Here is a 50,389-nt window from a genome sequence, read left to right on the forward strand (position 1 = left end):
CCCGTTCGGCCTGAAATCGATAATCAATCGATTTCTATACGGCCTCACCTCATCAGGCTACGCCTGACTTCGCTCCCGGGCAGCAAGGCTCGACAATACTTGACGCGGGGTGGAGCAGCCCGGTAGCTCGTCAGGCTCATAACCTGAAGGCCGCAGGTTCAAATCCTGCCCCCGCAACCATCTTTACTTGCGATCCACCCCGCTCTCCGGCGGGGTTTTTCGGTTGTGCGGAAATCATAAGGATTCCAGCGAGATCGCCCTGAACGTCGATCTCCACCTTCTCATCCACCGGCGTCAGCACGATCTTGTCCACCAGCGAGCGCAGGATGTCCGCCGCCTCGATCCGCTTCTCTTCCTCTTCGTCCTGCAAGGCTTCGTAGAACTGCTGAACGCGCTTCCGGTACTGGAGCGCCATTGAGGGATGCAGCAGTGGAGGCGGCTCGTCGGCCTCGGCGAGGAACGTAACCAGCTCGGTCTTCCGAGCCTCCAGCCGCTTCATGTCTTCCACGATGGCCTCTATCGGTCCACCAGCCTTGATTGCGGTCAGCAGCTTCGCCAACTCGCGCTCGATCTTTCCGATCTCGGCTTCGGCCGATGCGATGCCGGCGCGGCCTTCCATGCGCAGACGGTTCATCTCCTGCGTGAACACCTCGCAGAAGCGGGCGAACATCTCGGGATCGACCAATCGAGTGCGAAGGGCGTTCAGCACGCGGGCTTCCAACTCGTCGCGGCGAATGTTGACTCGATTGTCGCAGGTGCCCTTGTTGCGCGCTGTCGAACAACCGATCAGCTTCTGAGAGATGGCGGAGTAGCCGCCTCCGCAGCAGGCACATTTGGTCAAACCCGAGAACAGGTATTTGGGGCGGCGACGGTAGTTCATCTTGCTGACGTCGGCGATGCCGCTCTCATCCCGTTCGGTCCGCATTTCGCCTTGGCGGGCTTTCACGGCGTTCCAGAGGTCGTCATCGAGGATGCGCAGCTCGGACGCCTCCTGAATGACCCATTCCGATTCCGGGTTGGGTCGTGCTTGACGCCTGCCGGTATCGGGGTCTTTGACGAAACGCTGGCGATTCCAGACGATCTTGCCGACATACATCTCGTTGTTGAGGATGCCGTTCCCGCGTTTCGGATTGCCGTTGATGGTGCTGAAACCCCAATGCCCACCGGAAGGGGCGGGAATACCATCCTTGTTCAGGGCAAAGGCGATGGTCTTGGCCGATTTGCCAGCAGCATAGTCACGGAAGATGCGGCGCACGACTTCGGCCTGCGCCTCGTTGATGGTGCGGTCGCCCCGGATCGGCTCACCGTTGGCATCTAACTTCTTCACCACATCGTAGCCGTAGGAATTGCCGCCGCCGGACTTGCCGGCCTCGACGCGGCCGCGTTGCCCTCGGCGGGTCTTGTCGGCCAAATCCTTCAGGAACAGCGCATTCATCGTGCCCTTGAGCCCGACATGCAACTCGCTGATCTCACCCTCCGACAGGGTGAACATCTTCACGTCGGCATAGCGCATGCGCTTGTAGATGCCGGCGATGTCTTCCTGGTCACGGCTGATCCGGTCCAGTGCCTCGGCCAGGATCATGTCGAACCGGCCTCGCGCGGAATCCATGATCAGCGCCTGGATGCCGGGACGCTGGATCATGCTGGAGCCTGAGATGGCGTGATCGGAATATTCCTCGACGACCGTCCAGCCTTCCTTTTCCGCCCGCAGGCGGCACATGCGGAACTGGTCGGCGATGGACGCCTCGCGCTGGTTGTCGGACGAATAGCGGGCGTAAATCGCGACCTTCAATGCACTTCTCCCCGAAGCATCAGGAGGGGCGCTTCCTCCGCCGCTTCATCATCTGAACTTCCTCGGCGTAGCACTCCCGCGCCGCCTGACGAGCCAGGAAATCGACCAGACGCAGAAGACGTGGATCGGGATCGCCCCGCGATGTGAACGTCAGCTCCGGCTCTTCCAGCAACATAGATTCGAGCAGCGCTTCGCGCTCGCTTCCAGTCATCTTGGATTTGTTTCCGGGGGCTCGCAAGGTCATAACTTGCAGCATCCCCGGCGTTTCTGACGTAAGCAACTGAAATCAAAGCCGTATAATTGGCGGCGGCCGGGGCGACAACGGCGGCGTTGTCGCGCTCGGGCGAAGCATGGCGTGCCACAGCATATGGAAAATACTGGCGGGAACGCGCAGTATTCTTCTGCACAAATGGCCTGTGGTGCGAGTCTCGTGGCATCGCTGACATCCCTTGTTTACAAGGCCGACATCGGCTATATGTCAGGATATATAACACGGAGGCCAGCCATGAGCAATGCCGCACAGAAGAGAGCGATCGAGAATTACCGGACACGCCTGACGCAGCGTGGCTTCAAGCGCTTCGAGGTTCTGGCGCTGGAAGCCGACCGTGAGCTGATCCGGTCGCTTGCCCGGCATCTGGCCGAGGAGGGGCCGGAAGCGGAAGAAGCCCGGCAGACCATCAAGGCTCTGGTTGCCGGCGAGCCGCCGAAATCTGGGGACATCCTGTCGGCCCTGCGCCGCTCGCCTCTGGTCGGCGCCGATCTCGACCTGTCGCGGCCGCGCGAGGAAGGGCGCCGGGTCGACCTGTGACGCGCTACCTCCTCGATACGAACATCCTCAGCAACATCGTCAAGCCGCAGCCGTCGGAATCGCTACTGGCGTGGTGGGCGGAGCAACGCGACGAAAACCTGTTCGTCGCCTCGTTGACCATCGCAGAAATTCGGCGTGGCGTTCTCGAAAAGCCACGCGGCAAGAAGCGCGATGCTCTCGATGCCTGGTTTTCGGGACCGGAGGGGCCGCAAGAGTTGTTCGCCGGCCGCATTCTCTCGTTCGATGACAAAGCGGGCCTGATCTGGGCGCGATTAATGGCGGACGGCAAGGCCGCTGGCCGCCCGCGCAGCGCTCTCGACATGATCATCGCTTCTGTCGCAGGTGCAAACGACTGCATTGTGGTTACGGACAACGAGAAGGACTTTGCCGGGCTGGAGTTCGTCAATCCGCTGCGTCCGGTGGAATGATCCCCGGCAGACCGGGATCAAGAACGGGTTCGTCCCATTTGCGTGCGACGCCGAGCCAGCGGTCCACGAACGCCTGAAACTCGGGCTCTCCGAAGCGGAGCTGGAACGTATAGAGGCGATTGACCACCTGGCGCATCAGATCGCGCATCTCGTCGTCGTCAATGCGCGAAAGCTCTTGCCATGGGATCTGGTTGCCGTCGGCATCGACGACGAAAACATCGGAGAAATCTCCGGCATTCGTTACCGGCACGCGTCCCGCATGGATGTTCTCCAGCATGGTGTTGCGTTCGCAGATCATGGCCATCGCCTTGGCGAGTTGGGCCGCAATCCTCTCCTCGTCCCGCCGCTTCATCCGGCCACTCCCGTTCGGTTTCTACAGACCCGGCAGTCCGAGGCTGAGTTGCCGGACGACATCTTCGTCTCTTTCCGGCTCCAATGAGGATAGCGTCACGCCAAGAAGCCGCACACCCTTTTCGACCGGGAACAGCGGTTCCAGAAGCACCGACGCGATCGCGGTGAGTTCGTCCGCTCCGCGCAATCCGCGCTCGACTGTCCGGCTGCGGGTGATCTGCTGGAAGTCGGCGTATTTGACCTTGAGCGTCACGGTGCGGCCGGTCAGCGCCTTGGCCTCGCAACTCCGCCAGACCTTGGCCGATAGCGTGTCGACCTCTTGCCTTGCCGGTTCGAGATCGGCAATGTCCTCTGTGAAGGTGTCCTCGGCGCCGATGGACTTGCGCTCGCGATGGGGTTCCACCGGGCGATGGTCGATCCCGCGCGAGATGCGGTAATACCATCCGCCCGACTTCCCGAAATGCTCGCGCAGGAACTCGGCCGATTTCCCGCGCAGATCGGCGCCGGTCAGGATGCCAAGGCGTTCCATCTTCGCTGCCGTCGCAGGGCCGACACCATGGAACTTCTTGACCGGCAGCGCGGCCACGAACGCCGCGCCGCGCGCCGGCGTGATGACCGCCTGCCCGTTGGGCTTGTTCAGATCGCTCGCCATCTTGGCGAGGAACTTGCAGTAGGTGCAGCATGTTGGTATGACTAGGGTTGTTTATATTACGTAAATGCCTTTTTCGTGATGCTAACCAAATTTTACAAATAGTCGGTACTATTGAGGGTGGCTTTATTCCTCATTTCCATTTGGTCAGTCCCATCAAGTCATCCGGGCGAATGGAAAGACATATTGGTAGTGGAGACTTGTTGAGTTTCAAATATTGCAATCGTTATATTTATGTGTATATAGCGATTGGCAGTATTTGAATGAAATGTATTAGATCATGTAGTGTGCGTGCTGTTGCAAGGCTAAGTGCTCGTCGCTATATTGAGGCATGTCTGATGCATTAAGGATAGCAAGTGGTCGCTTCGGGAGGGTGGCTCTACTTGATATGGACAAACCTCTCGTACGCCATGCGCATCCGCATTGTCACGTCCTGCTGAAGGTAGAGGGCGCGGATACCCAATTCTCTGTAAAAGACAGCTTGGTTCCTCTGACGGATGAAAGTGCAGTGCTCATCAATTCGTGGGAGCCGCATGCCTATGAACATAACTGCATGATGCCCAAAACAATTATTTTGGCTCTGTATGTTGAACCAAAATGGCTCAGTTATTTCCGGCCAAACTGGGCGGCGAGCAATTCTCCTGACTTTTTTGAGAAGAATGTTGGCGCGATTACGCCGCACATTCATAGCCTTACACGTACTCTGGCCGAAGCTATGATGTACGAACCTGAAAACGCCAAATACCATGAGACACTGCTTGCCGATTTGATGATCGCAGTGATCGAACGGTTTACGGCGTGGAAGGATGTGCAGGTCTCGGTTCGCGATATTGCAAGCCTGACATCTATTGATTTCAGAATCCGCAAGGCGATCCGGTTGATGAAGGAAGCACCGGAAACCATTGCCGATTTGGACGGATTGGCTTCTAGCGTTGGTCTTTCCCGCGCACATTTTTATCGGCTGTTTGAAAGCGCTACGGGCGTTAGTCCGCGTATCTATATTAATGTCCAGAGGGTAGAGCAGGCTGTGATGGCACTATCTGACGGGTCGGTTCCGCTGGCGACAGTCGCTGATAGGCTCGGCTTTTCAGCCTCGTCACATTTCTCGAGATTTTTCCATGATAATGTCGGATCTACACCCAGTAGCTTTCGAAGTGCATCATTTCTCGCCAGCAAATAATGAGACGATTTGGTAATTCGTAAGACAACCGGGCATCGAAACTGCATCTTTAAAATTTCATAATCTCTTGTAGGCGCGGCTTAAAAAGCGCTGCAGGGGATTGGTGAATGAATAGGCCTGAGAGCTCAAATAAATTTTTGGGTCAGTCTGTTGAACGTGTAGAAGACGCAAGTCTTTTGCTCGGGCGTGGCCGTTACATCGACGATTTACCCATTCGCAAAGATACAGCATATCTGGCAATCCTGCGGTCACCTCATGGTCATGCGCAATTGATATCGATTGATGTCAGTTCTGCTCTGGCTTTAGAGGGTGTGCATACCGTTATCACCGGTGAGGAGATCGCAAATTATACGCGCAGCCTCACCGTTGGCGTGAAAGCGAATGTTGAATGCTGGCCAATTGCACGTGACAGAGTGCGCTATGTTGGTGAGCCAGTAGCGCTTGTTGTTGCTGACACGCGATATATTGCAGAAGACGCACTGGAACTCATTGCCGTTGAATATGAAATTCTGCCGTCAATCATCGATCCGGAAGCCGCCTTGTTGCCGGATGCCGTCATCTTACATCCAACTCTTGGCACCAATCTGATCAATGAACGAAAGTTTCGCTATGGTGATCCAGAAGCGGCTTTTGAGCGCGCTGAACACCGTGTCTCCATTCGAATTGCCTATCCCCGTAATTCCTGTACGCCAATTGAAACTTATGGCCTCATTGCCGAATATAATCCGGGCGATGATGCCTATGATATTACAGCAAATTTTCAGGGGCCGTTTTCTATTCATGCGGTGATTTCCCGTGCTTTAAACACACCGAGCAACCGTGTGCGGTTAAGGACGCCACCAGATTCAGGCGGCTCCTTCGGGGTTAAGCAGGGGGTGTTTCCGTATATCATTTTAGCGGCCGTTGCTGCACGTATTGCGCAAAAGCCGGTCAAGTGGATTGAAGATCGCCTTGAGCATCTTACTGCATCTGTATCGGCTACAAACCGCGTTACGACCCTTGAAGCCGCTGTATCTGCGCAAGGCAAGATCCTCGCGCTGGACTGGGATCAACTTGAGGATTGCGGCGCACATTTACGCGCACCGGAGCCTGCAACATTATATCGAATGCACGGCAATATGACCGGTGCATACGATATCCAGAATGTCTGTATTCGAAATCGGGTTGTCCTGACGAATAAAACACCGACAGGCCTCAATCGCGGATTTGGCGGCCCGCAAGTGTATTTCGCACTTGAGAGATTGGTTCATCGCATTGCCGATGAACTTGGTTTGGACCGACTGGACGTCATTCGTACAAATTTGATACAGGCGCATGCCTTCCCATATCGCACTGCAACCGGAAGCCTTTATGATTCCGGCGATTATCAGGCGGCATTAGAGCTTGCGGTGAAAGATGGTGGTCTATCCGCGCTTTACGAAAAGCGTGACCGGCTGCGCTCAGAGGGGCGCATTTATGGCATCGGGCTAACAGCTGCCGTTGAGCCAAGTGTTTCCAATATGGGATATATCACGACCGTATTGACCCCGCAGGAACGCACTAAGGCCGGGCCTAAGAATGGATCGCAGGCTGTGGCAACTCTTTCGATTGATCCATTGGGGGCTGTTATCATCAAGGTTGCTTCTGTTCCGCAAGGACAGGGGCACAGAACTGTCTTGGCGCAAGTTGTTGCTGATAAGCTTTCGCTGCCGTTTGCATCAATCCGGGTCAATACTGAGCTTGATACCAATAGAGATGCATGGTCGATCGCCTCAGGCAATTATGCCAGCCGGTTTGCCCCAGCAGTCGCAGGTGCTGTCGCGCTTGCAGCGGATAAAGTTCGTCACAAACTCATAGCCATTGCTGCACATATGCTCAGTGAAACACCTGAGGCAATCCGCTTGGAAGACGGCGCTTTCATTCACAAAGATGATCCAAACCGCCGGATCTCTTTTGCCCGTGTTGCCGCCGCCAGTCATTGGGCGCCCGGTACGCTTCCTGACAGTGTTGACCAGACGATTCAGGAAACTGTTTTCTGGACACCGCCTGAGCTGGTTGCCCCGACACAGGAAGATGGCATCAACTCATCACTGTGCCATGGGTTTATTTTCGATTTCTGCGGCATTGAGATCGATCAAAACACAGGTTCAATTCATATCGATAAATATGTGACCATGCATGACTGCGGGACAATTTTGCACCCGGGTATGGTGGACGGCCAAGTGCGCGGCGCATTTGCGCAGGCTGTCGGCGCATCGCTGTTTGAAGAATATACCTATGGTTCTGATGGAAGTTTTCAGGCCGGTACGCTGGCTGATTACCTGATACCTACCGTGATGGAAGTGCCAGATCTGCATATCATGCATTTTGAGACACCTTCACCATTTACGCCGCTCGGCGCTAAAGGGGTTGGTGAAGGCAATTGTATGTCAACGCCTGTCTGTATCGCGAATGCGATTGCAGATGCTTTGAGCATCAGAGATGTCACTTTACCTGTCACACCAAGCGTCTTGGCTGAATATATCTTTGAGGAAGAAAAACCATCCTCAAAACCTGCCGGTCAAGTGGAGGCCATCTCTGGCAATGCCAGCGACCGTAAGCTGACCGGTGAGGGCAGTGCAATGGTTGCCATGCCGCGCGATAAAGTTTGGGACCTGCTACTCGATCCGAAGACCCTTCAGGCGGTGATCCCCGGCGCCCATGACGTGCGGAAAATTTCAGATACGCATTACCGGGCTGAGGTAACGCTTGGTGTTGGCCCTGTCAAAGGCCGTTATAAAGCGGATATCAAGCTGTCAGACATGCAAAAGCCAGAGAAGGTGACACTTTCCGGTGGCACAGAAGGTGCGTTGGGCTCCGGTAAAGGGGTGGGACGCATTACCTTAACTGAAGCCGATGGCGGTACACGCATTGATTACACTTATGAGGCGGCGGTCGGCGGAAAAGTTGCATCTGTCGGCGGACGCTTACTCGATGGCGCTGCCCGCGTTGTCATTGGCCAGTTTTTCCAGTCATTAGCCCGATTTATTGGTGGTCCAGGCCACCAGAAGACAGGTTTTATCGCGCGTATAATCCGTTTCTTCAGGAGGCAGTCATGAAGCCTTTTTCATTTGATTATTGCCGTCCTGAGAGCATCGAAGAGGCCGCAAATATCTTGTTTGAAGCTGGCAGCGAAGCCCGGATACTTGCAGGCGGCCAGTCTTTGGTGCCAATGCTTAATATGCGCTTGGCCAAGCCAGCCGTGCTGATTGATATCATGCATATCGAGAGCCTGTCCAAGATCAGCGATGGGGCGAAAGAGGTTGTTGTTGGTGCTGGTGTTCGTCAGGCAAGCCTGGAAAAATGGTCAGGGCTGTCAACCAAGCTGCCTCTTCTGGCCGTAACAATGCCGTGGATTGGTCATGTGCAAACGCGATCACGCGGCACGGTTTGCGGATCAGTTGCGCATGCCGATCCAAGTGCTGAGCTTCCGCTTTCTCTTCTGGCATTAGATGGCAGTGTGACTGTTCGCTCCAAGAAAAATATCCGAAAAATTAAAGCGGCAGACTTCTTCATTGGCATGATGGCCACCGATCTTGGCGATCAGGAAATGATTGAAAGTGTTTCCTTTCCGGTGGCTATTACAGGTGCCGGTTATGCTTTCAAAGAGATTGCCAGACGTCACGGGGATTTTGCAATCGTTGGCTGTGCAGCAATCGTCTCGAAAGACGCAACCCGATTAGCAATTTCAGGGGTTGATGATCATCCTCGCGTCTTTAGTTTGCCCAAAATTGACACCGACCAGTTCGATGACGCACTCAACGATATCGCCTGGGACTTGAATGCCCGCAGCGATACGCATGCCAGCGCGCGCTACAGGCGGGAACTGGTGCGCCGTCTTGGAAAGCAAACGCTTTTGGAGGCGTATAAATGTCAAAATTAATCGCAGGCAAGAAGCATCCGGTTTCCTTCACGCTGAATGGGCGGAGTGTCACGGTAGAAGCAGAAAACAGAATGCTTTTATCGGATTTACTTCGCCATGAGTGTGGTGCAACCGGAACACATGTTGGATGCGAGCATGGCGTTTGTGGCGCATGCACCGTTCAAATTGACGGTGTATTAGCGCGAGCCTGTCTGACAATGGCCGCTCAAGCCGCAGGCACAACTATCCGTACAGTTGAGTCCCTAGCGGAAGACCCCATGGAATTAACGCCTCTTCAGGCGGCCTTTAAAAAATATCATGGTTTGCAGTGCGGGTTCTGTACGCCTGGAATACTCATGTCGCTCGATCACTTGCAGACAATAAACCCACATGCAGGGAAAAGTGAAATTGAAGACTACCTGTCGGGGCATTTATGCCGTTGCACAGGTTATGCAAGCATAGTGGAGGCAGCAATTTCTGCATTTAATGAACAGATGAGGGGAGAGGATCGGAATGTTTGATTTGGGCACAAGTTTTAAAGCAAGTGTTCTTCGCGATCCGAATACAGTGGCGATCGTGGATGGGGATACACGACTTACTTACCAGCAGTGGTATCGTAAAGTATCAAGCATTGTTGCGAGCCTTGATGGTTTTGGGCTTGTAAATGGCGATCACATTCTTGTCGTTATGCAAAATCGCTGGGAATATGCATCCTTGCATTGGGCTTGTCAGTTTCGCGGGATCATCGTCACGCCTCTTAATTGGAGAGCGAAAACAGACGAAATTGATTACGCTGTTACCGATGCCCATGCAAAAGCAATATTTTACGAGGATGCTACAGCAGAAGCCGTATTGAGCTCTGTTGAAGCGGGCAAAATACCCAATATCTGTACCAATAAGCTGCATGAGATCATGCAGGCCTCAGCACCAGATGCAGAGCCGCACGCTGATGCCAATGACTGGTCGCTGATGCTTTATACGTCAGGGACGACTTCAAAACCCAAAGGGGTTCCAAGGCGGCATCGTGCCGAGCGGGCGGGTGCATTGGCTCATGTCGCCCAGAATCTATACAGGAACGGAGAAATCACCTTAGGCGTCATGCCGCTCTATCATACGATGGGGGTTCGCTCACTTCTTGCGTCTTCATTGACGGGCGGTACTTTCGTGTGTTTGCCACGATTTGATGCAGGTAAAGCGATTGATCTGATCGAGCAGGAAAATATTACCAACCTGTATTTGGTGCCAACGCTTTATCATGATGTTGTGCATCATCCTGAATTCACACCGGAACGCGTCAAGTCTGTCACGAAATTAGGCTATGCAGGGGCCTCAATGACAGACGGTCTGCTGAAGAAACTAAATGAGACTTTTGCGCCTGATTTATTCGTAAACCATTATGGTTCTTCCGAGATTTATACATTTACGATTGATCAGAAAGCCGCTTTGAAACCTGGCTCTGCTGGTCGCTCCGGTATCAATCAAATGATCCAGGTTGCCAAGCTGGGGGCGAACTCGCCAACAGACCTTGCTGACACGCGTGAAGAGGGTGAGATCATTGCTTCTCTAAAGGGTGATGAGGCATTTGAGGGGTATTGGAACCGTCCGGAAGCCGACCTTAAAGCCCTGAAAGATGGCTGGTACTTCACAGGCGACACCGGTTTTGTCGACGAAGATGGCGATCTGTTCGTCACCGGCCGCGTTGATGACATGATCATTACTGGTGGTGAGAATGTATCACCGGTAGAAGTTGAAAGCTTCTTATCGCTCCATCCAAATGTTGATGAAGTTGCCGTTGTCGGCTTGCCGGATGAACGCTGGGGACAACTGGTAACAGCATTCGTCAAAAAGAATGGCGAAATTACCTCTGAGCAGCTCGATCAGTATTGCAGAGGTTCCAATCTGGCGAACTTCAGGCGGCCGCGTCAGTTTATCTTCGTAAAAAATATTCCAAAATCACCAGTCGGGAAAGTCTTGCGCCGGATGCTTGTCGCCGGTGATTACACACCTGAATAAAATATCATCAAAATTAGTAATGCATGAGAATGAGGCAATCCCAATGGAAGTGAACGCACAATTTAATGACCCGCGTCTGGAGAAACTCGATGGTTTCACCGTTACAATTAACAGTGAAAGTCAGCGTGCAAATATTACACTGAACCGTCCCCCATATAATGTTGTCTCAATGGTTGAGCGGGATCAGCTGCGTCTTGTTTTTGAAGCCCTGGATGAAGACGAGAGCATCCGCATCATCGTTGTTTCCGGCGAGGGAGAACACTTTTCTTCTGGCGGACACATCAAGGGATTTTTGGAATCCAGCCCTGAACATGTCTCCAAACTTGCATGGAACATTGCAGCTCCTGCACGTTGTTCCAAGCCGGTTATTGCTGCAAACCGTGGTTATTGTTTCGGCGTTGGTTTTGAACTGTCACTGGCATGCGATTTCCGCATCGTGACAGAAACAACACGTTATGCACTGCCTGAGCAGAAACTTGGTCAGATCCCAGGTTCCGGTGGTTCGGCACGCTTGCAAAAAATGGTTGGCGTTACACGCACTAAAAATATCGTTATGCGTTCAAAACGTATAACCGGCCAGCAGGCCTATGATTGGGGGATTGCCTCAGAAATCGTAAGCAATGACGATCTTGAGAAAGCGGTTGATGATCTCGTCGCTGAACTGCTCACATTCTCCCCATTGGCACAGCGCACAGCCAAGAAACTGCTCAATGATACAGATGATGCACTGTTGTCGACTGCAATTGAACTTGAAGGCCATTGCTACAGTCGTTTGCGTTCATCGGAAGACTTCAAGGAAGGCGTTACAGCGTTCCATGAAAAGCGTGAGCCAAAATTCACCGGAAAATAAAACCAATAATAATAAAGGAGCAGCCTGAGAGCTGCTCCAGAGGGAGCGTCAATGGGAACGATGTATGAGCGCAGTATTATTGAACGCGGGCCAGGATATGCCGCGGGAATAAGAGATTTTTCAAAATACCTGAATATCAAAACCGTAAGTGCTGGCTTTGTCGCCGCTATTTTTGGTTGTTCCGGCCCTGCATTGATTGTGATAGGTGCTGCCGGGGCAGGAAATCTGACAAATGGACAGACGGTAGCGTGGCTGTTTTCCATCTATTTTCTGGGCGGACTGATCAGTCTGATTATGGCGCTTTATTATAAGCAGCCCATTTCAGGTGCTTATTCTATTCCCGGTGCAGCGCTGGTGGCCGGTTCTTTGGTCAGTATACCATTCGATCAGGCTGTTGGTGGTTTCATCCTTGCGGGTGTCATTGTTTTACTTCTTGGTGTGACAGGACTGATCGGTAAGATCATGCGCTGGCTGCCGATGCCGATTGTTATGGCAATGATTGCAGGCGCGCTGATCAGATTTGCGACAGGGACTGTGACGGCAGCAGGAGCAGCACCGATCATCGCTGGCTCTGCTATCGCTGCGTTCTTCATATCCATGCGTTTTATCAAGGTAGTGCCACCGGTTTTATCTGCATTGCTTGTCGGATTTATCGCGGCCTATGCAACGGGATCACTCGGTATCGCTGAAAGTGTTGTCACTTTTGCGGCGCCTGAATTTACATGGCCTACTTTTACGATTGATGCATTTTTTGCCATTGCTGTACCATTGGCACTGCTGGTGATCGGTGCTGAAAATGCGCAGGCGATTGGGGTGCTTATGACAGAAGATTACAAGCCGCCAATTAACGCCATGACTGTGATTTCAGGTATTGGTGGTATTGCTGCAGGTTGTTTAGGTGGTCATAACGCCAATATTGCGGGCCCGATGACAGCGATCTGTTCTTCTGAGCAGGCCGGATCGGATAAAGCAGGACGTTATGCTGCATCTGTTGTGAACGGCGTATTGTTCATGTCATTCGGACTGGTTTCAGGGCTTGCAGTGCCACTGGTATTGGCCTTGCCTGCTCCTTTGATTGCGACTGTTGCAGGGTTGGCGATGATCGGCGTATTGCTTACGGCATTTCAAAATGCCTTTGGCAAGGATCATGGAAATCAAATTGGAGCATTTGTAGCTCTGGCTGTGGCCATGTCCAATATTTCATTGCTTGGCATTAGTGCAGCTTTCTGGGCGCTGGTCTTTGGTGTCGTCGTGTCATTGGTTGTGGAAACAAAGACCTACAAACCTGCATAAATACAAACCTGAACGTTGCCCTAAGACTTTGAATGTGTGGCAACGTTCAACTTTATCCCCGTTATTTGACAAGTTTATTATATTTAGATCTCACGCTGAGCTTTCAGAGAATTGCTGATAGTTCAGCGTGGGGGGCGATGACTGTATCAAGGTCTATTTCCATTTCACCGGGCACACGAATTTTGGTGAATTTAAATTCAGGCGCGCCGAACGGAACTGTTGCATCCAGTCCCATTTTGGATCCAAAGCCATCGTCGGTTGATGGATCGAGTTTTGAACCTTGTGCTCCACCAATGATGATGACGTCCCGGTCAGCTTGAAAGCGTGTGGCTATTGCCCATGCGACACTGCGTTCGTCATAAATATCCACATCCTCATCAACGACGACCACATGTTTAATATCATAATGAGCAGCAAAAGCAGCAGCTATGATATTTTTGGCTTCGCCGCGGTTGCGCTTTTGGAGTTGCACGACAAGATGGTATCGGCCTACACCGCCAAGTGTCAGATGGACGGCTTTGACATTGGAAAAACTAGCCTGAATGGTGCTGAGTATCGTCGCTTCACGTGGCAGGGCACCCAGAAGTAAATGCTCTAGGGCACCACCAACGATGGTGTGAAACAATGGGTTCTCTCGATGCGTAATACGATCGACGGCGATCACATGGCGCTCAGCGCGTTCGCCGTAGTATTGTGGAAATTCGCCGAATGGACCCTCTGGCGCTCGTTTTTGAGCCAAAAGGCGACCTTCTATGACGATTTCCGCATCGGCTGGGACGCGGATCTCGGAGCCGATGCATTTGGTCACCGCCAGAGGCGTTCCGTTGAGTGCGCCAGCGACCTCCAGCTCATCGTGATCAATAGGTAAGATTGCTTGTGATGCCATCAGGCAAGACGGGCTGCAGCCCACAACAATTGCCACATCCAGATCAGCTCCGGTGGATTCAGCCTCGTTGAAAAAGGCAAGCGTATGTCGTGGGAGAAGTAGAACGCCAAGTTCGCGCGGACCTGAGACTTGCAACCGGTGAATGGCAACATTCTGGATACCCGTGCGAGGGTTACGGGCAATTAGCAGGCCAGCAGTAATATAGGAGCCGCTGTCAAATTCGTTATGTACCGGAATTGGTAGCCGACCGAGTAAATCGCCGTCCTCAACAATAATTTGCTGGCAAGCTGCGTTATCAACTTGGTGCCACGGCAGGGGGCTTGCCGCAGCACGCTGGAACGCTTTCACAAGTTCGCTGGATTTAACGCCGAGGGCTTCTGCCATCCATGACCGATCCGACAAAAGGCCGGAAATGACTGTTATCCCTGTTCCACCGGCATCAGGGAATGCTGTGGCTTTGGTGCCATCCATACGGTTTGCAATGCCAGCGATCGTATGTTTGAGTTCGGTTCCAGGCTGGATAATGCAGAGCCGGTCACTGTCATGCAGGGTTTTTAGCCAGTCACGCAATTCAGGAGCTCGGCGTGCCATCGAAGAATCGGTCATGTTTTTTCCTCTTTCTACGTGGCGAAAGTTTACGTTGTAAGGACGTATAATCCCTACTAATTTAAGATGATGTTCGTAATAGCGTTTCGTGATGGGGGTGGTTTATGGAGTTGCGTCAATTAAATTATTTCATTGCAGCCTATGAGGAGGGGTCTATTACCCGCGCGGCTCAGCGTTTGAATATTGTGCAGCCTGCGATCAGCCAGCAGCTTGCAAAGCTGGAGGCCGAATTAGGCGGTGCACTGTTTCAGCGTACACCCACGGGGTTACGACCGACTTTTTTGGGAGATGATGCTTATCGATTGTTAAGGCCACTGGTGCATCAACTGCAATCAGCGCGTCATGACCTTTCAGCTGATCGATCTCGGATAGGCGGTGCGCTGGCGATCGGGGCTATTGCATCCATGGCAATGGAAATTCTTCCCGAGACCCTGATCGCTTTGGGGGCACAATATCCTGATGTTACTTTCAGGGTAACAGGCGGTTATTCAGCTGAAATGCTGGAGATGCTGCGCATTGGAAAAATTGATATTGCGATTATCAATCATACAGATAACCGGCGTACTGACTTTGTTGAAATTGAGTTGTTTAATGAGAGGCTGGCTTTCATCTGCGCGCCAGATCATCCAGTCGCCATGCAGAACGGTCGTATCCGCGCTTCTGATGTTAAGCGCCTTGTTTTGCCAACAACGCGCCATGGTTTGCGCGATGTCATTTCAATAGCAGCACGTGCAGCCGCGTTAAATCTGGATCCGCAATTGGAATGCGATGAAATTGCGACCCTTGAAAAATTCGTAGAACATGGCGGCTATGTTACTATTCTGCCGCCGATCGCTCTTTTGAGTGCCCTGACTGAGGGGCGACTTATTGCATTACCAATCGCCCCGGGTGTGCGTCGGCGCGTTGTTTGTGCTTACAGCAATAGCCGGCCGCTCAGCCGTGCCGCGGAAGTATTTATCAGAGGGTTGCGTCAGCGGCTGAATGATGTGCCGAAGGATCTCATCAGCGTGCATCCATAGTGAATCATTATGGCTTGCGTTGAGATTACTTAATGGCATCTGATTGATTTTTGTGGTGCTCTCCAATGAGACAAAAAGCTTAAGTGAGTTATCAATGGTGGGTGCGCAAACGAATAGATTGATTGTAGGTATCTCGGGAGCCTCAGGTGCTATCTATGGCATAAGATTATTAGAGTTACTGCGTGAGAGCCCTATCGAAACGCATCTGGTGATTTCTCGTGCTGCCGAAATAACGATTGCACTTGAGACGGGAAGAAAGCTTGCTGATGTTCGGGCATTGGCCGACCGCTACTATCGTTTTGAAGATGTCGCTGCTTCAATTTCTTCCGGCTCGTTTCTCACTATGGGGATGATTGTTGCACCATGCTCTGTACGCAGTCTCTCAGAGATTGCTACCGGAACAACGTCATCGCTACTGACGAGAGCTGCGGATGTTGTGCTGAAGGAGCGTCGCAAACTCGTGCTTATGTTGCGTGAGACCCCACTTCATCTTGGCCATTTACGCAGTATGACCGCTGTGACTGAGATGGGGGCGATAATATCTCCGCCGGTGCCTGCATTTTATGCCAAGCCGCAAAGTCTCACTGAAATGGTGGATCATAGTCTTGGACGCGTGTTGGATATGTTTGGGGTGGAGACAAACACTGTCCGGCGCTGGAGAGACAACCAGCCTCAAATCGCATCGCTCTCATGTTGATTGCTCAAGCTGCGGAATTGTCATTTGAAATAAGAGTGAAGCCTTCATCATCAGGCTGGAATTGTAGGTGGTTCCTATTGAAATGATAGGGGCAAATCGGCTGTTTATCGGAGTAAGTTTTAGAAGAATAAGAGACATTCTGTAATTGCGGGAGGCAAAACAGAGTGAGGCGTATTCGCTTTAAGTCTTGTTGCTCGGGAGGGAGAAAATTTATGAATAGAATGACACGCAGAACCATGCTCTGTGGAGGCGGTATCGCGGCTGCAGGTGCACTCACGGGTCTTTCATTGCCCGCTTTTGCTCAACAAAGCGAGGTGCGCTGGGCAGAGCTGAAGCCAGGTTTCACTGTTTTACTGACCGGCTTCATCAAGCATCATCGCTTGGATAAAAAGCACGGATTTTCACTTTCTACAGCGACGGAATATACGTCCGTACCCACTTATTATAGTGATTTTGATGTCGGTAATTACGATATCTGTATTGGCAGCTGGGACACCTTTGCAACGCGCTACGTTCGCGGCGTACCGTTGACATATATATGTAACGTGACCACCGCCAATATGATCAATTTCATATCACTTAAAGAGACCGGTGTGGATGATGTGTCGGTGCTGGCCGGAAAAGTTGTGGCTGCTCCTCAGTCAACCGGAACCTATCAGATGGCAAAAGCTGTTCTGGCTGAATTTAAAAAGATTGATCTTGAAGGCAGCTCGACAATCCAGAATGTGAATAATCCTGCAGCGTCGGTGTCTGTGTTGCGGGCGGGTAGTGCCAACGCCGGACTAACCTGGGAACCGAACGTTACGAATGGAATGGCCGAAGATGGTCGTATTCAGAGTATCTTTAGTATTGGTGATGCCTACACCAAGGGTACAAACGGCAAAACTCTTCCCTATTTCGGCGTCGCGGTTCGCAATGAATTGCTAGCAACCGATCCACAGATCGGGGTCAAAATTGATGCGATGTTCCGTGACTGTATCGAGGGTATTCTGAGTGACGTGCCAAGTGCAGTGACTGTTGTCGGAGAAGCAACAGGCTTCCGGCCTGAAGTTCTGACTGAAGCGATCGCGTCGGGACGACTGGATTTCAAATATACTTCAATGACCGATGCTGCTGCACGAGAAAATCTCAAAGCTGCTGCTGAATTCTGTGTTCGCAACGGTGCGCTTGCGGGTGTTCCGGATGACAACTTCTTCTTCCAGGGTTGAAGCTAATGTCATGTGAAATGGCATGTGCCGTTTTCTTAAGTACATGCTTACCAGTTCCCGGAGGAAATCGTGTCTCAAGCCCAAGTGCACCCGAGCCAGAATGAGCTCGAGGGTAATCCATTGCCTGTCGAGCGCAAGCTGACGCAAAGCAGCGTAATTCCTATCCTTGTCGTTGTGGCCGCGTTGACAGTTGCAATCCAGATTGCCAGTTTTTACGTCCCCCCTTATGTAATGCCATCACCGGCCGTTATTCTTGCCGCTGTCAGCGAAATTCTAACCACCCAATATCATCATATTGGTGTCACCGCTTTGCGCCTTCTTGTGGCGCTGCTTTTCGCGATGATGCTGGGGGTTCTCCTTGGTGTGATCATGGGGATCTTTCCGAAAATCCGCCCGTATTTGCACTCGCTGATCATTATCGACACTGGGATACCTGCACTGTCCTGGATGCTTTTGGCGATTTTTTGGTTTTCGCAACCAGAAGTCCGGATTTTCTTCATCTTGTCGGTTATTCTGGTGCCATTTTATGCATTGAGTATCTATGACGGCATTCGCGCTCTGTCGAACGACCTTGTCGATATGATCGAAAGCTTTCGTCCCAATCGCTGGCAGGTGCTGCGTTATCTGATCCTTCCGCATATTGTTCCCTATATCCTGTCCACCACGAAATCCGTGATCGGGTACGCGATCCGTATGGCGATTTTTGCTGAACTGGTTGCTTCTGCGATGGGGATTGGCTCGCGGATGAGTCTTGCACAATCGATGTTCCGTATTGACCAGGTTCTTGGTTGGACTGTGATCCTCGTGGTGGCGAACATATCGCTGCAAGCACTGCTCAACAGAACAGATAAGGTTCTTCTAAAGTGGCGTCCGGAGGCTTCAGTAAGATGAGCAACCAATCCATTATCAGCCTTGAAAAAGTAGGGAAATCCTATGGATCTTATCAGGTTCTCAGCAATATCTCGATGAAGGTCAACCAAGGGGAAATCGTTGCGCTCCTTGGTCAGACGGGAGCTGGAAAAAGCACTGTTATGAATATGGTCATGGGCACACAACCGACCAGCGCAGGAACAGTGCGCGTTGCGGGATATGACCCTTTTCGTGATTTTGCGAAACTACGTGGAAAAATGGCCGTCAGTTTCCAGACCGACCGGCTCTTACCTTGGCGAACAGCTGTTGAGAACTGTGAGTTAGGCCTGCTTATCTTGAAAGTCCCGCCCGCAGAAGCCCGCAAACGTGCACTGACATGGTTGTCGCGCGTCAAACTGGAAGGGGCCGCAGATAAGCACCCGCACGAACTCTCAGGCGGTATGCGCCAACGTGTTTCTCTCGCACGGGCTTTGTGTGTCGACCCTCAGCTTGTGTTGTTGGATGAGAGCTTCAGTCAGCTCGACCACGTTACCTCAAAAGAGCTGCGTCAGGATTTCGCACGTGTTGTGCGGGAGTACAACAAGACCTGTCTTTTCGTAACCCATCGTATTGATGATGCAATCGAAATGGCCGATCGCGTGATCGTGCTACGCCCAAATGTTGGCGTTGCGCTTGAAGAAAACATCAGTGCCGAAGTCTGTAAAACCCCAGAACTTGCTCAGGCATTACATGATCGGATCGCCGCCTGTATGGCGGGGGAAACTCAATAAATTATCGGGAAACACTTGGGAAATACAAGTTTGGGAGCATAGCATGAGTTATCAGGATATTATCGTTGAGCGGCAGGAAAACTGGATCGAAATCCAGATTAATCGACCTGAAAAGTTGAACTCACTACGTGAAACGACCGCGTCCGAAATTATGGAGGCAATGGCTGCGGCAGAACATGATCGCGATATACGAGCCGTTATTCTCAAAGGGACCGAAAAAGCCTTTTGCACAGGTATCGATACGTCGGAATTTACAATTGGTGACAACGAGTATTTCGATTTTTATCGAATGCGTCGGCGTAGCCGGAAAGTCAATCGCCTGTTCAGAGAGATGCCAGAATATACCAAGCCGGTGATCACTGTGATTGAAGGCTTCGCTTTGGGTGGCGGTCTGGAGCTGGCGCTTGTCGGTGACATTATTATCGCAGGTGAAAAAGCCAAGCTTGGGCTTCCTGAAATCCGCCTTGGCCTGATGCCCGGCGGTGGCGGTACTCAGACACTACCGCGTTTGATCGGTAAATCATTGGCCAAGGAACTTATGTGGACAGGTCGCCGCCTGTCGGCACAGGAAGCCAAGGAAATCCGCCTTCTCAATCACGTAACCGCCGCAGGCGAAGCCTTAGATAAGGCGCGTGAGATTGCACGCACGATTGCGGGTAATGCTCCGTTGTCGGTCATGCTCACCAAAGGGGTGATTGATCGCGGGATTGATATGTCACTTGCTGATGGTTTTGCAGCCGAGGGTGATGCGTCCTTCATGCTCTATTTTACGGGTGACCGTCAGGAAGGGCTGTCTGCTTTCCGTGAAAAGCGTGAACCTCAGTTCAAGGGAGAGTGATTAATTATGTCAAAATCAGATATCGTCATCGCGGCCTATTCGGAAACGCCTGTGCAATTCAAGTCTGGCCGCAGTGCTTATGATCTTGCAGGAGAAGCTTTCGCCCAGTTGCTTGAGCGTTCCGGCATTGCCAAGTCTGAAATTGATGGATTGTCCGTGACTGTTCCATTGAGTGAATGCAGCAATCCGTTTTTCGCGGTTTACATGAGCGAAGCACTGGGGATCTCACCAACCTGGATGAATTATGGTGGTACCGGCGGCTGCTCTGCCACCGGTGGTGTTGCCCGCGCAATGTCTGCAATCCGTGACGGTCATTGTGAAGTTGCAATGGTTATGTCGGCGGATGCTCCTTCAACACGGTGGGCAGCCAATTACGGGGCTTATCGTGGCGAGTTTCAAGATCCGCAAGGCGTGCAGGGGCCACCGGCTGTATTCGGCCTTTTGATGAGCCGCTATGCTTATCAATATGACCTTAAACCTGAAGCTTTGGCAAAGATTGCAATCACGCAGCGCAATCATGCATTGCTGAATGAAAATGGACTTGAAAAGTTTCGTAAACCTCTGAGCGAAGAGGATTATTTCGCTTCGAAAGTTATTGCTGACCCGTTGCGCGTGCTGGATTCGGTGATGTTCTGTGATGGTGCCAACGCCTTTCTTGTTATGAAACGTGAGAAGGCTGATGCGCTTGGGATCAAAACGTATGTCTATCCGACCGCCTATGCGGAACTGACCAATGTCAACGGATCGGATCCGCTGGCGGATGTAACCGAAACCGGATTTTCAAAAATCGCACCAAAAATCTGGCAGCAATCCGGGTTAAAACCGTCGGACATCTCGATGTTTCAACCCTATGACGATTTTACCATCGCCGTATTGATGAAGTTCGAGGATTTCGGGTTCTGTGGCCGGGGTGAAGGCAGTGATTTTGTCCTGTCTACTGATCTTAGCTTCAAGGGCTCTTTGCCGCTCAATACTGGTGGCGGACAGATTTCAGCGGGCCAACCCGGATTGGCAAGTGGTGGATTGAACCTTGCCGAGGCTGTTCGGCAACTTATGGGCGAGGGCGGTGAGCGTCAGGTCGCCAATCCTAAAAATGCACTTGTCACAGGTATTGGTGTTATCCCGTTCGCTCGTAACTGGGGTACCAGTGCTGCTATGATTTTGGAGGTCTGATATGTCCGAACTCGCTAATTTACGTCCAATCCCAAAACCGAATACCTTTGTTAATACCGATGCTTTTTGGGACGGAGCGCGCCGTAAGGAACTGTGGCTGCAATATTGCCTCGATACCGGCAAGTTCCAGCACTATCCGCGTCCAGTATCGATCTACACGGGTTCCCGAAACCTGGAATGGCGTCAAGTGTCCGGAAAGGGCGTTGTCTATGCCGCCACGGTCATCCGTATTCCCGGCGTCGGCCTTGAAGGCCGTACACCACTTAATACCTGCACCATCGATCTTGATGAGGGGGCGCGGCTTTTGGGCAATATCACCAATGCTGAGCCCGGTGCAGTTGCTATTGGTGCGCGGGTAGAGCTGGATTGGGAAAAGCTCGCCGATGACATCTATTATCCGGCCTTTCGGTTGGTATAACTTGGAGAGTTTGCCGTGCGTCTTGAAAATATTTTGTTCTCCCATTCTCTGAGCCAACCAGAGAAAACTGCACTTATCTGCGGAGAAAATCGGCTCAACTGGGGTGATTTGGGTAACCGGGTCCGTTCTGTTGCGCGGGGCTTGGCGGCGCGCGGCATTGGCAGTGGTGACAAGGTTATTCTCTATATGTCAAACCAGATCGAGTTCGCCGAAGCGTTTTTCGGCGTTCTCGCAACTGGAGCGGTGGTGGTTCCTGCCACAACACGTATCAGTCCCCATGAACTTGCCTATTTTCAAGCAGATAGTGGCGCAGGATTGATCATTTGTGATGCAAATCTTGCAGAAAAAGTCGCCGCTGAAGTTTCTGTGGGTGCAGAAATTTACACTGTAGGAGAGACAATCTCAGACTTTGCTGATTTTTCATGTTTGCGCCAATCTGGCACTACCCCCTTGCCACCAATTCCGCTTGAACAGGACGAAGCGGCTATTCTCTACACCTCAGGTACAACCGGTCAGCCTAAGGGTGTGGTGTTAACCCATGCGAATATCCTCGTCTGTCATGGCTATATGAATGCTGTTGAATGGGGGATTAACGGCGACGATATCTATCTCGTTGTTTCCCCCATGGCACATCGTGCCGGAATGGGGCGGATGATCAATGCACTGATGCTTGGTGGTACGCTGAATATCCTTAGCCGCTTTGATCCGGACGATGTGCTCTCCATCATTGAAAGGGAACAGGTGACTGTACTGGGTCTCGTTCCAACAATGTGCCGGATGATGATGCCGGTTCTGGAGGCAGATCCGCAACGCGCTGCCTCATTACGCCGACTGGCTGTGACGGGGGAAGCTTTTCCGGTGCCGTTGAAAGAACGGCTGATTGCCTTGCTGCCAAATCTCGAAATCGTTTCTTTCTTTGGCATGACCGAAGCAGGTGGTGTGACGGGGCTGATGCATCGTGAACAATTCACACATGCCGGCTCGGTGGGACGACCTTGCCCCGGAGTGGAAGTCAGGATCACAGACGAGGATGGCCGTGACGTTATGGATGGTGAGGCGGGAGAGCTTTTAGTTCGCGCCGGACGTCCCGGGGCTTTCACGGTGATGAAGGGATATCTGAATAACCCTGAGCAGACTGAAGCTGCATTTAGCGATGGATGGTTCCGTACCGGCGATATGGCACGCCGCGATGCTGATGGGTATCTCTATATTGTTGATCGTAAGAAAGACATGATCGTATCAGGCGGGCTCAATATCTATTCGAAAGAAGTCGAACAGACGATCACCGAACTGCCCGGTATCGCTGATGTCGCGGTCATCGCTGTCCCTGATGATGTTTTTGGTGAGAGTGTTGTGGCGGTGATTGAACCTGAAAAGGGGGCAGTTGCCCCGGATAAAAATCAGATCGTCGAACATTGCCGGCAGCGCATTGCCGGTTACAAGAAGCCCAAATATGTCCTTTACCGAAGCGAACTGCCACGCAACGCTACGGGCAAAATTCTTAAGCGTGACCTTCTGCCATGGGCGGTTGCGGAAATCACTGCGACAACGGATCAGGCGAAGGTGGCATCATGATCCGGCCAGAAACAGCAGTAGAAGCGGAGTTCCGTGCGGAGCTTCGCGGGTGGCTGGCAAAAGAGGTGCCGGCACATCTTGCCCACACGACGTTCAGGCCTGAACCTGCTGAAGCGACAGCATGGCATCGCAAATTGGCGCAAATGGGTTGGATCGCTCCGCATTGGCCTAAGGAATATGGCGGGATGGGAGCAAGTCCTGTTGAGCAGGTCATTCTCATGGAAGAACTTGCCCGTGCAGGTGCGCCGGATTTGCCGACACAGGGACTGAACCATATTGGTCCTCTCCTGATGAAATCAGGAACCCATGCGCAGAAAGAGCAGCATCTGCCGAGGATTCTTTCGGGCGATACGGTATGGTGTCAGGGCTATTCCGAACCTGAAGCCGGCTCGGATCTGGCCAGCTTGCAGACCAAGGCAAGGATTGAGGGATCGGAGCTGGTCATAGACGGACACAAAATCTGGACAACATGGGGACATCACGCGGACTGGATGTTTGCCTTGGTTCGGACTTCGCCGGAGCGACGCGATGGGATTACTTTCGTGCTCTTTCCGATGAACACACCGGGTATCACTGTTAAACCAATCAAAACCATCGCAGGTGATGAAGAGTTTGCTGAGGTTTTTTTTGATGCTGTACGGGTGCCTATAGAAAATGTTGTCGGTTCAATTGGTGGTGGCTGGAAAGTTGCGACTTCGCTTCTTGATGAGGAGCGGATGCATCTGGGCACACCGGCGCTTACTAATCGGGCCCTGGTCCGGTTACAGCGATTAGTACAGAATATGCCTGCGGTATCGCGCGATGAATGGCAAATTCGCCTTGAACAAGCGCGGGCAAAGGTTGAAGTCGTGACAGCCGCATTCCTCGATACGGCTGAGCGTTTTGAGACCGGTGTGGCGGTCGTCAACGAGTCAAGTTATCTCAAAATTCTGAACACAGAGACTGTGCAGGGGATATTAGAATTGGTGTTTGAGGCTGCCGGAGCACTTGGCGCGCGACAGGGCTCGTTAATCGAAAGTGGTATGCGGATCGATCTGAATGAAATGTATCTGCAGTCGCGCCGTTTAACTATCTATGGCGGTTCCAATGAGATTCAGAGATCTATTTTAGCCAACCGTGTGCTGGGTTTGAACGGAGGGCGCACCTGATGCCGGTATGGTCACAAGAGGATCGTCTGATTGCTGATAGCGCGGATGCGTTGTTTGCAGATACCGGCGGCCTGACCGGCCTGCGGTTGGGGAATGGGCGGACATTGGCACGCATTCGTGCTGAGGGCTGGGCGGGTGTCCTGCTCGATGAAGAACAAGGGGGGCTGGGTTTCGGACTGCGTGGCGCAGCGATTGTTATGCAGTCGGCAGGCCGTAATCTATCACCAGAACCACTCGCTGCTATGATAGCAGTCGCATGGCTGCTTGGCACGATAGGTGAAGGCACACTTGTGTCTGAGTTGATGTCAGGGCAGCAGATAATTTTGTCAGCGCACGCTCAATGGGATGGTGAACGCTATGTCACGGGGGCGATACCGGGAATAGCCGTTGCCGATCATCTGGTTGTATTCTGCTCTGATGACCAATCACTGCGCCTGATCAATTGTAAAAATGCCAAAGATCCTGAGGTTGACATTGATATATTTTCAACTGTTGATTTTGGAAGTTCGGGCGCGGCGTCCTTTGCAAAGGGTGCGGGAACGATTTTGTGCGTTGGTAAGATAGCAACGGAACTGGCTGAGAAAATTGAAGATCTGGTTCGGCTGTTCCATGCTGCTGAACTGGTTGGCATCGCAGCACAGGCGCTAACAATCGTGTCAGACTATGTCAAAATACGGCAGCAATTCGGTGTCTCCTTATCCAGCCATCAGGTTATCCAGCACCGTCTTGCATCAGTGCATGTACAAATTGCAGCTGCAGAGGCGATTGTCTATGAGGCAGTGCGTGCGGTTGATGGGGAGCAACGCCGGTTTGGGGTAAAGACTGCCTATCAGCAAGCCCGTCACGCTGCAGAGTTGTCAACCCGCGAAGCTATCCAATTTCATGGTGGAATTGGTTTTACCGATGAATGCGATATCGGGCTGTTTTTCAAACGCGTGATGGGGATTGCTGCAGCTCAAAATGGATGCTTGCCGGTGATTGAGGAGCGAGTAGCATGACTTTAATGACTGAAAAATATGGCCCTTTAACACTCTTTATCGATGGCGAATGGATCTCCGTCTCGGATAGTGGCGAAGATGTGTATAATCCTGCAACCGGGGAGGTCATTGCCAGATTACCTCATGCGAGTGCTTCCGATATCGACCGCGCAGCACAGGCCGCTGCCCGTAGTTTTCCGGCATGGCGCGCTCTGACTGCACTTGAGCGCAGTCGCATTTTGCGACGTACTGCCGATCTCTTACGTGAGCGTGCTGATCATATCGCCTGGCTGCTTAGTACCGAGCAGGGGAAAGCTCTGGGGGAGGCGCGGATAGAAGTTATGGTTTCGGCCGAAACACTGGATTGGTGTGCAGAAGAGGGGCGCCGTATCTACGGGCGGATCGTTCCCAGCCCGTATCCACAGGTGGAATATCGTGTGCTCAAGCAACCGGTCGGGCCTGTTGCTGCTTTTACCCCGTGGAATTTTCCGTTGATGATGCCTGCACGCAAAGTGGCCTCAGCGCTTGCATCCGGTTGCACGATCGTTCTTAAACCTGCGGAAGAAACCCCCGCTGCGGCAATTGAACTTGCGCGTGCTTTTCATGATGCGGGGCTACCTGACGGTGTCTTGAACATCGTTTTTGGTAATCCTGCCGAAGTATCGGAACAACTCATTGCTCATGAGGCTATCCGGAAAGTTACATTTACTGGTTCCACCGCTGTCGGTCAGCATCTTGCTGGTCTGGCCGCGCGCCACGGAGCCAAGCGCTGTACTATGGAGCTTGGCGGTCATGCGCCGGTACTGATCCTTGAGGATGCAGATCTTGAGCGGGCAATTTCGTTATTGGCACCGTTCAAATTCCGCAATGCCGGACAGGTTTGTATTTCACCAACACGATTTTACGTACATGACAGTCTGCATGATCGTTTTGTTGATGGCATGGTTTGTGCCGCTACTAAACTGAAGATCGGATCAGGTGTTGAAGAGGGCGTGCAGATGGGCCCGCTGGCCAATCCGCGCCGGGTTTCAGCCATGCGTGAACTGGTCGATGATGCAATTGCGCAGGGCGCGCGCTGTATGACCGGCGGTAATCTTGTTGGTAATCGGGGCAATTTTTTTGCGCCTACTGTATTGGCCGATGTGCCTGAAAGCGCCCGTATTATGAATGAGGAGCCTTTTGGCCCCATCGTCGTCACCGCCCGTATCCATAATACGCAAGAAGCAATTACACAGGCAAACCGGCTTCCGTTTGGATTGGCCTCTTATGCCTTTACCAGTTCGGCGCATAATATCAGTATGCTGGCTGATGGGGTTGAAGCGGGCATGCTTGGCGTGAACGCAATCGCAGTATCAACACCGGAAGCACCATTTGGTGGTGTGCGCCACAGTGGTTATGGGAGCGAGGGTGGCATTGAGGGCATGGAGCCTTATTTGGTTACCAAACTGCTTGCACAAGGATGATAACGTTTAGTAAATTTGGTTTTACCTAATATGAATCGTCGGTAGTGTTTATGATTGATGCCGTTTGACATCTCACTGATATCTGCTTTTTGAAGCATGACTTATAAGCTCATGAAGGATATATCAGTGGTGACGGGAGCAAGATTTCTCAATATGGTTTGCCTGTACATTTCGAATGCGCTCTATCGCGAGACTACCAGGCCCCAAATGGCATGCAATAGGGACAACTTCATCAGAAGAAATCGTGATACCACTGCTCGTGGATAGGGTTTCTGTTCTTAGTGAGCATTCCAAAACTGCTCCACAAGGAGTTTCAGCCCTATGAGATTCGGCGAAGTTAAGACTGAAAATGCAGTGGGAGCAATTCTAGCGCCAGCCGCCATTGATACCCTTGTCGAGCGTCGGCTTGTCGCGCTTGACGGTGAAGGCCGTGAAGATGGTGTAGGTGAGGCCAAGCCATAGCACCACGGCCAACACCCACAACGCCTTTCCGGCGACGAGGTCCTCACGCAAGACCATGAACTGGCTAGCCAGGATGCCGGTGCCAGCGACCGCCGTGAAATAGCCGGGTCCGGTCAGATGGGTGAACATGTCACCGAAAAACCGCGCCGGATAGCGCCAGGCCCGGAGGGCGTAGAGGACGCATAACAGGCCGTATTGTCCGATATTCAGGTAGAAAAGGCTCGATGCCAGCGGGCCATACTCCATCATGTGCGCCGCCAGAGAAATGATGCCCGTGGCCATCACGAGACCGAAATAGGCCGGCGACATATCGGCGAGGCCGAAGCCCGGTCGCTCTGGTTGTGAATTGCTGATCGCGCTGGTCATCGCCCGGCCACCATCCATCGCAGCCTTTGAAATCTGGCCTTGTCGCCCGGCATCTAATTCCCGGCTCGTGCATTCAAGCGTCGGAGGTCAGGCACAATGATCAGACGATTGTTCTCGATGCAGATGATCTTATCGTTGCGTAACCGCGTCAACTGGCGACTGACCGTTTCGATGGTAAGGCCGAGGAAATCGGCAATGTCGGCCCTGGTGAGCGGCAGATCGAAACGTGCGAAGTTACGGCCTGCCTTCCCGGATGGCTCGGCATGACGGGCAAACATCAACAACAGGCTCGCGATCTTCTCGCTTGCTGTTTTGCGACCGAGTGTCACCATCCAGTCGCGTGCTTCATCCAGTTCGTCGAGCGCCTGCTTGTAGAGCCGGCGTTCCAGTTCTGGCGATTCCTGCATCATCCGTTCGATGGCTTCTCTAGGGAAGGAGCAGAGTACGACTTCTGTGGCGGCTTCCGCATTGAGCTGACTCTCGGCTCGAAATGGTCGGCCGAGGAAATCAGGGGCGAACTGGTGGCCAACGATCTGCTGGCGCCCGTCGGACAGCGTCTTGGTCAGCTTCACCACACCCGACAGGATATTGGCATATCGGTCGATCCGCTCAGCCTCACCCAAGAGAGCAGCCCCGCCTTCAACTGCGGATTTGCGCGAAGACCTGACCAGTTCGTGGAGCTGATGGCAGTCCAGCGTACTGCAAATGCCCTTGTTACGCCCCTCGCATGAGGCGCATAGCATGGGAACGGCATCTTTTGGGATATCCCTGCGCACGACATTGCCACCTTTAGGGTCACTATAGCATCTTCAATCCTAGCATGCCCCGCGTTAGTTCGTCTTGCGAACGTGGTCTTTGCGTAAGGTCAAGTATACCGGATTGATGATGATGGTTTGTGTAAAAGTCTTTGGCCGCATTCCTGGAGCATTTACACGATCTGGTCGGCAGAAAATTCAGGTAGTTCCAGCCCAGAGATTTCACCATATCGCGATACTGGACGTAGCGAATGCCTGTCGACTCGCCAGCGCAGTCGTCGCGAGCCACTATCTTGGCCATCGGATCTTTACCGCAACTGTCGAAATAGCAACCCAGATGCCGAGCCGCAGGACCATCGCGGCCATCGTGCGGCTCTCGTAGGCCTCGCCGCGCCAGACGTGCCAGAGGAAGAAAGCAAGGACCACGGCCGTGGTCGCTGCGATACCGATGGACAGGGCAGGCGCCCAGGCCGTGCCGCGCCATAGTCCGATCCCTGCCAGCAGATAGGCGAAGCCGGCCACGAAGTTGAACCACAGCACGAATGGAACCACCGCTCCCATATCAGCGCCGCCGAAGAGTGCGCGGCCGCCCGAAATGACGGTGGCCAGGCCAAACACGACCGCCACACCGGAAGCGATGGAATGAGAGAGGGGTCTTGCGGTCATGGTATTCTCCTGTGTCATGCGTCGGCCAGCCTGCCGTCGCGCAGGTGAATCAGGCGGTCGAAACGGTCAAAAATCTTCTCGTCATGGGTGACGGTGACGATGCAGGCTTCCTGCTCAGCGGCAAGCTTGCGCAACAGGTCCATCACCAGCCCGGCCCGCTTGCTGTCGAGCGCGGCGGTCGGTTCGTCGGCCAGAATGATGCGGGGGCGGTTGGCCAGCGCCCGCGCAATGGCCACCCGCTGCGCCTCGCCACCTGACAGGAGCGCCGGCTTGGCCGCGGCGCGACGGCTGACTTCAAGATAATCGAGCAGTTCGCGTACTCGCGCCTGACCCTTCTCAACCGACCAGCCGGCGAGATGAAGGACCACGGCGACGTTCTCCTCGGCGGTCAGGAAAGGCAAAAGGTTGTGCGTCTGGAAGATGAAACCGATCTTGTCGAGCCTGAGCCTCCTCAGGTCGTGCCGCAGCCATTGCCTGTCGAACACCGTCTCGCCGTCCAGCGTTACCTTGCCCGCCGATGGCGCCAGGATGCAGCCGATGACGTTGAGCAGCGTGGTTTTGCCCGAGCCCGAGGGGCCAAGAAGCGCGACCACCTCTCCGGCGCGGACCTGAAGGTCGACGTCGCGCAGCGCATCGACACGGGTTTCGCCCTCGCCAAAATGCTTGGCCACACCCTTCACATCGATCAGGATTTCGCCGTCCGTCATGTCAGCTCCCTAGAGCCGTGGCCGGATCGACCTTCATTGCCGCCCGCACGCCAAGGCCTGAGGCGGCGATGCAGACGGCGAAGATGATCCCGGCCAGCACCATCACATTGAACGGTTCCAGCACCACCCGGCGCGGGAAATAATCCTTTACTGTCAGGATCAGCAGTAGTCCGATCCCCCAGCCCGAAGCGCCGAGGATCAGCGCCTGCTGCACAATCAGCCCTATGATGGTGCGGTCGGGCGCGCCGATGAGCTTCAGCGTGGCAATCTGCTTCAGTTTCTCCATCGTCATCGTGTAGATGATCAGCGCGATCACTACCGCTGAAACGCTGAGCAGGATGCCAAGGAACAGGCCGATTTGTCGCCGCGCCAGATCGACCACCGATGAAACCAGAATGTCCTCCTGCTCGGCTTGCGTCAGCGCCGCCAGATGTTTCCACTGCCGCACGGTCGCGGTCAGCAATTCGACATCCGCGCCCGGCGCTACCCGTGCGATCACGGCCGCGACCGAGGCGGACTTGACCGAAACGGTGCCCCGCGCCGCCTGAACGCGCTGCGCTGCCGGGTCAAGCTCTGTCTGTAGCGCCATCGCGTCCGCCAGCGTGATATAGACCGCCGGATCGCCGCCCGCGTTCATTGCCCCTTCGACCAGCCCGACCACGATGAAGCGGTTGCGCCCGAGACGGATCGTCTCGCCGGTCAGAAGACCGGTCTTGCGATCTGCCACCAGTTCGAAGTGGCTTGTGCCGATGCCGCGTCCCTCGGCGATGCGCTGCGGGCCGCCGGGATGTCCCGGTTCATAGCCGATGACGTAGAGCCGCAGCGACGCGCCGGCATGGGCAGCCTCGATGTTCTGGAAATTGATTGCGCCGGCTGCGGCCACGCCGGGCATCCGCGCCACGGCGTCGCGCGTTGTCAGCGGGATGTTCGAGGCTTCGGCGAACGGCCCCTTGGTGCCGCTCTCGACCACCCAGACGTCTGCTGCCGGCGCCTTCACGACCGCCAGCGCATCGGCGACAAGGCCGTTATAGATGCCGATCATCGACAGCACGACCGTCATCAAGAGCCCCAGCCCGAAACAGGTGAGGACGAAGCGGAACAGTCCGTGGCGTATATCTTTGAGAGCAAGGTTCATGGCGTTGTCCTGGTCCGCGCCCGCCGCCCCTCGGTCGCGCCTTGCGGTATCCGGGCGACGATGGCGGCACCTTCCGGCAGGCTGCCCATGACCTCGACCCGGCCACGATCGTCGCGCGCGCCAAAAGTCAGTTCAGCCTGTTCCAGCCGTCCGTCCCGCACCAGCCAGACCCGGCCGCGATGCCCGTCGAAACCGGTGATCGCCACCTCCGGCACCATCAGAGCACTGTTGCGGTTGCCGGTGGTGATGCGCACTTCGGCCTGTTCGCCGAGATACATCGGCTGGGGGCAGTCCGTGCAGGTCAGCCAGATCCGGCGTTCCTCATTCACCCGGTCGCTTTCAAGACCGATGCGGGCGATGATGCCTTGGAACTCAGCCTGCGGCTGCGAGCGCAGCCGGATCGTGCCGGCCTGGCCAAGCGCAAGCTGGCCGGCGCGCTCCTCATCAACATAGGCCTGGATCCAGACCGTTTCGGGAGCAATCAGGGTGAAGATCGGATCGCCGGCCCGCACCACTGTTCCCGCTTCAGCATGGCGCGTAACGATCACCGCGTCATAGGGTGCGGTCAGAAGATGACGGGCGAGAAGGACCTTCTCCTGTTGCAGGGCTGCCGCCGCGTCCGTGCCCTGAGCACGGATCACCGCCACATCCGCCTCGGCGACCGCCAGATCGGCATGGGCCACGTCCTCGTCACGCTGCGCTTCCTCGGCGCGCTGGATCGAGGTCACATCGCGCTGCGCCAATCCCTGCTGACGCTGATTTGCCGTCTGGCGCTGCGCCAGTACGCTGCGGGCACGCGCCACCGTGGCCTCGGCGCGGGCTAAGGCGGCGACATTGGCCGCGACAGCAGCGCGGGCACGGGCGGTACGCGCCTCCTGCTCGGCTGGATCGAGGGTCGCCAGTTCCTGCCCCCTGACTACTCGGTCGCCGACGTCGGCGGCCAGCCCGGTCAGGGCAGCCCCAACCTCAAATCCAACCCGGCTGAGAATCCGTGCCTCGACCGAGCCGAGGCCGTAGATGCGCAGGGCTACATCCTGCTCTGGTTGCACCACGCTGACCGTGATCGGCCGCTCGGTGAGGAACAGCACACCCGCGCCCAACACCAGAACCGCCGCTACCGCACCGTAGATCCACCGACGTCCCATGGCCTAATCCTCCTTCGCGGCCAGTAGCCGCAATTGCACGTCGAGGAGCCGCTTTCCTTCCCCGATCAGGGAGAAGTTGCGCGCCCCGAGCGACCAGCGGATCGCCATCCCCTGAACCAGCGACGTCAACAGAACGGCGGCATCCTCTGGGGCGACTTCGCGGCGCAAGAAGCCAGCGTCCTGACCGCGAGCCAGTTCGGCCACGATCAAACCCTGAAACTTCATCAGCAGGCCGCGAAAGGCCGCACGCAAATCCTCATTGCCGACATTCAGCTCGCGCGAGAACAGCAGCATCGGCAGCGCCGGTGTGGAAACAATCTGCCTCAGTTGCGCGGCCATCAGCGCCTTGACCCGGTCGATGGGGCCATCAGTCCCAGCCAGGGCCCGATCCGGTCCGCCAGGTCGAGGACGGCCGCGACGATTTCGGCCTTGCGCAATTCCGCGGATTTTCGCATAAAGTACCTAGTAAGTGAGCAGTCACATACTTAAGTGTAACAATGATCGTGGTCAAGCTTTTCTGACGGGGCAAAGCGAATGCGCGGTGTTGCCGGCAAGATGGCGACAAGCTGCCGGCAATGGGAGCAGGCTTGGAAGAGGTGATCCTTCATGGATGCACAGAACCAGAACTGGGACGATCTGCGCTTCTTTCTCGCTGTGGCCCGGGCGGGCACGCTGTCTGGCGCAGCACGCAGCCTTGGCGTAACGCACTCGACCGTGTTTCGCCGTCTCGGCGCCTTCGAGGAACGTCTGGGCGTCCGGCTCTTCGAGCGGCTGCCGGACGGCTATGCGCTGACGGGCGCCGGAGAGGCCATGCAGGAGACCGCCATCCGGATCGACGAGGAAATTATCGCCCTGTCGCGTCAGGTGACCGGACAGGACCAGCGCCTGAGCGGGCTTATCCGCATCATAGCCATCGATATGCTGGCGATCGGGTTATTGCCGCCGCATCTGGCAGCCTTCCATGCAGCGCAACCAGGGATCGAATTGGAAGTGATCGTTTCGGACACTCCCCTGGACCTGACCCGACGCGAGGCCGATGTCGCACTGCGCATCTGCAACACGCCGCAGGAAATATTGGTCGGTCGGCGCGTCGGCCGGCTGGCCTTCGGAGCCTATGCCTCGGCAGAACGCGCCGCTCAGGGGCTCGATGAGGATCTTGCCGGCAGCGACTGGATCGGCTTCGGCCGGTCACATGGGGCGATCGGCCATCAGTTGGCGGATTGGCTGCCGAAAATGCGGCCGATCTATCGCACCAATTCGATCTCGGCTGCGATTGCCGCAGCACGGGCCGGAATCGGCCTTGCGCCGCTGCCCTGCGCCGTGGCCGACCGCACCCCCGACCTTGTCCGGATCGCCATGTTTCCGGAAGATTTCCAGCTCGATCTGTGGCTGCTGACCCATGAGGATCTGCGCAACACCGCCCGTATTCGCGTCTTCATGGATTTCATGGCTGATGCGCTCGCCACCGACGCCGACCTTCTGGAAGGCCGTCGTCCGCAGGCTGGTCCTGCCCGGACAACCACGGCATGATTCATCCGTTATCTCTCTTGCGGTGTCCGGTCCTGTGGATACTATTTGCGATGCTGATGAAACGACAAGGTGCGCGCTTCGGCAGTCACCTGTTTGTTCCATTGCCCCATTACTGGGACAATGATCGCATGCGCCCTCTCAGGGCGTCTGGCGTGCCCCGGAAATCGCGAGCATCACGGAGAGATCATGCCCGCCAATGACACGCTGAATGCCGCGGCCCAAAGCCGACGACAAGGAACGCCCGGCGAGGTTCTGGCCGCCTTCCTGAAACTGGGCCTGACCTCCTTCGGGGGACCGATCGCGCATCTGGGCTATTTCCGCGAGGAATTCGTTGCCCGGCGCGGCTGGATCGACGATCGTGGCTATGCCGATCTGGTCGCGCTGTGCCAGTTCCTTCCGGGGCCAGCATCCAGCCAGGTCGGCTTCGCATTGGGCTTGCAGCGTGCCGGACCGGCGGGTGCGCTGGCTGCCTGGCTCGGTTTTACCTTGCCTTCCGCCCTGCTACTGATGCTGTTTGCGCTCGGAGCTGGGGCGTTTTCAGGCCCGCTTGGCATCGGGGTGCTCCACGGGTTGAAACTGGTGGCGGTGGCCATCGTGGCGCAGGCGGTCTGGGGGATGGCGCGCACGCTCTGCCCCGACCGCTCACGCCAGACGATCGCGCTCGCCGCCGTCCTGATGGTGGTGCTGATCGGGGGCGCGACGGGCCAGGTGGGTGCAATTCTGCTCGGTGGACTTGCCGGGCTCTGGCTTTGCCGGGACACGGCGGGAGAGACGGGTGAAGCGCTGCCCTTCCCGGTCTCGCGACAGGCGGGGATAGTCGCGCTGGCCCTGTTCTTCATCCTGATCTTCGGCCTACCGCTGGCGGCGGCGCTGTTTCCCGCGCAGGGGTTGGCGGTGATCGACGCGTTCTATCGCGCCGGTGCGCTGGTATTTGGCGGCGGCCATGTGGTCTTGCCTTTGCTGGAAGCCGAAGTGGTTCGCCCGGGCTGGGTCACGCCCGATGCGTTCCTGGCCGGCTATGGCGCGGCCCAGGCGGTGCCGGGGCCGCTCTTCACCTTCGCCGCCTATCTCGGCATGTTGCTCGAACCCGGCCCGAACGGGATCGCCGGCGCGACGCTCGCCCTTCTTGCGATCTTCCTGCCGGGCTTCCTGCTGCTTGTCGGCGCGCTGCCGTTCTGGAACACGCTGCGCGCACGCTCCGGCGTGCGGGCGCCGATGGCAGGGGCCAATGCCGCGGTGGTCGGCATTCTGGGCGCTGCGCTCTACGATCCGCTCTGGACCAGCTCGGTCGGTTCGCCCCGTGACTTTGCGCTGGCGCTGACCTGCTTCGTGGCCCTGATGAGCTGGAAATTTCCGCCCTGGCTCGTGGTGCTGATCGCGGCTGCCGGCGGTGCGGTCCTGGAGGTAAGCTCGATGCTGTGATGGAAAAGGAATAACGGAACCTGATCGACCGGCAATGTAACGCCAGCCTGCATGGCGCACCGCTGCCCGGTTTCCCCAGCCACTGCCGCCGTCGCGGCACAGCCAGGAACACAAATTGCAAATCGACCTTTCTTCCGACCGCTTTATGACAGCATTGACCGGCATCACACTTGCCGGGATGGCGCTTGCGACTGTCGATGCCTTTTTGATCCCCGGTCTTTGGGGACCGGTCGGTCTCGTGCTGGTCTATCTGGCCGGTGGTGTGCCGACCGGGGTCCGAGCCCTGACGTCGCTCTGGCACGAGCGGGTTCTCGACATCGATCTTCTGATGATCGTGGCAGCCCTTGCCGCCGCCGCGGTGGGTGCTGCGCTCGAAGGGGCGGTGCTGCTGACGCTGTTCAGCCTCTCGACCACGTTGGAGCAGCGGGCGATGGGCCGGGCGCGCCATGCCGTCGAGGCGCTGATGGCGCTGCGTCCCGACACCGCGCTCAGGCGCGCTCCTGACGGCACCGTCACGGAAGTTTCGGTGGGCGATCTCGTGGCCGGCGACCTGGTGGTGTTGCGCCCCGGTGCGCGTGTGCCGGCCGATGGCGAGGTGGCGGAAGGGGAAGGCTCGCTCGATGAGGCGACGATCACCGGCGAATCGATGCCGGTCGGCAAGGGCCCCGGCGCAAAGGTGTTCGAGGCCACGGTGAACCTCAACGCCGTGCTGCTCGTCCGCGTTACCCGTCCGGTCGCGGAAAGCACCGTGGCGCGGATGATCGAACTGGTGACCGAGGCTCAGGCCGCACGCGCTCCTTCCGAACGGTTCAGCGCCTGGTTCGGCCAGCGCTATACCATCGCGGTGCTGGCCGGCGCGGTGCTGGCACTCATTATATTCCTCGCACTCGGCTGGACAATGCAGGATGCGCTTTATCGCGCCGCGACGCTGCTGGTCGCGGCCAGCCCCTGCGCGGTAGTGATATCGGTCCCGGCGGCGATCCTCTCGGCATTGGCGGCGGCCGCGCGCGGCGGTGTTCTGTTCAAGGGCGGCGCGGCGCTGGAGACGCTGGCCGAGGTCGATATCTTCGCCTTCGACAAGACCGGTACGCTGACCACAGGCAAGGCCGAGGTGACGCAGGTGATGGCGTCGGAATCGGGAGCACAGGCCGAAGAGCGGTTCCTGTCATTGATCGCCGGTCTCGAGGCGCATTCCGAACATCCAATTGCCGATGCGATCCGCCGCCACATCGACGAAAAAGGCATAACCGTCGCCGAGGTGCGCGATGTGGAAACCGTGCCAAGTGAGGGGATTACGGGGGAGGATGCCGTGGGCCCGCTCTGGGCCGGCAATCCGCGCATGGCCGCGCGCATGGGCGCATCGCTGGATGCTCCGGAATTTGTGAAACTGACGGATGGTAGCCAGACCGTGGTGTGGCTGGGGCGGGGAGATCGGGTCTATGGTGCGCTCACCGTCGCCGACCGTCCGCGCGAGACCTCGGCCGCCGGACTGGCTGCGCTCAGGACGGCTGGGGTAGATACTATCGCCATGATGACCGGCGACCGGCGCCCTGTCGGCTTGCGGATCGCCGCGGAACTCGGACTGGAGGCAAAGGATGTCCATGCCGATCTGCTGCCTGAAGACAAGGTCCGGTTGGTGGGCGAACTGGCGAAGAATGGAAAGGTGGCCTTTGTCGGCGACGGGGTGAACGACGCCGCCGCGCTGGCGCGGGCCGATGTCGGCATCGCCATGGGCGCAGCGGGCAGCGACGTCGCCTTGCAGGCAGCCGATGTCGCGCTGTTGTCGGAGGACATGGCCCGCCTTGCCGCGGCGCATCGGTTGGCGCGCCGCACCCGCCGGATCATCCGTCAGAATCTGACTTTCGCCATCGGCATGATGCTGCTTCTGGTCGCCTCGAGCCTGTTCTTCGCCCTGCCGCTGCCGCTCGCGGTGGTGGGGCATGAGGGCGGCACGGTTCTTGTGGTGCTGAACGGCCTCAGGCTGCTCGCCGACCCGATCCGGGCGCGCAGTGCGACCTCACTGCGACGCCAACCCGACGCCGGCTCGGTAGAGCCTTCATACCAGTCAGGGGTTTGACTGGATGACGGCAATCCCGCCCGAAACGCGCGTAGATGAGGAACCGACCGCTCTTCAGTAGGCGTCGAATGCCGGTCAAGAACCTGTGGTGCGAATGGCGGCCGAAGGCGGCGATGCCATGCCCAGTAACAAGAGGACAATTCTCTCCGACAAAACGCGGCTCTTCCAGACGGAACCATTCCGCTGAAGGGAGAAATTCTCACAAGGCCGTTTCCCGGTGCGGCCGCTTCTGAACATTCGCGATTTGGCAGGCGGCCTTATCGGTAGACGATACCGCCATCGGTCAGGATCGACTGTCCTGTGATGTAGTCGGAATCGGCGCCCGCGAGGAAAGCGACCAACGCTGCCACGTCCTCCGGTGTCTGCGCGCGACCCAAAGCGATGCCTTCGACATACTTCTTGTAGGTTTCGCCCTTCGGCGTTCCAGTGATCTCGGAAAAACGCTCATCGATCTCCACCCACATGTCGGTGCCGACGATGCCGGGGCAATAGGCGTTCACCGTGATGCCCGCGCTCGCATATTCCTTGGCGGCGGCTTGCGTTAGCGCCCGCACGGCGAACTTGGTCGCCGAATAGACGCCAAGCATGGCGAAACCGTCATGTCCGGCGATCGAGCAGGCGTTGATGATCTTGCCTTTCTGTCCGCGATCCTTGAATTTCTTCGCAGCCGCCTGGATTCCCCAGAGTACGCCGTCGACATTGATGCGGAAGATCAGGTCCATGTCCTCGGGCGTGACGTCGGCGATCGGCTTGACCTGGGCGATGCCGGCATTGTTGACGATGACGTCGAACCCGCCGAGTTGCTTTTCCGCATGGTCGATAGCGGCGTAGACTTCGTCGCGCTTGCTGACATCGGCGACGACGGTGGTGGCCTCGCGTCCGAGCGCTTCGACTTCCTTGCGAACGGAGTCGAGCTTGTCAGCCTTGACATCGGCCAGCGCGAGGTCGGCGCCTTCCTTTGCAAGCCGCAGCGCAATGCCGCGTCCGATCCCCTGGCCAGCGCCGGTTACCAAAATGACTTTGCCATTCAACGACATGATCTTCTCCTACAGAAAGTTGGCCAATCCTGTGCAGCCTGCATGTTCCCTTTCGGGCAATACAGCCGGAGCAGAACCGACTACACTCGATGATCCCGGTCCATTTCAAGGCCGTGGTCCGGAAATGATGCGACGGCGCCGAAACTGGCAGTAAGGCCACCTCAAGGGGTCGCCCGCAAAAGCAACAGTAATTGTTCGACCCCGCAAGAGTATGACATGATCCCGCATATATTGTCGAGCGCCATATTTTCATCGCGCGGATAGGGGCGGTGTTGCAGAAGGATGCGTAGTTGATGACGGAAGCGGAGCGCTACGATGCCGTCGTGATCGGCTGTGGCGAGGGCGGGAAATACCTCGCCTGGCATATGGCGCAAGCCGGCCAGAAGGTAGCTGTCATCGAGCGGCGCTGGATCGGCGGCTCGTGCCCCAACATCAACTGCCTGCCCAGCAAGAACGAGATCTGGAGCGCGGGTATTGCTCATGCCGTTGCCCACGCCGCGGAGTACGGCGTTGCCGCCGGCCCCGTCTCGGTCGACATGAAGACGGTCGTGGCGCGCAAGCGCGCCATGGTCGAGGGTCTGGTTGCGTTTCATCTCGAACGCTACGAGGCGACGGGCGCGGAACTCATAATGGGCAACGCCCGCCTCATCGGACCAGAAACGATCGAAGTTGCCTTGAACGACGGCGGGACGCGACTGCTCGCCACGGACAAGCTGTTTCTCAATCTTGGAACACATGCAACCATTCCGCCCGTCCCCGGTCTGGCCGAAGCCGGACCGCTCACCCATATCGAAGCGCTCGAATTGGACCGGTTGCCGGCACATCTGATCGTTCTCGGCGGGGGCTATGTCGGCCTTGAACTCGCGCAGGCCTACCGGCGTTTCGGCAGCCGCGTCACCATTGTGGACCGTGGGCTACGGCTGCTGAAGCGCGAGGATGAGGATGTTTCCGAAGAAGTTCGGCGGATTCTGGAGGCGGAAGGCATGGAGGTGCTTTTGTCGGCCGAAGTCGAGAAAATGGAGGGCCGGTCGGGCGAAAGCGTGCGCGCCACCATTCGGACGCCGGGCGGTTTAAGAACGATCGAGGGCACGGACATTCTGGTCGCTGCCGGTCGCACGCCCAACACGCGAGGGGTCGGTCTCGAAGAGGCAGGCATCGCGCTGACGGATCGCGGCACCATCAAGGTGAACGATCGACTGGAGACGACTGCAAGGGACGTCTGGGCCATCGGAGAATGCGCCGGAAGTCCGCAGTTCACCCACGCATCGCTCGATGATTTCCGAATTATCCGAGACAATCTCGACGGTGGAGACAGAACGACCACCGGGCGGCTGATGCTCTATTGCATGTTCATCGACCCGCCCCTTGCCCGCATCGGCATGAGCGAAGCCGACGCGCGCGCCAATGGAATGGATATGCGCGTCGCACAATTGCCGATGAAGGCCGTGCTGCGGACGCGGACGACCTCGCAGACGGCCGGCTTCATGAAGGCGCTGGTCGATAAACAGGACCGGATCGCGGGCTTTACCATGATCGGCTCGGAGGCCGGGGAAGTGATGGCCGTGGTGCAGGCGGCCATGCTTGGCGGTCTGTCCTACAGTGTCCTGCGCGATGCGGTTCTTGCGCACCCGACAATGGCCGAGGGGCTGAACGCGCTATTTGGCAACGTAGCGAAACGATGAGTTTTCCAAGTTCCATTGAGGCGGCGGGTTAGAGAATGAACGGACACGATGAGCATCGGCACCATTCGCATGATCATGACCATTCGGGTCATGCGCATCTTGTGACGGACCCGGTCTGCGGGATGGAGGTCGACCCGCAAACCGCAGAACATCGCCTGACCCATGGGGGCCACACTCACTATTTCTGCTCGGCGTCCTGCAATGCGAAATTCGAGGCGGACCCGGCGCGATATCTTGCAGGGGAAGCGTCGCCCATACCGGAAGCGCCCGAGGGCGCGATCTGGACCTGCCCGATGCATCCCGAGATCCGGCAGGACGGGCCGGGAAGCTGCCCGATCTGCGGCATGGCGCTGGAGCCGCTGGTGGTGACGGCCGACAGCGGCCCCAGCCCCGAACTCGCCGACATGACACGGCGTTTCTGGATCGGGCTGGTTCTCGCCGCTCCGGTCTTCGTGCTCGAAATGGGCGGTCATCTTTTCCCGGCCCTGCACCATCTGGTGCCAATGCGGATATCGATCTGGATTCAGCTCGTTCTGGCGACGCCGGTGGTTTTGTGGTGCGGATGGCCGTTTTTCGAGCGCGCCTGGGCCTCGCTGATCAATCGCAGCCTCAACATGTTCACTTTGATCGCCATGGGCACCGGCGTCGCCTGGGCCTACAGCATCGTCGCCGCCCTTGCGCCGGGAATTTCCCCCGCCGCTTTCCGCGCGGAAGATGGCACGGTCGCGGTCTATTTCGAGGCGGCGGCGGTCATCACCGTTCTGGTGCTGCTTGGCCAAGTGCTGGAACTGCGCGCCCGCGAACAGACCTCGGGCGCGATCAGGGCGCTGCTTGATCTGGCGCCGAAGACGGCGCGGCGCATCGGCGATGACGGCACAGAGGAAGACGTGCCGGTCGAGCACGTTATTCTCGGCGACAGGCTGCGCGTGCGGCCCGGCGAGACCGTGCCGGTCGATGGCGTGGTGGAGGACGGACGCTCATCGCTCGACGAGGCGATGGTTACCGGCGAATCCATGCCTGTCACCCGCACTGTGGGCGATCAGGTCATCGGCGGTACGCTGAACCAGACCGGGGCGCTGGTGATCCGTGCGGAAAAGGTCGGCCGCGATACGATGCTGTCGCGGATCGTCCAGATGGTCGCCGATGCGCAGCGTTCGCGTGCGCCGATCCAGCGCATGGCCGACCACGTCTCGGGCTGGTTCGTACCGCTGGTCATCGTCATCGCAATTCTCGCCTTCATTGTCTGGGGCATCTGGGGGCCGGAGCCGCGCTTTGCCTATGGGCTGGTCGTGGCCGTTTCGGTGCTGATCATCGCGTGTCCCTGCGCACTTGGGCTGGCGACGCCAATGTCGATCATGGTTGGCGTCGGCAAGGGCGCTAGTGCCGGCGTCCTGATCAAGAACGCCGAGGCGCTCGAGCATATGGAAAAGGTCGACACGCTGGTGGTCGACAAGACCGGCACGCTCACCGAGGGCAAGCCGTCGGTGACGGCGGTCGTTGCGGCGGCCGGCTTCGACGAAACGGAAATCCTGCGGCTTGCCGCCGGTGTCGAGAAGGCGTCGGAACATCCGCTGGCATTGGCGATCGTGGAGGCGGCGGAGAAGAAGGGCATCGCCATCCCGCCCGTAGTGGATTTCGACTCTCCGCTTGGCAAGGGCGCGCTCGGCAGCGTCGAAGGCAAGGCGATCGTGGTCGGCAATGCGGTGTTCCTCAAGGAACACGACGTCGACGTCGCGGAATTGTCCGGCCAGGCAGATGCGTTGCGTCATGATGGCGCCACCGCGATCTATATCGGGATCGATGGCAGGGCCGGCGGTATCTTCGCCATCGCCGATCCGGTCAAGGCGACGACGCAGGAGGCGCTGAACGCGCTGCATGGCGAGGGCATCCGCATCGTCATGCTGACCGGCGACAATAAAACCACGGCCGAAGCCGTCGCGCGGCAACTCGGCATCGATGAGGTTGAAGCGGACGTGCTGCCGGACGCAAAGAGCGCGGTCATAAGCCGGCTCAAGGCAGAAGGCCGGGTGGTGGCGATGGCGGGCGACGGCGTCAACGACGCGCCCGCGCTTGCCGCCGCCGATGTCGGGATCGCCATGGGCTCGGGCACCGATGTCGCCATCGAAAGCGCCGGCGTCACCCTGCTCAAGGGCGATCTGATGGGGATCGTCAAGGCGCGGCGGTTATCCGAGGCGACGATGGCGAACATCCGCCAGAACCTGTTCTTCGCCTTCATCTACAATGCCGCCGGCATCCCGGTTGCCGCAGGCGTGCTCTACCCTTCTTTCGGCCTGCTCCTGTCACCGATCATCGCAGCAGCCGCCATGTCGCTGTCGTCGGTCAGCGTCATCGCCAACGCGCTGCGGTTGCGGGGTCTGAAACTGTGACTGAAACGCTGACGCGACTGACGCCCTGGCGTCAGTCGTAGGCGAGGGCGTCAGTCGCGCCAGTAATTGTTGGCGGCCGCCACCGTCTGGAAATGGATGGCGATCACCTGCGAGGAAGCGATCAGTTGCGCGGTGTCCTGATCGTAGGCCGCGCGCAGCTTGTCGCGAATCTCGGCGGAAGGCTGGGTCACCTTGACGCCGACCCGCGCCATTTTGGTGGCAAGGTCGAACCCCTCCTGCGGGGTCGCTGTCTTGAGTGAGGGAAGCCAAGTGTCAGCCATGATGTTTTCCTTCCATAGAATATGAATACGCAACAACCGTAATCTACCCGAGCAGCTAATGAAAGCATCAACCGCGATGCATTTCGTTTGCAGACGTCACGCCTGAAACGCCCTGTCGTGCGGGAAATCTCCTTTTGTGATGTAAGCTTCTTCCGCCTGCGTCGATTCTCGGCCGAGGACCTGATTGCGGTGCGGGTGACGGCCGAAAGCGGCGATGACCTTGCGTACGTCGCCCGCCTGTCTCACCAGTGACTGGTATATCGGCTGAAGGGAAGCGGGCGTGCCCGCGGCGATCTCTTCGCGAAGCCTGATGAGCAGATCGATGCGCGCGAGGTGATCCTGGCCTTCGCAATGGCCAAGCGGCTGGCTGTAGACGATCCTGAACCAGGGCGTGCCCAGAGATGCGTAGTGGCCGTTGGAGAACCCCTCCATCGCCAGCGACAGCGCGGCAGGGTCTTGCGCGAATGCGCGCGGCGTGCCGCGCCAGAGCGAGCGCGAGAACTGGTCGAGTAGGATGATGAGCGCCAGCCTGCCTTCGGGGTCGTCGGCCCAGTCGTCGAGATCGCCTGAAGCTGCGCTGCTCGTGATGTCGGCGAAGCGCGCGACGATTGTGCCGTCCGCGCCGCCGTGCAGCCGCCAGGACCAGTAATCGCGATGAGTTTCAGCCGCTATCTCTGACGAGCGGCCTTCGGGAAACCAGAAGTCGAGAACGTCGTTCCATGGGGCGGTCCTGGTATGCATGTCGATCCTTTCCGGTAGTTGCGAGCGATGAGACAGGATTGGCGCTGCAAAAACAACAGACCCCGCATCGGGGTCTGCGAGGAGGCGTCAGCCTCGCGCGGCCACAGTTGCGGGCCGATCGGCGGCGGCTTTTGCGGCCCTCCCGCTGGATGCGGTGGCCTTCGGCACACGCAACAGACGCATGCCGTTGGCGATGACGATCAGGACCGAGAGCTGGTGGATCAGCATGCCGCCCGCCATGTGGACATTGCCGGAAAACACGCCCGCCAGCAGGCCTGCCACCGTCACCAGCGCGATGACGAGGTTCTGGCGCATATTGCCCAGCGTCGCGCGCGAGATCGCCATCGCCTCGGGGATCTTGCCGAGATCGTCTTTCAGGAGCGCGATGTCGGCGGTCTCGATGGCGACGTCGCTGCCGGCCGCGCCCATGGCGATCGAGGTGTCGGCGGCGGCAAGCGCCGGCGCGTCGTTGATGCCGTCGCCGACCATGGCGACATGCGCGCCGTCAGCCCTCATCTTCCGGATCAACTCCAGCTTGTCCTCGGGCATCAGCCCGGCATGGACCTCGTCGATGCCGACCTCGCGGGCGATGGCTTCGGCGGCACCATGCTGGTCGCCGGTCAGCATGACCACGCGGCCTATGCCGATGTCACGCAGACGGGCGATGGCCTCCGCCGCGCCTTCACGAGCCATGTCGGACATACCCAGCAGCCCGATCAACTGCCCGTCACGCGCCACCAGGATCGGTGTCTGGCCGTTGGACAGGAGACGGTCCAGTGCAGCTTCGCCCTCCTGGCCCAGCGGCATGCCGAGCGTATCCATCAGGCGGCGGTTGCCAGCGGCAACGGTCCGGCCGTCGATGCGAGCGCTCAGGCCCATGCCAGCATGCTCCTCCAGCGCCTCGGGCGTGGAAAGCGGTCCCTGCTTGCGGCCGGCCTCGACGATCGGACGGCCGAGCGGGTGGGTCGATCCGGTCTCGGCGGTCGCAGCCAGATGCAACAACTCGGCTTCCGTCACGCCACCGAGCGCGACGATGGAGGCGAGTTGCGGTTTGCCTTCCGTCAGCGTGCCGGTCTTGTCGAGCGCCAGCGTGTCGATCCGGCCTGCACTTTCCAGATGCTGGCCGCCTTTGATGAGGATGCCGCTGCGTGCAGCGCGGCCGATGCCGGCGACGATGGAGACCGGCGTCGAGATGACCAGCGCGCCGGGGCAGCCGACGACCAGCAGCGTCAGCGCCAGGCGGATGTCCTGCGTCACTGCGAAGGCGGCGGCCGCGAGCCCGATGATTGACGGCGTATACCATTGCGCAAAGCGTTCGATCATACGCTGGCTCGGGGCCTTTTCCTCCTGCGCTTCCTCGACGCGCTGAATGATGCGGGCAAGGGTGGTGTCGGCGCCGACATTGGTGGCGCGGATGCGCAGCAACCCGTTCTCGGCGATCGTTCCTGCATGAACGTGGCTGCCCGGCACTTTCTCGGCCGGCATCGGCTCACCCGTAATCGCCGCCTCGCTGACGGCGGCGGCGCCCTCGGTCACCTCACCGTCCACAGGGATGCGTTGACCGGCCCTGACCAGTACGGTCTCGCCAAGCTGGACCATATGTGCCGGCACCTCGACGGGATCGCCCTCGCGCAGCACGGTCGCGGTGGCGGGCGCGGCATCGAGCAATGCCTTCAGCGCGCCACGGGTCTGGCCCATGGTGCGTGCCTCCAGCCAGCCACCGAATATGAAGAGGAAAGTGACGGCCGCCGACTCCCAGACCTCGCCGATAAACAACGCACCGACCGCCGCGACGGTGACGAGCAGTTCGATGCTGAAATGCTTTACACGCAGCGAGCGCCAGGCGCGGATGGCGATATCGGAGCCGGCAAGAAAAGCTGCCGCGACCATCAGCGCCGTCCATACCTCGATCATGCCGAAGCCGTAGCGTGCCAGAAGGCCAGCCGCGATCAACCCGCCGCTGCCGACCGTCAACCACAAGCGCCGCCGTGCCGGATGCACGAAGGCGCTCCTGATCCTGCTGACAAGATTGCTCATCTCATCGCTCCTTTCATCTTCAACCATGCCTGAAAAGCGTGCCGGCCACGCCGGCGCGCGGCGCGGCGAAATAAGCGGAGTGCCGATCAGAAAGCGGCAGGCTGCGCTTCATAGCCAGTGCCACGCACCGCCTCGACCAGCGCTTCAACGCTGGCTTGCGCGGGGTCGTGCTCGATCTCGATCTTGCCGGTGTTGAAGCGCACCTCGGCCTTTGCCACACCCGGAAGGGCGCTGAGCGCCTTTTCGATCTTCGGCACGCAGGATGGGCAGGAAAGTTCATCGCTGCGAAGAATGGTTTTCTGGGTCATGATCGGGTTCCTTTCGATAGTGGGGAAGAGGTGTCCCCTGCCTCATTGATCTAAGGGTTTGGCCACGCATTGCGATTGGCGAAACCGGCAAGCCAGGCTTGCAGAAATGCACAGGCCGCTGCCTTGGTTCTGGTTTTTCGGGCGACCTCATTGAGGTCGGTAGTGGAATTGCCACCTAAACCAAAGAGATCTCCGTGCGTAAATGCACAGGTCGACAAGTCTCGATTCCCTGGCGGATGCTTTGATGTGGACGCGCCGCTGCTGGAAGGACAGCTTGAGGATACTCTTACCAAAGTCGCATCGGCGACACGACCATATGCGAAAGTCTTATGGGGAGACTTGAGTGAGATCAACGACGAGCTAACATTTTTGCAATAAACCAATGAAATGGAGCATATCATGCGTGGATTTGTTGATGACATCGAGGAACTGACCGAAGGAAACACGGATTTTCGCCGTGTTCTTTATACGGCAAGAAATATGCAGCTCGTGCTGATGGCGCTTCAGCCCGGCGAGGAGATCGGCGAAGAGGTTCACGACGACGGCGATCAGTTCTTCCGTGTCGAGGACGGCGAAGGCGAAATCCTGATCGACGGCAATGTGAGCAGGATCAGGGCCGATATGGCCATGATCGTACCGGCCGGTGCGCGGCATAACGTCAAAAACACCGGGAATGAGCCGCTGAAGCTTTATACGATCTACAGCCCTCCCGAGCACGTCGACGGTGTCGTTCATCCAACCAAGGCTGAAGCCGACGCCGCGCATGAACACTTCGACGGCAAGACCACCGAATAACGCCGTTGCGCAAGCAGTGACTTGCGGCGACAACATCCATGAACGGTGTTCCTGCTTGCCCTCCCGCACCGAACCGCGAGAGGGCAGCTCTTTACTAGGAGATGACGTGAAGACCCCGATGCGCACCGGCCTTCCTGCCGCACGGCTGGGATTGCCCTTCAGAATCTGACATTCGTCATCGGTGCCGTAGTGGTGCGGGTCATCGGTGGTCTGTTCTTCGAACTGCCGTTGACCCTGCTCACCGTTCGCGATGGAGAAGCGCCGGTGCATTCAGGACGGCATCTATTGAATCGCGCAAATGGGGCGGCGAGTTGTTCCGGTGCAACCTGGGGAACGGTCGAAAGAGGCCCTATGAGAATTTGAGGCCGAGTCTCTTCCGTCTGGCAGGAGCCGCTGGCGGTTCTTCGACGGGCTTTGGCTTGCGTCCTAATCCCATCGATTTTGCCAGTGCGGAACGCGCTGCGGCGTAGTTTGGCGCGACCAGCGGATAGTCTGCCGGCAGGCCCCATTTCGCACGATATTCGTCCGGGGTGAGGCCATGGTGGGTCGACAAGTGGCGCTTCAGGGATTTGAACTGTTTTCCGTCCTCGAGACAGACGATGTAGTCCGGCGTCACCGACTTCTTGATTGGGACTGCGGGCTTTTTGGATTCTGATACGACTTCCGTGGGGACATCGGTCTGCTGCAGCAGGCTCGTATACACCCTGGAGATCAAGCCGGGCAATTCGGCGACAGGTACAGGATTGTTCGACACATAGGCCGAAACGACATCTGCGGTCAGCTCGATTAGCCTGTCTGTTGATTTCCGCTGAGAGCTGACCCGGGTGAAGATCGGGATTCTCGCTCTGGCGCAGCACGAACCGTTGCGCGAACAGCACCTCCATCATACGTTCCAGGTTACGGCTGTAATCCTTCGCCAGGTCGACCCCGAGCGCATCGAGATAGTCGAGTTCGTCTTTGGTCAGCCGCCACGGCGCCGGTACAGCGCCGGCTGTTGGCGGATCGCTGTAGAATCCCGCCGCGCGTGCCTCGATGGTTTCGCCGCAAAACTCTCGGCCAGCGGCGCCATGGTCGCAATGCCGAGTTCCTTTTTGTCCTTCATCAGGGAAGAACATCCGGCGCCGAGCAGAAATGCGATATTTTTGGCGTTCATTGCCTCAGAAATCGCCTTGCGGGCGCTCTCGATCCCCTTGTTCCAGTCCAGTTCAGATGGCTCGGCATCGCCGTCCCGCAGAAACTGGAATTTTCGCTCTTCTTCGACTTCGCTCATATACCCCCGGTCCTCCCAGTTTCTTACTTGGCTGCTCTGTTCGCGCGCGCGGCTATATCAGCGCACCGCGCCATGAGCGCTTCGAACGGCTCCTCGTCGTCGAAGAGCAGTCCATCCTCAACCATGCGGGCATAGTCATCCTCCAACGCCTTCGCGCCATCGCCGACCGGCACGAGTTGCAAGCCGCCGCTGACAGCCGCTGCATAGTCGATCGGCGTGCGGTCGGCAGCCTTCTCTGCGAAGAACATCGACTTGTGCCGGGCGACAGCGTTGGCCAGGTCGCGATCGGCAAAAGCGGCTTCCGCAAAGCCGGCTTCGTCCAGTCGGACAACATCGTGCCAATGTCGCGCGAAGCGGTCGCCGCGCAGCCGCTCCTGGAGGCAAAAGACGTGGATGGCGGTCGCCTTCTCCCAGAAGGTCCGCTCCGCGTGCATGACGCGCGGCCGCGCCGTCGGAAACACCAGGCCGTCGATCAGGCCGGCCGCGTCGCAGACGACGTCGCGCAAGCTCGCGGGTTCGCCCGTCGAGCGCGCGCCGAACTCCAGCATGACGCTTGGAGCCACATAGCCGAACCCGGCTGCGGTCGCCTCATAGTCGATGAAGAGCTTCTCATCCTCGACCCGGACGGCCGCCGCCAGACCTTCGACGGCCAGTGCGGTCTCGATCACAGGCTGCACGGTTTCCGCGACCCATGCCGGTAACCGCCGACGGACCTCGCTGGACCAGCGCTTTTCCTCGCTTCGTGTCTTCGGCAGACCCTCGCCATTGTCCCCGACCAGATCGGGCGCAATCGCCCGAATGTCGTAGGTCAGATCCACGTCCTCCGAAAACCGGCGAATGACCTGATAGGCTTTCGACAGCGACGTGCCGCCCTTGAACACCAGATGCTCGCTGAGCGGTGCCGCGTAGAGGGTCGCCAGCGCCCACACCACCCACACATCCTTTTCGAGAAGATGGGTGGGACGACCCGAACGGTCGGCGACGACGCTCAACGCGTCACGCCGATCCTCGGCCGAAAGCTGGAGGAAAACGTCAGCCATAGGCCGCCTTTCCGACGCTCTGCGCGAGCCATGTCGGAAGCTGCGGCGCGGCGGCGACCAGTTCGCCGAACACGCCGGGCGGCATCTTCCGCTTCAAGGTCGTGAGCGCGGCCTCCGCCTTTTCGGGGCCGAGCCAGGCCAGCGCCCGCACGGCCTCGCCTGCGGGGCGGTTGGCCAGGGCCAGTTGCCAGCGCGGCGCGTGCCGCAATTCGACGACCTGCTTGCCGAGGTGTATCTTTCGGCTGCGTCCGGAGGTCAGATAGACCGAGCGGACGGGCACCTGCGTCGTCAAGCCAAGCGCGTTCGCCGCGGCGGCTCCGTTCGAGACGATGATCTCCCCTTTTTGGGTCGCGAGGGCCTCGACAGCCTGCTCGACCGAAGGTGCGCGCGTGCCAAACCGACTGGCGATGGGGCGCAGATAGACGCCACGACCGGCGCGGATGAGCTGCCCGCGCTCGGACAGACGCGACAATGCCTGATCCACGGCCGCCCGGTTTCCGAGGTGGAGCAGGCCCTTGGCGGACACGGGCATCCCTTCGGGAAGTCCCGTCGCATGTGCCAGAATCTGTTCGGTCAGCCGTGTCATCGTCTTTCTCCTGTTGGAAATATACGCGGGTTTCTGACAGTTTTCAAGGAAGCGCAGGGGAACATACCGAATAGGGGGAAAGCCTTCCCCTGCGGCCGAGCCTTGGTCTCTACCTACCCCTTCTGCGGGGAGATCCCCGCAACGCCCCCTTCAGAGTGAGAGTGCGGACGGATTTTCCGTGACGGGTTAAGAGCTGGAGGAGAGGCTTCCGGCACCCGTCGCGGAGATCATCCCGATGGCCAGACAGGGTCGTAACCTCGCGGAAGGTGGCGCGCGCAGCAACCTTTATGACGACATCACCAACAAGATCATCGCCGAGCTGGAGCAAGGGCGGTTGCCATGGGTCCAGCCCTGGGGTGCGTCGCCTGATACCGCCCCGCTGGGCCTGCCGAGAAATGCTTCAACCGGCCGGTCCTATTCCGGCATCAATATTCTCATCCTCTGGGGGGCTGTCATCCAGCATGGTTTCCCCGCTCAGGCGTGGCTGACGTTCCGCCAGGCGCTTTCGCTTGGCGGCAATGTCAGGAAGGGCGAACGTGGCACGACTGTCGTTTATGCCGACCGTTTCACCCCCGAGGACGAGAAGCGCCGTGCCCGCGAAACGGGTGAGGATGCACATGCCATTCCGTTCCTGAAGCGGTTCACGGTCTTTAACGCCGCGCAATGCGATGGCCTACCCGATGAGATCACGGCAGTCGCGCCGCCACCGCCGCCGGGCCTTATCGAACCTCAGGTCGAGGCGTTGATCCGGGCCACCGGCATCGACTTCCGTATTGGCGGCAATCGCGCCTTCTATATGCCGTCGCTCGACTATGTGCAGGTGCCGCCTCCGCAAGCCTATTTCGAGCCGATCAACTGGCACCGGACGGCCCTGCACGAGCTGGGGCACGCCAGCGGCCATCACAGCCGTCTCAAACGCGATCTGACCGGCTCGTTCGGCTCGAAGAAATACGCCTTCGAGGAAATGATTGCGTTATCTTGACAGTCTGCACCGACTCTCAGTCTCCTGCTGACGTCGATGCAACAGGACTGACGGAGGCGCTATCCAGGCCGGCCGCAGCGCTCCCA

The 50,389-nt window shown here is 57.3% G+C and carries 47 protein-coding genes, 1 tRNA gene and 3 pseudogenes; 30 read left to right on the top strand and 21 right to left on the bottom strand.

What is annotated here, in order from left to right; translation table 11 throughout:
• The first annotated feature begins 103 nt into the window (after positions 1 to 103).
• Both DFR47_RS19985 and DFR47_RS22305 read left to right on the top strand, forming a co-directional pair.
• Positions 104 to 180 (top strand) — tRNA-Met (locus DFR47_RS19985).
• Positions 181 to 223: 43 nt separating this feature from the next.
• Positions 224 to 418: a hypothetical protein gene (locus DFR47_RS22305; protein ID WP_342633983.1), complete on the top strand. Its 195-nt coding sequence runs from the start codon at positions 224 to 226 to the stop codon at positions 416 to 418.
• Between the two features lie 333 nt (positions 419 to 751).
• On the opposite strand, the pseudogene DFR47_RS22310 reads toward DFR47_RS22305, so the two are convergent.
• Positions 752 to 1,792 (bottom strand): annotated as a pseudogene (locus DFR47_RS22310) (recombinase family protein); the annotation flags it as partial.
• A gap of 19 nt (positions 1,793 to 1,811) precedes the next feature.
• The gene (locus DFR47_RS19995) at positions 1,812 to 2,003 is read right to left on the bottom strand and encodes a hypothetical protein (protein WP_245416658.1); all 192 of its coding nucleotides are present in this window, start codon (positions 2,001 to 2,003) and stop codon (positions 1,812 to 1,814) included.
• A gap of 294 nt (positions 2,004 to 2,297) precedes the next feature.
• On the opposite strand from DFR47_RS19995, the gene DFR47_RS20000 reads away from it, so the two are divergent.
• Positions 2,298 to 2,600, top strand: coding sequence for a hypothetical protein (locus DFR47_RS20000; RefSeq protein WP_009450601.1), 303 nt, complete (start codon positions 2,298 to 2,300; stop codon positions 2,598 to 2,600).
• Positions 2,597 to 3,028, top strand: coding sequence for a PIN domain-containing protein (locus DFR47_RS20005; protein WP_009450599.1), 432 nt, complete (start codon positions 2,597 to 2,599; stop codon positions 3,026 to 3,028). The genes DFR47_RS20000 and DFR47_RS20005 overlap by 4 nt, the downstream gene beginning before the upstream one ends.
• Here the strand turns inward: DFR47_RS20005 and DFR47_RS20010 are convergent.
• Together DFR47_RS20010 and DFR47_RS20015 are read right to left on the bottom strand one after the other, a co-directional pair.
• Positions 3,003 to 3,380, bottom strand: a complete 378-nt coding sequence (locus tag DFR47_RS20010) for a hypothetical protein (protein WP_113946282.1) — start codon at positions 3,378 to 3,380, stop codon at positions 3,003 to 3,005. The genes DFR47_RS20005 and DFR47_RS20010 overlap by 26 nt on opposite strands.
• A 21-nt stretch (positions 3,381 to 3,401) precedes the next feature.
• Positions 3,402 to 4,055: pseudogene (locus DFR47_RS20015) on the bottom strand (DinB/UmuC family translesion DNA polymerase); the annotation flags it as partial.
• Between the two features lie 304 nt (positions 4,056 to 4,359).
• On the opposite strand from DFR47_RS20015, the gene DFR47_RS20020 reads away from it, so the two are divergent.
• The 7 genes from DFR47_RS20020 to DFR47_RS20050 all read left to right on the top strand — a co-directional run bounded on the left by DFR47_RS20020 (position 4,360) and on the right by DFR47_RS20050 (position 13,244).
• Positions 4,360 to 5,208, top strand: a complete 849-nt coding sequence (locus DFR47_RS20020) for an AraC family transcriptional regulator (protein WP_113946284.1) — start codon at positions 4,360 to 4,362, stop codon at positions 5,206 to 5,208.
• Between the two features lie 107 nt (positions 5,209 to 5,315).
• Positions 5,316 to 8,285, top strand: a complete 2,970-nt coding sequence (locus DFR47_RS20025; protein ID WP_113946285.1) for a xanthine dehydrogenase family protein molybdopterin-binding subunit — start codon at positions 5,316 to 5,318, stop codon at positions 8,283 to 8,285.
• Positions 8,282 to 9,109, top strand: coding sequence for an FAD binding domain-containing protein (locus DFR47_RS20030; protein ID WP_113946286.1), 828 nt, complete (start codon positions 8,282 to 8,284; stop codon positions 9,107 to 9,109). Before DFR47_RS20025 ends, DFR47_RS20030 begins: the two co-directional genes overlap by 4 nt.
• A complete protein-coding gene (locus tag DFR47_RS20035; protein WP_113946287.1) occupies positions 9,097 to 9,609 on the top strand; it encodes a (2Fe-2S)-binding protein in 513 nt (170 codons plus the stop codon). The genes DFR47_RS20030 and DFR47_RS20035 overlap by 13 nt, the downstream gene beginning before the upstream one ends.
• Entirely contained in the window at positions 9,602 to 11,101 is a 1,500-nt protein-coding gene (locus DFR47_RS20040) for an AMP-binding protein (protein WP_113946288.1), read from the top strand. The genes DFR47_RS20035 and DFR47_RS20040 overlap by 8 nt, the downstream gene beginning before the upstream one ends.
• Positions 11,102 to 11,144: 43 nt before the next feature.
• Positions 11,145 to 11,951 (top strand): enoyl-CoA hydratase/isomerase family protein, encoded by an 807-nt coding sequence (locus DFR47_RS20045; protein WP_113946289.1) that lies wholly within the window; start codon positions 11,145 to 11,147, stop codon positions 11,949 to 11,951.
• Positions 11,952 to 12,002: 51 nt separating this feature from the next.
• Positions 12,003 to 13,244, top strand: a complete 1,242-nt coding sequence (locus DFR47_RS20050; RefSeq protein WP_245416659.1) for a benzoate/H(+) symporter BenE family transporter — start codon at positions 12,003 to 12,005, stop codon at positions 13,242 to 13,244.
• Positions 13,245 to 13,347: 103 nt separating this feature from the next.
• Here the strand turns inward: DFR47_RS20050 and DFR47_RS20055 are convergent, their stop codons facing one another.
• Positions 13,348 to 14,736, bottom strand: coding sequence for a UbiD family decarboxylase (locus DFR47_RS20055; RefSeq protein ID WP_113946290.1), 1,389 nt, complete (start codon positions 14,734 to 14,736; stop codon positions 13,348 to 13,350).
• Between the two features lie 104 nt (positions 14,737 to 14,840).
• Between DFR47_RS20055 and DFR47_RS20060 the strand changes: the two genes are divergently transcribed.
• The 12 genes from DFR47_RS20060 to DFR47_RS20115 all read left to right on the top strand — a co-directional run bounded on the left by DFR47_RS20060 (position 14,841) and on the right by DFR47_RS20115 (position 26,892).
• Complete coding sequence (locus tag DFR47_RS20060; protein ID WP_113946291.1) at positions 14,841 to 15,755, top strand: LysR family transcriptional regulator; 915 nt, start codon at positions 14,841 to 14,843, stop codon at positions 15,753 to 15,755.
• Positions 15,756 to 15,849: 94 nt separating this feature from the next.
• The gene (locus tag DFR47_RS20065) at positions 15,850 to 16,452 is read left to right on the top strand and encodes a UbiX family flavin prenyltransferase (protein ID WP_113946292.1); all 603 of its coding nucleotides are present in this window, start codon (positions 15,850 to 15,852) and stop codon (positions 16,450 to 16,452) included.
• A 212-nt stretch (positions 16,453 to 16,664) separates the two neighbouring features.
• Positions 16,665 to 17,660, top strand: a complete 996-nt coding sequence (locus tag DFR47_RS20070; protein WP_113946293.1) for an ABC transporter substrate-binding protein — start codon at positions 16,665 to 16,667, stop codon at positions 17,658 to 17,660.
• A gap of 69 nt (positions 17,661 to 17,729) precedes the next feature.
• On the top strand, positions 17,730 to 18,551 hold the full coding sequence (locus DFR47_RS20075) for an ABC transporter permease (protein WP_245416660.1): 822 nt from the start codon (positions 17,730 to 17,732) through the stop codon (positions 18,549 to 18,551).
• Positions 18,548 to 19,300, top strand: coding sequence for an ABC transporter ATP-binding protein (locus DFR47_RS20080; protein WP_113946294.1), 753 nt, complete (start codon positions 18,548 to 18,550; stop codon positions 19,298 to 19,300). The genes DFR47_RS20075 and DFR47_RS20080 overlap by 4 nt, the downstream gene beginning before the upstream one ends.
• A 43-nt stretch (positions 19,301 to 19,343) precedes the next feature.
• On the top strand, positions 19,344 to 20,138 hold the full coding sequence (locus DFR47_RS20085; protein ID WP_113946295.1) for an enoyl-CoA hydratase/isomerase family protein: 795 nt from the start codon (positions 19,344 to 19,346) through the stop codon (positions 20,136 to 20,138).
• Between the two features lie 6 nt (positions 20,139 to 20,144).
• The gene (locus DFR47_RS20090) at positions 20,145 to 21,311 is read left to right on the top strand and encodes a thiolase family protein (RefSeq protein WP_113946296.1); all 1,167 of its coding nucleotides are present in this window, start codon (positions 20,145 to 20,147) and stop codon (positions 21,309 to 21,311) included.
• Position 21,312: 1 nt separating this feature from the next.
• A complete protein-coding gene (locus DFR47_RS20095) occupies positions 21,313 to 21,729 on the top strand; it encodes a Zn-ribbon domain-containing OB-fold protein (protein ID WP_113946297.1) in 417 nt (138 codons plus the stop codon).
• A gap of 15 nt (positions 21,730 to 21,744) precedes the next feature.
• Complete coding sequence (locus tag DFR47_RS20100) at positions 21,745 to 23,304, top strand: class I adenylate-forming enzyme family protein (RefSeq protein ID WP_113946298.1); 1,560 nt, start codon at positions 21,745 to 21,747, stop codon at positions 23,302 to 23,304.
• Positions 23,301 to 24,452, top strand: coding sequence for an acyl-CoA dehydrogenase family protein (locus DFR47_RS20105; protein ID WP_170137581.1), 1,152 nt, complete (start codon positions 23,301 to 23,303; stop codon positions 24,450 to 24,452). Before DFR47_RS20100 ends, DFR47_RS20105 begins: the two co-directional genes overlap by 4 nt.
• Positions 24,452 to 25,450, top strand: a complete 999-nt coding sequence (locus DFR47_RS20110; RefSeq protein ID WP_113946300.1) for an acyl-CoA dehydrogenase family protein — start codon at positions 24,452 to 24,454, stop codon at positions 25,448 to 25,450. Before DFR47_RS20105 ends, DFR47_RS20110 begins: the two co-directional genes overlap by 1 nt.
• A 5-nt stretch (positions 25,451 to 25,455) precedes the next feature.
• Positions 25,456 to 26,892, top strand: a complete 1,437-nt coding sequence (locus DFR47_RS20115) for an NAD-dependent succinate-semialdehyde dehydrogenase (RefSeq protein ID WP_210207357.1) — start codon at positions 25,456 to 25,458, stop codon at positions 26,890 to 26,892.
• Positions 26,893 to 27,258: 366 nt separating this feature from the next.
• On the opposite strand, the gene DFR47_RS20120 is transcribed toward DFR47_RS20115, so the two are convergent.
• From DFR47_RS20120 to DFR47_RS20155, 7 genes are all read right to left on the bottom strand, one after another.
• Positions 27,259 to 27,720: a tellurite resistance/C4-dicarboxylate transporter family protein gene (locus DFR47_RS20120; RefSeq protein WP_113946321.1), complete on the bottom strand. Its 462-nt coding sequence runs from the start codon at positions 27,718 to 27,720 to the stop codon at positions 27,259 to 27,261.
• 53 nt (positions 27,721 to 27,773) lie between these two features.
• Entirely contained in the window at positions 27,774 to 28,463 is a 690-nt protein-coding gene (locus tag DFR47_RS20125) for a Crp/Fnr family transcriptional regulator (protein WP_113946302.1), read from the bottom strand.
• Positions 28,464 to 28,763: 300 nt separating this feature from the next.
• Positions 28,764 to 29,141: a hypothetical protein gene (locus tag DFR47_RS20135; protein WP_113946322.1), complete on the bottom strand. Its 378-nt coding sequence runs from the start codon at positions 29,139 to 29,141 to the stop codon at positions 28,764 to 28,766.
• Between the two features lie 14 nt (positions 29,142 to 29,155).
• On the bottom strand, positions 29,156 to 29,848 hold the full coding sequence (locus DFR47_RS20140; RefSeq protein WP_113946304.1) for an ABC transporter ATP-binding protein: 693 nt from the start codon (positions 29,846 to 29,848) through the stop codon (positions 29,156 to 29,158).
• A 1-nt stretch (position 29,849) separates the two neighbouring features.
• The gene (locus tag DFR47_RS20145; protein ID WP_113946305.1) at positions 29,850 to 30,983 is read right to left on the bottom strand and encodes an ABC transporter permease; all 1,134 of its coding nucleotides are present in this window, start codon (positions 30,981 to 30,983) and stop codon (positions 29,850 to 29,852) included.
• Positions 30,980 to 32,128, bottom strand: coding sequence for an efflux RND transporter periplasmic adaptor subunit (locus DFR47_RS20150; RefSeq protein ID WP_245416662.1), 1,149 nt, complete (start codon positions 32,126 to 32,128; stop codon positions 30,980 to 30,982). Before DFR47_RS20150 ends, DFR47_RS20145 begins: the two co-directional genes overlap by 4 nt.
• 3 nt (positions 32,129 to 32,131) lie before the next feature.
• Complete coding sequence (locus DFR47_RS20155; protein WP_374788430.1) at positions 32,132 to 32,575, bottom strand: TetR family transcriptional regulator C-terminal domain-containing protein; 444 nt, start codon at positions 32,573 to 32,575, stop codon at positions 32,132 to 32,134.
• A 159-nt stretch (positions 32,576 to 32,734) separates the two neighbouring features.
• On the opposite strand from DFR47_RS20155, the gene DFR47_RS20160 reads away from it, so the two are divergent.
• From DFR47_RS20160 to DFR47_RS20170, 3 genes are all read left to right on the top strand, one after another.
• On the top strand, positions 32,735 to 33,658 hold the full coding sequence (locus tag DFR47_RS20160) for a LysR family transcriptional regulator (protein WP_113946306.1): 924 nt from the start codon (positions 32,735 to 32,737) through the stop codon (positions 33,656 to 33,658).
• A 186-nt stretch (positions 33,659 to 33,844) separates the two neighbouring features.
• Positions 33,845 to 35,080, top strand: coding sequence for a chromate efflux transporter (gene chrA, locus DFR47_RS20165; RefSeq protein WP_113946307.1), 1,236 nt, complete (start codon positions 33,845 to 33,847; stop codon positions 35,078 to 35,080).
• Between the two features lie 115 nt (positions 35,081 to 35,195).
• A complete protein-coding gene (locus DFR47_RS20170; RefSeq protein WP_024849399.1) occupies positions 35,196 to 37,157 on the top strand; it encodes a heavy metal translocating P-type ATPase in 1,962 nt (653 codons plus the stop codon).
• A 257-nt stretch (positions 37,158 to 37,414) separates the two neighbouring features.
• Here the strand turns inward: DFR47_RS20170 and DFR47_RS20175 are convergent, their stop codons facing one another.
• Positions 37,415 to 38,194 carry an acetoin reductase gene (locus tag DFR47_RS20175; RefSeq protein ID WP_113946308.1) on the bottom strand — a complete coding sequence of 260 codons (780 nt, stop codon included), beginning with the start codon at positions 38,192 to 38,194 and terminating at the stop codon, positions 37,415 to 37,417.
• 293 nt (positions 38,195 to 38,487) lie between these two features.
• Here DFR47_RS20175 and DFR47_RS20180 point away from each other — a divergent pair, with 293 nt between their 5' ends.
• Both DFR47_RS20180 and DFR47_RS20185 read left to right on the top strand, forming a co-directional pair.
• The gene (locus DFR47_RS20180; protein WP_113946309.1) at positions 38,488 to 39,876 is read left to right on the top strand and encodes a mercuric reductase; all 1,389 of its coding nucleotides are present in this window, start codon (positions 38,488 to 38,490) and stop codon (positions 39,874 to 39,876) included.
• A 35-nt stretch (positions 39,877 to 39,911) separates the two neighbouring features.
• Entirely contained in the window at positions 39,912 to 42,263 is a 2,352-nt protein-coding gene (locus DFR47_RS20185) for a heavy metal translocating P-type ATPase (protein ID WP_113946310.1), read from the top strand.
• A gap of 50 nt (positions 42,264 to 42,313) precedes the next feature.
• On the opposite strand, the gene DFR47_RS20190 is transcribed toward DFR47_RS20185, so the two are convergent.
• The 4 genes from DFR47_RS20190 to DFR47_RS20205 all read right to left on the bottom strand — a co-directional run bounded on the left by DFR47_RS20190 (position 42,314) and on the right by DFR47_RS20205 (position 45,630).
• Complete coding sequence (locus DFR47_RS20190) at positions 42,314 to 42,544, bottom strand: hexameric tyrosine-coordinated heme protein (protein ID WP_024845346.1); 231 nt, start codon at positions 42,542 to 42,544, stop codon at positions 42,314 to 42,316.
• Positions 42,545 to 42,640: 96 nt separating this feature from the next.
• Complete coding sequence (locus DFR47_RS20195; RefSeq protein ID WP_113946311.1) at positions 42,641 to 43,285, bottom strand: DUF924 family protein; 645 nt, start codon at positions 43,283 to 43,285, stop codon at positions 42,641 to 42,643.
• An 87-nt stretch (positions 43,286 to 43,372) separates the two neighbouring features.
• Entirely contained in the window at positions 43,373 to 45,322 is a 1,950-nt protein-coding gene (locus DFR47_RS20200) for a heavy metal translocating P-type ATPase (RefSeq protein WP_245416663.1), read from the bottom strand.
• 86 nt (positions 45,323 to 45,408) lie between these two features.
• Positions 45,409 to 45,630 (bottom strand): heavy-metal-associated domain-containing protein, encoded by a 222-nt coding sequence (locus tag DFR47_RS20205; protein WP_113946313.1) that lies wholly within the window; start codon positions 45,628 to 45,630, stop codon positions 45,409 to 45,411.
• A 399-nt stretch (positions 45,631 to 46,029) separates the two neighbouring features.
• Between DFR47_RS20205 and DFR47_RS20215 the strand changes: the two genes are divergently transcribed.
• A complete protein-coding gene (locus tag DFR47_RS20215) occupies positions 46,030 to 46,425 on the top strand; it encodes a cupin domain-containing protein (RefSeq protein ID WP_024845350.1) in 396 nt (131 codons plus the stop codon).
• Between the two features lie 349 nt (positions 46,426 to 46,774).
• Here the strand turns inward: DFR47_RS20215 and DFR47_RS20220 are convergent, their stop codons facing one another.
• The 4 genes from DFR47_RS20220 to DFR47_RS20235 form a co-directional block, all read right to left on the bottom strand.
• Positions 46,775 to 47,257: a Ros/MucR family transcriptional regulator gene (locus DFR47_RS20220; protein ID WP_113946324.1), complete on the bottom strand. Its 483-nt coding sequence runs from the start codon at positions 47,255 to 47,257 to the stop codon at positions 46,775 to 46,777.
• 129 nt (positions 47,258 to 47,386) lie between these two features.
• Positions 47,387 to 47,695, bottom strand: a complete 309-nt coding sequence (locus DFR47_RS20225) for a hypothetical protein (protein WP_210207355.1) — start codon at positions 47,693 to 47,695, stop codon at positions 47,387 to 47,389.
• Between the two features lie 23 nt (positions 47,696 to 47,718).
• Positions 47,719 to 48,735 (bottom strand): nucleotidyl transferase AbiEii/AbiGii toxin family protein, encoded by a 1,017-nt coding sequence (locus DFR47_RS20230; RefSeq protein ID WP_113946315.1) that lies wholly within the window; start codon positions 48,733 to 48,735, stop codon positions 47,719 to 47,721.
• Positions 48,728 to 49,321: a DUF6088 family protein gene (locus tag DFR47_RS20235; protein ID WP_009450572.1), complete on the bottom strand. Its 594-nt coding sequence runs from the start codon at positions 49,319 to 49,321 to the stop codon at positions 48,728 to 48,730. The genes DFR47_RS20230 and DFR47_RS20235 overlap by 8 nt, the downstream gene beginning before the upstream one ends.
• A 235-nt stretch (positions 49,322 to 49,556) precedes the next feature.
• Here DFR47_RS20235 and DFR47_RS20240 point away from each other — a divergent pair.
• A pseudogene (locus DFR47_RS20240) lies at positions 49,557 to 50,294 on the top strand (ArdC family protein); the annotation flags it as partial.
• Positions 50,295 to 50,389 lie beyond the last annotated feature (95 nt).

This window comes from Pseudochrobactrum asaccharolyticum (genome assembly GCF_003314995.1).
GTDB lineage: Bacteria > Pseudomonadota > Alphaproteobacteria > Rhizobiales > Rhizobiaceae > Pseudochrobactrum > Pseudochrobactrum asaccharolyticum.

Excerpts from the sequence above, each read along its gene's own strand:
- DFR47_RS19995 (WP_245416658.1), bottom strand. The coding sequence starts at position 2,003 with ATGACTGGAAGCGAGCGCGAAGCGCTGCTCGAATCTATGTTGCTGGAA.
- DFR47_RS20000 (WP_009450601.1), top strand. The coding sequence starts at position 2,298 with ATGAGCAATGCCGCACAGAAGAGAGCGATCGAGAATTACCGGACACGC.
- DFR47_RS20010 (WP_113946282.1), bottom strand. The coding sequence starts at position 3,380 with ATGAAGCGGCGGGACGAGGAGAGGATTGCGGCCCAACTCGCCAAGGCG.
- DFR47_RS20020 (WP_113946284.1), top strand. The coding sequence starts at position 4,360 with ATGTCTGATGCATTAAGGATAGCAAGTGGTCGCTTCGGGAGGGTGGCT.
- DFR47_RS20025 (WP_113946285.1), top strand. The coding sequence starts at position 5,316 with ATGAATAGGCCTGAGAGCTCAAATAAATTTTTGGGTCAGTCTGTTGAA.
- DFR47_RS20030 (WP_113946286.1), top strand. The coding sequence starts at position 8,282 with ATGAAGCCTTTTTCATTTGATTATTGCCGTCCTGAGAGCATCGAAGAG.
- DFR47_RS20035 (WP_113946287.1), top strand. The coding sequence starts at position 9,097 with ATGTCAAAATTAATCGCAGGCAAGAAGCATCCGGTTTCCTTCACGCTG.
- DFR47_RS20040 (WP_113946288.1), top strand. The coding sequence starts at position 9,602 with ATGTTTGATTTGGGCACAAGTTTTAAAGCAAGTGTTCTTCGCGATCCG.
- DFR47_RS20045 (WP_113946289.1), top strand. The coding sequence starts at position 11,145 with ATGGAAGTGAACGCACAATTTAATGACCCGCGTCTGGAGAAACTCGAT.
- DFR47_RS20050 (WP_245416659.1), top strand. The coding sequence starts at position 12,003 with ATGGGAACGATGTATGAGCGCAGTATTATTGAACGCGGGCCAGGATAT.
- DFR47_RS20055 (WP_113946290.1), bottom strand. The coding sequence starts at position 14,736 with ATGACCGATTCTTCGATGGCACGCCGAGCTCCTGAATTGCGTGACTGG.
- DFR47_RS20060 (WP_113946291.1), top strand. The coding sequence starts at position 14,841 with ATGGAGTTGCGTCAATTAAATTATTTCATTGCAGCCTATGAGGAGGGG.
- DFR47_RS20065 (WP_113946292.1), top strand. The coding sequence starts at position 15,850 with ATGGTGGGTGCGCAAACGAATAGATTGATTGTAGGTATCTCGGGAGCC.
- DFR47_RS20070 (WP_113946293.1), top strand. The coding sequence starts at position 16,665 with ATGAATAGAATGACACGCAGAACCATGCTCTGTGGAGGCGGTATCGCG.
- DFR47_RS20080 (WP_113946294.1), top strand. The coding sequence starts at position 18,548 with ATGAGCAACCAATCCATTATCAGCCTTGAAAAAGTAGGGAAATCCTAT.
- DFR47_RS20085 (WP_113946295.1), top strand. The coding sequence starts at position 19,344 with ATGAGTTATCAGGATATTATCGTTGAGCGGCAGGAAAACTGGATCGAA.
- DFR47_RS20090 (WP_113946296.1), top strand. The coding sequence starts at position 20,145 with ATGTCAAAATCAGATATCGTCATCGCGGCCTATTCGGAAACGCCTGTG.
- DFR47_RS20095 (WP_113946297.1), top strand. The coding sequence starts at position 21,313 with ATGTCCGAACTCGCTAATTTACGTCCAATCCCAAAACCGAATACCTTT.
- DFR47_RS20105 (WP_170137581.1), top strand. The coding sequence starts at position 23,301 with ATGATCCGGCCAGAAACAGCAGTAGAAGCGGAGTTCCGTGCGGAGCTT.
- DFR47_RS20110 (WP_113946300.1), top strand. The coding sequence starts at position 24,452 with ATGCCGGTATGGTCACAAGAGGATCGTCTGATTGCTGATAGCGCGGAT.
- DFR47_RS20115 (WP_210207357.1), top strand. The coding sequence starts at position 25,456 with ATGACTGAAAAATATGGCCCTTTAACACTCTTTATCGATGGCGAATGG.
- DFR47_RS20120 (WP_113946321.1), bottom strand. The coding sequence starts at position 27,720 with ATGACCAGCGCGATCAGCAATTCACAACCAGAGCGACCGGGCTTCGGC.
- DFR47_RS20125 (WP_113946302.1), bottom strand. The coding sequence starts at position 28,463 with ATGCTATGCGCCTCATGCGAGGGGCGTAACAAGGGCATTTGCAGTACG.
- DFR47_RS20135 (WP_113946322.1), bottom strand. The coding sequence starts at position 29,141 with ATGACCGCAAGACCCCTCTCTCATTCCATCGCTTCCGGTGTGGCGGTC.
- DFR47_RS20140 (WP_113946304.1), bottom strand. The coding sequence starts at position 29,848 with ATGACGGACGGCGAAATCCTGATCGATGTGAAGGGTGTGGCCAAGCAT.
- DFR47_RS20145 (WP_113946305.1), bottom strand. The coding sequence starts at position 30,983 with ATGAACCTTGCTCTCAAAGATATACGCCACGGACTGTTCCGCTTCGTC.
- DFR47_RS20150 (WP_245416662.1), bottom strand. The coding sequence starts at position 32,128 with ATGGGACGTCGGTGGATCTACGGTGCGGTAGCGGCGGTTCTGGTGTTG.
- DFR47_RS20160 (WP_113946306.1), top strand. The coding sequence starts at position 32,735 with ATGGATGCACAGAACCAGAACTGGGACGATCTGCGCTTCTTTCTCGCT.
- chrA (WP_113946307.1), top strand. The coding sequence starts at position 33,845 with ATGCCCGCCAATGACACGCTGAATGCCGCGGCCCAAAGCCGACGACAA.
- DFR47_RS20175 (WP_113946308.1), bottom strand. The coding sequence starts at position 38,194 with ATGTCGTTGAATGGCAAAGTCATTTTGGTAACCGGCGCTGGCCAGGGG.
- DFR47_RS20180 (WP_113946309.1), top strand. The coding sequence starts at position 38,488 with ATGACGGAAGCGGAGCGCTACGATGCCGTCGTGATCGGCTGTGGCGAG.
- DFR47_RS20185 (WP_113946310.1), top strand. The coding sequence starts at position 39,912 with ATGAACGGACACGATGAGCATCGGCACCATTCGCATGATCATGACCAT.
- DFR47_RS20190 (WP_024845346.1), bottom strand. The coding sequence starts at position 42,544 with ATGGCTGACACTTGGCTTCCCTCACTCAAGACAGCGACCCCGCAGGAG.
- DFR47_RS20195 (WP_113946311.1), bottom strand. The coding sequence starts at position 43,285 with ATGCATACCAGGACCGCCCCATGGAACGACGTTCTCGACTTCTGGTTT.
- DFR47_RS20200 (WP_245416663.1), bottom strand. The coding sequence starts at position 45,322 with ATGAGCAATCTTGTCAGCAGGATCAGGAGCGCCTTCGTGCATCCGGCA.
- DFR47_RS20205 (WP_113946313.1), bottom strand. The coding sequence starts at position 45,630 with ATGACCCAGAAAACCATTCTTCGCAGCGATGAACTTTCCTGCCCATCC.
- DFR47_RS20215 (WP_024845350.1), top strand. The coding sequence starts at position 46,030 with ATGCGTGGATTTGTTGATGACATCGAGGAACTGACCGAAGGAAACACG.
- DFR47_RS20225 (WP_210207355.1), bottom strand. The coding sequence starts at position 47,695 with ATGAGCGAAGTCGAAGAAGAGCGAAAATTCCAGTTTCTGCGGGACGGC.
- DFR47_RS20230 (WP_113946315.1), bottom strand. The coding sequence starts at position 48,735 with ATGGCTGACGTTTTCCTCCAGCTTTCGGCCGAGGATCGGCGTGACGCG.
- DFR47_RS20235 (WP_009450572.1), bottom strand. The coding sequence starts at position 49,321 with ATGACACGGCTGACCGAACAGATTCTGGCACATGCGACGGGACTTCCC.